The 57671-nt window shown below is 63.4% G+C and carries 54 protein-coding genes (2 of these 54 running past the window's edge); 32 read left to right on the forward strand and 22 right to left on the reverse strand.

The window, feature by feature from the left end; all coding sequences use genetic code 11:
- Window positions 1-660 carry the 3' end of an argininosuccinate lyase gene (gene argH / locus JF515_RS09385; protein ID WP_203103510.1) on the forward strand. 732 nt of this gene lie to the left of the window's left edge, so 660 of the gene's 1392 nt are visible here — the last part of the coding sequence; its start codon lies off the left edge, out of view; it ends in the stop codon at window positions 658-660.
- Between the two features lie 77 nt (window positions 661-737).
- Here the strand turns inward: argH and ilvD are convergent, their stop codons facing one another.
- Window positions 738-2411, reverse strand: coding sequence for a dihydroxy-acid dehydratase (gene ilvD, locus JF515_RS09390; RefSeq protein ID WP_203103512.1), 1674 nt, complete (start codon window positions 2409-2411; stop codon window positions 738-740).
- Between the two features lie 356 nt (window positions 2412-2767).
- On the opposite strand from ilvD, the gene JF515_RS09395 reads away from it, so the two are divergent.
- On the forward strand, window positions 2768-4630 hold the full coding sequence (locus JF515_RS09395; RefSeq protein WP_338015194.1) for a CocE/NonD family hydrolase: 1863 nt from the start codon (window positions 2768-2770) through the stop codon (window positions 4628-4630).
- Here JF515_RS09395 and JF515_RS09400 read toward each other — a convergent pair.
- The 3 genes from JF515_RS09400 to JF515_RS09410 form a co-directional block, all read right to left on the reverse strand.
- Window positions 4627-7002: a TonB-dependent receptor domain-containing protein gene (locus JF515_RS09400; protein WP_203103516.1), complete on the reverse strand. Its 2376-nt coding sequence runs from the start codon at window positions 7000-7002 to the stop codon at window positions 4627-4629. The genes JF515_RS09395 and JF515_RS09400 overlap by 4 nt on opposite strands.
- Before the next feature lie 62 nt (window positions 7003-7064).
- The gene (locus JF515_RS09405; RefSeq protein WP_203103518.1) at window positions 7065-8015 is read right to left on the reverse strand and encodes a FecR family protein; all 951 of its coding nucleotides are present in this window, start codon (window positions 8013-8015) and stop codon (window positions 7065-7067) included.
- A gap of 16 nt (window positions 8016-8031) precedes the next feature.
- Window positions 8032-8535 carry a sigma-70 family RNA polymerase sigma factor gene (locus JF515_RS09410; RefSeq protein ID WP_203103520.1) on the reverse strand — a complete coding sequence of 168 codons (504 nt, stop codon included), beginning with the start codon at window positions 8533-8535 and terminating at the stop codon, window positions 8032-8034.
- 197 nt (window positions 8536-8732) lie between these two features.
- Here JF515_RS09410 and JF515_RS09415 point away from each other — a divergent pair, with 197 nt between their 5' ends.
- Window positions 8733-9932 (forward strand): MFS transporter, encoded by a 1200-nt coding sequence (locus JF515_RS09415; protein WP_203103522.1) that lies wholly within the window; start codon window positions 8733-8735, stop codon window positions 9930-9932.
- Between the two features lie 52 nt (window positions 9933-9984).
- On the opposite strand, the gene JF515_RS09420 is transcribed toward JF515_RS09415, so the two are convergent.
- Both JF515_RS09420 and ompR read right to left on the reverse strand, forming a co-directional pair.
- On the reverse strand, window positions 9985-11301 hold the full coding sequence (locus JF515_RS09420; RefSeq protein WP_203103524.1) for an ATP-binding protein: 1317 nt from the start codon (window positions 11299-11301) through the stop codon (window positions 9985-9987).
- Window positions 11302-11314: 13 nt separating this feature from the next.
- A complete protein-coding gene (gene ompR / locus JF515_RS09425; RefSeq protein WP_203103534.1) occupies window positions 11315-12025 on the reverse strand; it encodes a two-component system response regulator OmpR in 711 nt (236 codons plus the stop codon).
- Between the two features lie 189 nt (window positions 12026-12214).
- On the opposite strand from ompR, the gene JF515_RS09430 reads away from it, so the two are divergent.
- The 8 genes from JF515_RS09430 to JF515_RS09465 all read left to right on the forward strand — a co-directional run bounded on the left by JF515_RS09430 (window position 12215) and on the right by JF515_RS09465 (window position 19402).
- Window positions 12215-12577, forward strand: a complete 363-nt coding sequence (locus tag JF515_RS09430; protein ID WP_203103536.1) for a response regulator — start codon at window positions 12215-12217, stop codon at window positions 12575-12577.
- A gap of 117 nt (window positions 12578-12694) precedes the next feature.
- Window positions 12695-15037 (forward strand): Tex family protein, encoded by a 2343-nt coding sequence (locus tag JF515_RS09435; protein ID WP_203103538.1) that lies wholly within the window; start codon window positions 12695-12697, stop codon window positions 15035-15037.
- A 113-nt stretch (window positions 15038-15150) separates the two neighbouring features.
- Window positions 15151-16719: a glutamate--cysteine ligase gene (gshA, locus tag JF515_RS09440; RefSeq protein ID WP_203103540.1), complete on the forward strand. Its 1569-nt coding sequence runs from the start codon at window positions 15151-15153 to the stop codon at window positions 16717-16719.
- 118 nt (window positions 16720-16837) lie between these two features.
- Window positions 16838-17029, forward strand: a complete 192-nt coding sequence (gene rmf, locus JF515_RS09445) for a ribosome modulation factor (protein ID WP_203103542.1) — start codon at window positions 16838-16840, stop codon at window positions 17027-17029.
- 36 nt (window positions 17030-17065) lie between these two features.
- Window positions 17066-17569: a disulfide bond formation protein B gene (locus JF515_RS09450; RefSeq protein ID WP_203103544.1), complete on the forward strand. Its 504-nt coding sequence runs from the start codon at window positions 17066-17068 to the stop codon at window positions 17567-17569.
- A 125-nt stretch (window positions 17570-17694) separates the two neighbouring features.
- A complete protein-coding gene (locus tag JF515_RS09455) occupies window positions 17695-18045 on the forward strand; it encodes a CidA/LrgA family protein (protein ID WP_203103546.1) in 351 nt (116 codons plus the stop codon).
- Window positions 18038-18751 (forward strand): LrgB family protein, encoded by a 714-nt coding sequence (locus JF515_RS09460; RefSeq protein WP_203103548.1) that lies wholly within the window; start codon window positions 18038-18040, stop codon window positions 18749-18751. The genes JF515_RS09455 and JF515_RS09460 overlap by 8 nt, the downstream gene beginning before the upstream one ends.
- Window positions 18752-18919: 168 nt before the next feature.
- Complete coding sequence (locus JF515_RS09465) at window positions 18920-19402, forward strand: Rsd/AlgQ family anti-sigma factor (RefSeq protein ID WP_238400949.1); 483 nt, start codon at window positions 18920-18922, stop codon at window positions 19400-19402.
- A 120-nt stretch (window positions 19403-19522) separates the two neighbouring features.
- On the opposite strand, the gene JF515_RS09470 is transcribed toward JF515_RS09465, so the two are convergent.
- Window positions 19523-20269: an FKBP-type peptidyl-prolyl cis-trans isomerase gene (locus JF515_RS09470; RefSeq protein ID WP_203103552.1), complete on the reverse strand. Its 747-nt coding sequence runs from the start codon at window positions 20267-20269 to the stop codon at window positions 19523-19525.
- A 21-nt stretch (window positions 20270-20290) separates the two neighbouring features.
- Window positions 20291-20620: a DUF4124 domain-containing protein gene (locus JF515_RS09475; protein ID WP_203103554.1), complete on the reverse strand. Its 330-nt coding sequence runs from the start codon at window positions 20618-20620 to the stop codon at window positions 20291-20293.
- A gap of 131 nt (window positions 20621-20751) precedes the next feature.
- Here JF515_RS09475 and JF515_RS09480 point away from each other — a divergent pair, with 131 nt between their 5' ends.
- Window positions 20752-21501, forward strand: coding sequence for a ParA family protein (locus JF515_RS09480; protein WP_203103556.1), 750 nt, complete (start codon window positions 20752-20754; stop codon window positions 21499-21501).
- Here JF515_RS09480 and JF515_RS09485 read toward each other — a convergent pair.
- On the reverse strand, window positions 21473-21955 hold the full coding sequence (locus tag JF515_RS09485) for a TIGR02444 family protein (protein WP_238400950.1): 483 nt from the start codon (window positions 21953-21955) through the stop codon (window positions 21473-21475). The genes JF515_RS09480 and JF515_RS09485 overlap by 29 nt on opposite strands.
- A 78-nt stretch (window positions 21956-22033) precedes the next feature.
- Between JF515_RS09485 and JF515_RS09490 the strand changes: the two genes are divergently transcribed.
- Window positions 22034-23938 (forward strand): ATP-binding cassette domain-containing protein, encoded by a 1905-nt coding sequence (locus tag JF515_RS09490; protein WP_203103560.1) that lies wholly within the window; start codon window positions 22034-22036, stop codon window positions 23936-23938.
- Window positions 23939-24086: 148 nt separating this feature from the next.
- Here the strand turns inward: JF515_RS09490 and JF515_RS09495 are convergent, their stop codons facing one another.
- A complete protein-coding gene (locus JF515_RS09495; RefSeq protein ID WP_203103562.1) occupies window positions 24087-24728 on the reverse strand; it encodes a DUF502 domain-containing protein in 642 nt (213 codons plus the stop codon).
- Window positions 24725-25228, reverse strand: a complete 504-nt coding sequence (gene greB, locus JF515_RS09500) for a transcription elongation factor GreB (protein WP_203103564.1) — start codon at window positions 25226-25228, stop codon at window positions 24725-24727. The genes JF515_RS09495 and greB overlap by 4 nt, the downstream gene beginning before the upstream one ends.
- Before the next feature lie 263 nt (window positions 25229-25491).
- Here greB and JF515_RS09505 point away from each other — a divergent pair, with 263 nt between their 5' ends.
- From JF515_RS09505 to JF515_RS09560, 12 genes are all read left to right on the forward strand, one after another.
- Complete coding sequence (locus JF515_RS09505) at window positions 25492-26703, forward strand: ABC transporter substrate-binding protein (protein ID WP_238400951.1); 1212 nt, start codon at window positions 25492-25494, stop codon at window positions 26701-26703.
- Between the two features lie 36 nt (window positions 26704-26739).
- On the forward strand, window positions 26740-27606 hold the full coding sequence (locus JF515_RS09510; protein WP_203103566.1) for a branched-chain amino acid ABC transporter permease: 867 nt from the start codon (window positions 26740-26742) through the stop codon (window positions 27604-27606).
- A 9-nt stretch (window positions 27607-27615) separates the two neighbouring features.
- On the forward strand, window positions 27616-29433 hold the full coding sequence (locus JF515_RS09515) for an ABC transporter permease subunit (protein ID WP_203103568.1): 1818 nt from the start codon (window positions 27616-27618) through the stop codon (window positions 29431-29433).
- Window positions 29426-30124: an ABC transporter ATP-binding protein gene (locus JF515_RS09520; protein ID WP_203103570.1), complete on the forward strand. Its 699-nt coding sequence runs from the start codon at window positions 29426-29428 to the stop codon at window positions 30122-30124. Before JF515_RS09515 ends, JF515_RS09520 begins: the two co-directional genes overlap by 8 nt.
- Window position 30125: 1 nt before the next feature.
- On the forward strand, window positions 30126-30281 hold the full coding sequence (locus tag JF515_RS09525) for a hypothetical protein (RefSeq protein WP_203103572.1): 156 nt from the start codon (window positions 30126-30128) through the stop codon (window positions 30279-30281).
- Window positions 30265-31635: an amidase gene (locus tag JF515_RS09530; RefSeq protein ID WP_203103574.1), complete on the forward strand. Its 1371-nt coding sequence runs from the start codon at window positions 30265-30267 to the stop codon at window positions 31633-31635. The genes JF515_RS09525 and JF515_RS09530 overlap by 17 nt, the downstream gene beginning before the upstream one ends.
- The gene (locus JF515_RS09535) at window positions 31632-32768 is read left to right on the forward strand and encodes a transporter substrate-binding protein (RefSeq protein ID WP_203103576.1); all 1137 of its coding nucleotides are present in this window, start codon (window positions 31632-31634) and stop codon (window positions 32766-32768) included. Before JF515_RS09530 ends, JF515_RS09535 begins: the two co-directional genes overlap by 4 nt.
- On the forward strand, window positions 32765-33364 hold the full coding sequence (locus tag JF515_RS09540; protein ID WP_203103578.1) for an ANTAR domain-containing response regulator: 600 nt from the start codon (window positions 32765-32767) through the stop codon (window positions 33362-33364). The genes JF515_RS09535 and JF515_RS09540 overlap by 4 nt, the downstream gene beginning before the upstream one ends.
- 93 nt (window positions 33365-33457) lie before the next feature.
- Entirely contained in the window at window positions 33458-34468 is a 1011-nt protein-coding gene (gene hemB / locus JF515_RS09545) for a porphobilinogen synthase (RefSeq protein WP_203103580.1), read from the forward strand.
- A gap of 188 nt (window positions 34469-34656) precedes the next feature.
- Window positions 34657-36957 carry an Orn/Lys/Arg decarboxylase N-terminal domain-containing protein gene (locus JF515_RS09550; RefSeq protein ID WP_203103582.1) on the forward strand — a complete coding sequence of 767 codons (2301 nt, stop codon included), beginning with the start codon at window positions 34657-34659 and terminating at the stop codon, window positions 36955-36957.
- Window positions 36958-36970: 13 nt separating this feature from the next.
- Complete coding sequence (adiC, locus tag JF515_RS09555) at window positions 36971-38494, forward strand: arginine/agmatine antiporter (RefSeq protein WP_203103584.1); 1524 nt, start codon at window positions 36971-36973, stop codon at window positions 38492-38494.
- Window positions 38487-39743: a DcaP family trimeric outer membrane transporter gene (locus JF515_RS09560; RefSeq protein ID WP_203103586.1), complete on the forward strand. Its 1257-nt coding sequence runs from the start codon at window positions 38487-38489 to the stop codon at window positions 39741-39743. The genes adiC and JF515_RS09560 overlap by 8 nt, the downstream gene beginning before the upstream one ends.
- Before the next feature lie 23 nt (window positions 39744-39766).
- Here the strand turns inward: JF515_RS09560 and JF515_RS09565 are convergent, their stop codons facing one another.
- Complete coding sequence (locus tag JF515_RS09565; RefSeq protein ID WP_203103588.1) at window positions 39767-41872, reverse strand: TonB-dependent siderophore receptor; 2106 nt, start codon at window positions 41870-41872, stop codon at window positions 39767-39769.
- Window positions 41873-42081: 209 nt separating this feature from the next.
- Here JF515_RS09565 and ppk1 point away from each other — a divergent pair, with 209 nt between their 5' ends.
- Entirely contained in the window at window positions 42082-44169 is a 2088-nt protein-coding gene (gene ppk1 / locus JF515_RS09570) for a polyphosphate kinase 1 (RefSeq protein WP_203103590.1), read from the forward strand.
- 27 nt (window positions 44170-44196) lie between these two features.
- On the opposite strand, the gene ppx is transcribed toward ppk1, so the two are convergent.
- Window positions 44197-45669, reverse strand: coding sequence for an exopolyphosphatase (ppx, locus tag JF515_RS09575; protein WP_425305604.1), 1473 nt, complete (start codon window positions 45667-45669; stop codon window positions 44197-44199).
- A gap of 186 nt (window positions 45670-45855) precedes the next feature.
- On the opposite strand from ppx, the gene trxA reads away from it, so the two are divergent.
- Window positions 45856-46182 carry a thioredoxin TrxA gene (gene trxA, locus JF515_RS09580; protein ID WP_161386184.1) on the forward strand — a complete coding sequence of 109 codons (327 nt, stop codon included), beginning with the start codon at window positions 45856-45858 and terminating at the stop codon, window positions 46180-46182.
- A gap of 460 nt (window positions 46183-46642) precedes the next feature.
- Window positions 46643-47902: a transcription termination factor Rho gene (gene rho / locus JF515_RS09585; protein WP_194297859.1), complete on the forward strand. Its 1260-nt coding sequence runs from the start codon at window positions 46643-46645 to the stop codon at window positions 47900-47902.
- A gap of 133 nt (window positions 47903-48035) precedes the next feature.
- On the opposite strand, the gene JF515_RS09590 is transcribed toward rho, so the two are convergent.
- From JF515_RS09590 to JF515_RS09630, 9 genes are all read right to left on the reverse strand, one after another.
- Window positions 48036-48653, reverse strand: a complete 618-nt coding sequence (locus tag JF515_RS09590) for a TrmH family RNA methyltransferase (protein WP_203103594.1) — start codon at window positions 48651-48653, stop codon at window positions 48036-48038.
- A gap of 388 nt (window positions 48654-49041) precedes the next feature.
- Window positions 49042-49710, reverse strand: a complete 669-nt coding sequence (locus JF515_RS09595; RefSeq protein ID WP_203103596.1) for a hypothetical protein — start codon at window positions 49708-49710, stop codon at window positions 49042-49044.
- A gap of 49 nt (window positions 49711-49759) precedes the next feature.
- Window positions 49760-50203, reverse strand: coding sequence for a hypothetical protein (locus JF515_RS09600; protein WP_203103598.1), 444 nt, complete (start codon window positions 50201-50203; stop codon window positions 49760-49762).
- 78 nt (window positions 50204-50281) lie between these two features.
- A complete protein-coding gene (locus JF515_RS09605; RefSeq protein ID WP_203103600.1) occupies window positions 50282-50812 on the reverse strand; it encodes a hypothetical protein in 531 nt (176 codons plus the stop codon).
- Window positions 50796-51023 carry a hypothetical protein gene (locus JF515_RS09610; protein ID WP_203103602.1) on the reverse strand — a complete coding sequence of 76 codons (228 nt, stop codon included), beginning with the start codon at window positions 51021-51023 and terminating at the stop codon, window positions 50796-50798. Before JF515_RS09610 ends, JF515_RS09605 begins: the two co-directional genes overlap by 17 nt.
- Window positions 51024-51301: 278 nt before the next feature.
- A complete protein-coding gene (locus JF515_RS09615) occupies window positions 51302-51979 on the reverse strand; it encodes a hypothetical protein (protein WP_203103604.1) in 678 nt (225 codons plus the stop codon).
- Window positions 51980-52110: 131 nt separating this feature from the next.
- Window positions 52111-52521: a hypothetical protein gene (locus JF515_RS09620; protein ID WP_203103606.1), complete on the reverse strand. Its 411-nt coding sequence runs from the start codon at window positions 52519-52521 to the stop codon at window positions 52111-52113.
- On the reverse strand, window positions 52511-52894 hold the full coding sequence (locus tag JF515_RS09625; protein ID WP_203103608.1) for a hypothetical protein: 384 nt from the start codon (window positions 52892-52894) through the stop codon (window positions 52511-52513). Before JF515_RS09625 ends, JF515_RS09620 begins: the two co-directional genes overlap by 11 nt.
- Window positions 52895-53041: 147 nt before the next feature.
- Window positions 53042-53212: a hypothetical protein gene (locus tag JF515_RS09630; protein WP_203103610.1), complete on the reverse strand. Its 171-nt coding sequence runs from the start codon at window positions 53210-53212 to the stop codon at window positions 53042-53044.
- Window positions 53213-53604: 392 nt separating this feature from the next.
- Here JF515_RS09630 and ubiD point away from each other — a divergent pair, with 392 nt between their 5' ends.
- The 4 genes from ubiD to JF515_RS09650 form a co-directional block, all read left to right on the forward strand.
- Window positions 53605-55074, forward strand: a complete 1470-nt coding sequence (gene ubiD / locus JF515_RS09635; RefSeq protein ID WP_203103612.1) for a 4-hydroxy-3-polyprenylbenzoate decarboxylase — start codon at window positions 53605-53607, stop codon at window positions 55072-55074.
- A 63-nt stretch (window positions 55075-55137) separates the two neighbouring features.
- A complete protein-coding gene (trxC, locus tag JF515_RS09640) occupies window positions 55138-55575 on the forward strand; it encodes a thioredoxin TrxC (RefSeq protein ID WP_203103614.1) in 438 nt (145 codons plus the stop codon).
- Window positions 55576-55665: 90 nt separating this feature from the next.
- The gene (locus JF515_RS09645; protein ID WP_203103616.1) at window positions 55666-57033 is read left to right on the forward strand and encodes a D-arabinono-1,4-lactone oxidase; all 1368 of its coding nucleotides are present in this window, start codon (window positions 55666-55668) and stop codon (window positions 57031-57033) included.
- 5 nt (window positions 57034-57038) lie between these two features.
- A protein-coding gene (locus JF515_RS09650) for an alanine racemase (protein ID WP_203103618.1) crosses the window boundary here: on the forward strand, window positions 57039-57671 show its beginning. Its footprint extends 648 nt past the window's final position; 633 of the gene's 1281 nt are visible here — the first part of the coding sequence; its start codon is at window positions 57039-57041; its stop codon lies beyond the right edge, outside the window.

Below are 57671 nucleotides of genomic sequence, written 5' to 3' on the forward strand. Positions count from 1 at the left end.
GCCCTGACCGCGTTGTGCGTTACTCACCTGTCGCGGATCAGCGAGGAGCTGGTGCTGTGGACCAGCGCCCAGTTCAACTTTATCGACCTGCCCGACCGCTTCTGCACCGGCAGCTCGATCATGCCGCAGAAAAAGAACCCGGACGTGCCCGAGCTGGTGCGTGGCAAGACCGGCCGCGTCAACGGCCACCTGATCGCCCTGCTGACCCTGATGAAAAGCCAGCCGCTGGCTTACAACAAGGACAACCAGGAAGACAAGGAACCGCTTTACGACGCGGTGGACACCCTGGCCGGCTGCCTGCGCGCCTTCGCCGACATGATCCCGGCCCTGGAACCGAACCGCGAAGTGATGCGCGAAGCCGCCCGCCGCGGCTTCGCCACCGCCACCGACCTGGCCGACTATCTTGTGCGCAAGGGCATTGCCTTCCGCGACTCCCACGAGATTGTCGGCAAGGCGGTGGCCTACGGCGTGGACAAGAAAAAGGACCTCAGCGAGATGTCCCTGTCGGAGCTGCGCCAGTTCAGCGACCAGATCGACGACGATGTGTTCGAGGTACTGACCCTGGAAGGCTCGGTGAGCGCCCGCAACCACATCGGCGGCACCGCCCCGGATCAGGTGCGGGCCGCCGTGGCGCGGGGCCGGAAAGTAGTGAACGCCTGAACCGTAGGAGCGGCTTCAGTCGCGATTCAGCATGCGCGGATCGCGACTGAAGCGGAACGCTGCCCGGCACCCCGGGATCAGCCGTCGGTGATGGCGCCCAGGGAGGCGGAGCTGACGGTCCTGGCGTATTTGGACAAAACGCCCCGGGTGTAGCGCGGCGACGGCGCGGTCCAGGCCGCCCGGCGGCGCTCGAACTCGGCGTCGTCCACGTTCAGGGTGATGGTGTCCGCCTCGGCGTCGATGACGATCTCGTCGCCGGTTTCCACCAGGGCGATGGGCCCGCCTTCCTGAGCCTCCGGGGTCACGTGCCCGACCACGAAACCGTGGCTGCCGCCAGAGAAGCGGCCGTCGGTGATCAGCGCCACGTCGTTGCCCAGACCCCGGCCCATGATCGCCGAGGTGGGGGTCAGCATTTCCCGCATGCCCGGACCACCCCGGGGCCCTTCATAACGAATTACCAGCACGTCACCGGCGGTGACGGTGCCGTCCATGATGCGGTCGGTGGCCTCTTCCTCGGAGTGGAACACCCGGGCGGTGCCCTTGAAGAAGGTGCCTTCCTTGCCGGTGATCTTGGCCACCGCGCCGGTGGGCGCCAGGTTGCCGTACAGAATGCGCAGGTGGCTGTCCTTTTTGATCGGGTTGTCCAGGGCGTGAATGATGTCCTGCTGTTCCGGATAGGGCGCCACGGTGGCCAGGTTTTCCGCCAGAGTATTGCCGGTGACGGTGAGGCAACCGCCGTGCAGCAGGCCGGCGTCGAGCAGGGTCTTCATCAACGGCTGGATACCGCCGATGGCCACCAGTTCACTCATCATGTAGTGGCCGCTGGGGCGCAGGTCCGCCAGCACCGGCACGCGTTGGCCGATGCGCGTGAAATCCTCCAGGGACAGGGGCACGTCCACGGTGTGCGCCAGGGCCAGCAGGTGCAGCACGGCGTTGGTGGAGCCGCCCAGGGCGATGACCACGGTAATGGCGTTCTCGAACGCTTCCCGGGTGAGGATGTCGCGGGGCTTGATATCCCGCTCAAGCAATTCCAGCACGGCGGCGCCGGCGGCGCGGCAGTCCTCCAGCTTGTCGTTGTCCTCGGCGTTTTGGGCGGAACTGCCCGGCAGACTCATGCCCAGGGCCTCAATGGCGCTGGCCATGGTGTTGGCGGTGTACATGCCACCGCACGAACCCGGCCCGGGGATCGCCTCTTCTTCCACCTGCTTCACTTCGATCAGTGACTTGTCGCCCTTGGCGTGGGCGCCCACCGCCTCGAACACGGACACCAGATCGGTGTGGTTCTTGCCCGGCTTGATGGTGCCACCGTAGACGAACACCGAGGGCCGGTTGAGCCGCGCCAGGCCCATCAGGCAGCCGGGCATGTTCTTGTCGCAGCCACCGATGGCCACCAGGCCGTCGAAGCCCTCGCAGCCGGCCACGGTCTCAATGGAATCGGCGATCACTTCCCGGGACACCAGCGAATACTTCATGCCCTCGGTGCCATTGGCGATGCCGTCGGACACGGTGATGGTGTTGAAGATCACGCTCTTGCCGCCGGCGCCGTCGGCGCCTCGGCCGGCCTCGTCCGCCAGGCCGTCGATGTGCATGTTACAGGGCGTCACCCGGCTCCAGGTGGAGGCGATACCGACCTGGGGTTTCTGGAAATCCTCGTCGGTGAAACCGGTGGCGCGCAGCATGGCACGGCTGGGCGCCTTGCCCAGGCCATCCACCACGGGGGCGGAATAACGGCGCCGTTTGTCCTCGCTCATGAACTTCTCCTGCTGGATGGACGCGCCCTGGCGCGTATCGAAACTCGGCCACCCAGCATACCAGCCCGGGGCCCGCGTTCAGACCCGCGCGATGCTTTACACGATGACAAGAAAAGGTCTTTTTTCTTCACCGTTGCGCACCACCGCGCAACAGAACCGGCCCGTTCTCCCGCTTACCCTGAGCGATCCTCTGGACCACTCCTCTACGTCCAACAATATCCGGAGATCCAACCATGCTACTGACCCCGCCGGCGCGTCGACGCCTGCCGTTTTTCTGTTTGCTCTCTTCCCTGATAATCGTTCTTACCGCCTGTGGCGGCGGCGGAGGGGGCTCCGCCTCCGGGGGCGGATCAACCGTGGAAACACCCAACGCCGGCGGCAATGACGGCGGCGGCGGCGGCACGGGCGGCCCCCTGGAACCGGAACCGGAGCCAGAACCAGAACCGGAGCCGGTAAACCTGGACTGGGACGCCCCCTACGACCGCCCCGAGGAATACCCCAACACCGTCACCCTGCCGCAACAGCTGATCACCCTGCGCGACGGCATCCGGCTGTCCGCCTCGGTGACCCTGCCCGCCGACGAGGACGGCAACCCGGCGCCGGGCCCCTTCCCGGTGGTGGCCACCTTTACCGGCTACAACCAGGCACTGGGACTGATCGGCGCCGCCGATCCCTATCTGGTCAAGCGCGGTTACGCCTACATCATCGCCGACCTGCGCGGCACCGGCGCCTCGGAAGGCACCTGGCAGGCGTTCGGGGAAACCGACCACGAGGACATCGGCGAACTGCTCGATTACATCGATGCCCAACCCTGGAGCAACGGCACCCTGGGCATGAACGGCGCCTCCTACATGGGCATCACCGGCCTGCTCGCCGGCGCCCAGCGCCCGGCCGGCGTGGACGCCATCTTCGCCATCGTGCCAATGGGCGACGCCTACCGGGACATCGTGTTCCAGGGCGGCCAGATCAACGCCGGTTTCATTCCCTTGTGGGTGGCCCTGGTCACCGGCCTGGGGCTGGTGCCCACGCCGGTGGGCCTGGATAACGACCAGCCGCTTTACTATCTGGAAACGCTGCTCGACCACCTTACCGGCACCCTCACCGAGTTTCCGGTTCCGGTGGTGGGCGGCGCCCTGCTCGGCGACGAGCACAAGTACAACACTGAGTTCTGGCGGGCCCGTTCACCGCTGGAACGGATCGACCGGATCAAGGCGCCGACCTTCGTGGTAGGTGGGCTGCGCGACATCTTTCAACGGGGCGAGCCTCTGATTTACGAGGCGCTGAAGAACAACGGCACCGACAGCAAGCTGCTGATCGGCCCCTGGGAACATCTGGACGGCTCCAGCGGCGCCGGGCTGCCCGCCGACGGCGTGCCGGCGCTGGCCAACATCCGCCTGGCCTGGTTCGACCACTATCTGAAGGGCATGGACACCGGCGCCGAACGCTTCCCGCCGGTGACTCAGTACCACACCGGTGAGGAACATTACCGCACCGCCAAGGACTGGCCGCATCCGCAAGCCCGCGCCGAGGTGTTCTACTTGCACGGCCAGCCTGGCCTGCCCCTGTTCGGCGCTCTGGACCGCGAGGCGCCCGGGGCGGACGGCGCGCAAACCTCGCTGCTGCAAACGCCGCTCAACGGCCTGTGTTCGGCCAGCGCCAGCCAGTGGACCGCCGGCGTGCTGGGCCTGATCACACCGCCCTGCAGCGAGCAGAACAACCTGTCGGAGTTGCTGGAGGCGGTCTACACCAGCGAGCCGCTGGAAGAGGACATGGTCATCAACGGCCCCATTGGCGGTCAGATCTGGGCTTCCACCACCGGCCTGGACACCAATGTGGTGGTGCGCGTCAGCGTGGTGGACCCGAACGGCCTGTCCAGGGAACTCACCAACGGCATCCAGATGGCCTCCATGAGCGAGTTCGACCCGCTGCGCTCGCGCTTCATGAATGGCAAGCTGGTGCAGCCCTGGCATCCCTTCACCGCCCGCAGTGGCCAGGAAATCCGGCCGCTGCGACCGTTCCGCGCCGACGTGGAGGTGTTCCCCACCAGCGCCGTGATCCCCGCTGGCCACAGGCTGCGCGTGAGCGTCGGCGCCAGCGACCTGCCCCATGGTCTGAGCCCGGTTCCGGATCTGCTGCGCGGTCTGCTCGGCGCGCTCACCGTGTACAGCACGCCGGCAATGCCGTCGCGGGTGAACATCCCGCTGGTGCCGGCCGGCTAGAACTCCATTTCCACGCTCAAGGCGGTGACGCGCCGCGGCCCCAGGGTCGCGGCCACGTCGCCGCTGGTGTTGCGGTCGTTGTAGACGTAGTAATCACGCTCGAACACGTTCTCCGAGTACAGCGTCACGGTCCAGCCATCGGCGCGCAGACCGAGCCGCGCGTTGGTGACCGTGTAACCATCCACGTATTCCTGCGGGTCGGCGCCAAAGCGGGCCAGGTAGCGGGACACGTACTTGGCATCGGCGCCGGCGAAGAAACCGCGCGGATGCTGGTAGAAAGCGCCCAGGGCAGCGTTCCATTCCGGCGCTTCCGGGAACGGCAGGCCGCTCAGATCGCCCAGGCTGTTGTCGACGAACTCGTCGAATTCCGTGTCCACATAGCCGATGGACGCGAACCCGGACCAGCGCGGGTTGAACCGGTAGCGGCCTTCCAGCTCGAAGCCTTTGAGGGACGATTCACCGGCGTTGGTGACGCGCCGGGAGGTGGAGTCCCCGGGGGTGGCCAGCACCCCGACCTGCTGGTCGCTCCAGTCGGTGTAGAACAGGTTGGCGGACAACTGCAAGCGCCGGTCCAGCGCCACGCCCTTGTAGGACAGCTCGTAGGTCCAGGTCTGCTCGTCGTCGTAGCGGTACTCGGTGTTGCTGCTGCGCTGAATGCCGGCACCACCGGAGCGATAGCCTTTCTGCACCGTGAAGCCCAGAGTGTGCATGGGCGCCAGGGTACGGATCAGCGCCATCTTGGGCAGGAACACCGTGTTGCTGTGGGAGGTGCGATCATCGGTGACCACGCCGCCATTGCGGGCGAAGAAGGCATTTTCGTCCACCGAGGTATAATCGACGCGCCCCCCCAGCACCGCCTCCCAGCCCGGCTTGAAGCGATACCCCGCCTCCCCGAACAGAGCTAGGTTATCCAGATCCCGCCCGGTGCGGCTGACGTCGGAATTACCGAAATAATCCGGCCGCGCGTAGCGCCCCCGATCCTCTTCACGGGCCGCGTACAGGCCGGACACCCAGCGCCAGCGATCCCGGTCGTAGTTGGCGCGCAGTTCCTGGCTGATGATGCTCTGCTGACTGTCACCGCGCATCACGTTGGTCTCGCCGGCGGTGCCCTCGTTCACCGAGGGACGGTCCATGTCGGTATCCGACCAGGCGGTCAATGAGGTCAGGGTCAGATCGGCGCCCAGGGCATGGGTGATCTCCAGCGACAGATTGTGGGTCTCCGCCTCGCGCGCCTCGACGAACACCGGGGTGTTGAAGTCGCCGCGCCGGTCATCGTAATCGAAGCCCAGTTGCGGGCCACCGATGTCGTCCACATAGGGCGAATCATGGGAGAACGAATAGCTCAGCAGGGCATTGGTATCGGGCAGCGCCTCCGGCAGCCACAGCAGCTTGCCGCGCAGTTGATAGTACTCATCCTCGATGAAGTCATCGTAGCGCTTGAACGACTCGTAGGTGGGGTAATGGATGTCGTTCTCGCTGGTGTGATACTCGGCGGAGAAACGATACGCCAGCTCGTCATCGATCAGCGGGCCGCTGTTCATCACCGCCGCTTCCCGGGTCTTCATGGAACCACCGGCCAGGCGCACTCGTGATTCCGGCTCGAAGGTCGGGTCCTTGGTTTTCACGTAGACGGCGCCGGCCAGAGCGGCGCGACCGGTGAGCGTGGACTGCGGGCCGCGATAGACTTCCACCTGTTCCACGTCCCACAGCCCCCGGGCACCGCGCCGGGCGCCGTTGACGGTCTGCCGGGCGCCGTCCACATAGAGGCTGGCGAGCGGATCGCCGCCCGGTGTCAGGCCCTCGGAATTGATGCCCCGGATCACGAAGCCGGCGTCCGGCCAGTCGCCATCCATGACGTTGCCCAGGGTACGGAAGGCATCCCGGAAGCTGCCGATCTCGCCCTGCTCGATCTCCTCGCTGGTGACCACGCCGACACTGGCGGTGGTGTCCTCAAGCTGGGTGGTGGTCTTGGCGCCGTACACCTTTACCGGGCCAAGCACCGCCGCCCGTGGCGCCGGAGCCGGCTCCAGAACGAAGCTGTTGTCGCCGGTGAAGCGGTAACGCAGGCCGGTGCCGGCGAGCATCCGGTCGAGGGCATCCTGAACGCCATATCGGCCTTGCACGGCGGAGGCCTGGCGCCCGTCCAGCAGCGCCGGCGACGCCGACATGGTCAGGCCGGCCTGGCGGGCCAGACTCGCCAGTGCATCGGCCAGGGGCCCGGCCGGGATCGCGAAGTCATGGGTGGCATGGCGGCTGTCCACGGCGCTCTGCGCCGCCACCGCGACCGGTAGCGCCAGCGGCGCGGCCAGGCAAACAGGAAGCAACAGCCGGCGGCAGGTGGCCCGCCAGCCGGAAGGAGTGGAGATAGGCATGAAGGTCGTCCCCTGATGGTGTCTTTACTTCCATGCCGAACCAGACACCCGGAACCCGTAAATTATTTTTTCTCCACGCGCACCCACCACCGGGTACGGTGCACCACGCGCACCGGCAGGCTCTGGGCGATGGCGTCCAGGGCGGCGTCGGTATCGTTGAGCTGGAACACACCGGTGACCTTAAGGCCGGCGACGGCCTGGTCGTAGCCAAGCCAGCCGGCGCGATAATGCCCCAGCGCCTTAAGCACCTCGGCCAGGGGCGCGTCCCGGGCCTCCACCACGCCGTCTTCCCAACTTCCGGCGCGCAGCCCCGTGGTGCCCGGCGCCAACGTGCCGTCCGCCAGGCGCCAGCCCCGACCGGGGCGCACCTCGCCCAGAGGCTCGCCGCCGGCGGCATGCACCGCGACCCGGCCCTGCAATACCGTGAGCCCCGTGCCCGAGCCGCCCACGGACACCTGGAAACGGGTGCCCAGGGCATCCAGCCGACCGTCATCGGTGACCACGCGGGGCTTGTCCGCCACGGCGGCGGCTTCGGAATCCACCAGAATCTCGCCGGCGTGCAGCCGCAGGGTGGGCCTCCCTTCCCCGGCCAGCACGTCCAGGGCGGTATCCGCGTTGAGCACCACCCGGGTGCCGCCGGGCAGACGCAGGCGCTGTTGCTCCCCGGTGCCGGTGACATAATCCCGGCTCAGGCGCGATACATCGCCACCCACCAGACCCACCGCCACCAGCACCAGGACCAGCAGGCCACCGCCCAGACCGCGCCGGCGCCGCCGGCGGCGTTGCAGATGATCCAGGGTATCGGTGACCGGGAGGCCGGCCCGCCGCGCGCCACGCACCTCGTCGTCGATGGCGCCCAAACGCTCGGCGGCGCGGCGATGGCGTTCGTCGGCGTCCAGCCAGTGCTGGTAGTCACGGCGCTGGGCCGCGTCGGCGGTGCCCGAGGCCATCGTCACCGACCAGTGGATGGCGGCTTCGATGATGGCCGGGGGAAGGTCGTCGTGGCGATTCATGGCGGTGATCGGGCGCTCAACCGCCCATCAGGACCCGGTAACAGTGCCGCAGCGCCAGCGCCATGTCCTTTTCCACGGTGCTCAGGGATACCGACAGCCGCTCGGCGATGGCCGGGTAGGTGAGGCCATCGAGCTTGGCCATCAGAAAAACGGTACGCGCGCGCGGGCGCAGGTGCTCCAACAGCGCATCCAGACGGGCCAGCGCATCCACGATTTCCCAATACTCTTCCGGCGATGGCTGGTTCTCCGCCGGCAGCACCGCCAGCGTTTCCCGCCAGGCCTGCTCCACCGCCCGGCGACGATGGTGATCGACCACCAGACCGTGAGCGATGCTCGCCAGAAACGCCCGGGGCTCCCGGGGCGAGGTGCCGGCCGGCTTCAGCAGCAGGCGCACGAACACATCCTGGGACAGATCCGCGGCGGTGTCCCGACAACCCAGGCGCCGGTACAACAGGGCCCGCAACCACCCGCAGTGATCGGTGTACAGGGATTGCACGTTGCTGTGGGAAGCCACGGTCATGGGTGCGTCAGCCAGGGAAACGATCCCGGAATGCTTGCACAAATGAGATTCATTCGCAAACGCTGAGTTCGCCTCCATGGATGGCGGCGATAGACAAAACCCACTTCGTTTGTTCACCCCTTTCTGGGAAAATCCGCCTTTTCGGGCTGATCGCCCCTTCTCTTTTCTCCCCGTTACCCACGGTCCGGAGCTTGCGCATGTCTTCTTCCACCGACGCGGATACCCCCGCCGTCGCTTCGCACCCCCGTCTCGCCGAACTGGCCCTGGCCCTGGGCGGCTTCGCCATCGGCACCACCGAATTCGTGATCATGGGGTTGATGAACCCGATCGCCGACAACCTGGCGGTGGACCCGCAGAGGGTCGGCTACGCGATCAGCAGCTACGCCCTGGGCGTGGTGGTAGGCGCGCCGCTGATCTCCTGCCTGGCGGCGCGGGTGCCCAAACGCACCCTGCTGATCGGTCTGATGCTGCTGTTCGCGCTGGGCAACGTGGCCAGCGCCCTGGCGCCGGGCTTCTGGTCGTTCGTGGGCCTGCGCTTTATCGCCGGCCTGCCCCACGGCGCCTATTTCGGCGTCGCCGCCCTGGTGGCCGCGGCGGCGGTGCCCGGCAATCAGCGCGCCCGGGCGGTGGCCCGGGTGATGCTGGGGCTGACCGTGGCGATTCTGCTCGGCGCGCCCCTGGGCACCTGGGCCGGCAATCAGTTCGGCTGGCCGGTGGCCTTCGCCTCGGTGGGGGTGATCGCCACCACCACCGCGCTGATGGTATGGCTGTTCGTGCCGTTCGTGCCCGCCGACCGTGACGCCTCGCCGCTGCGCGAACTGGGCGCGCTGGCCAACCAGCAGGTGCTGTTCACCCTGGGCATCGCCAGCGTCGGTTTCGGCGGCATGTTCGCGGTGTTCAGCTATGTGATGCCCACCCTCACCCAGCAGGCCGGCATGGCCGAGGCCCTGGGTCCGCTGGTGCTGGCGATCTTCGGTGTCGGCACCCTGCTGGGCACCCTGGTGGGCGCGCGAGTGGCGGACTGGAACCTGATCCGCGCCATCCCGCTGATTCTGGCCTGGTGTCTGGTGGTGCAGACACTGTTCTTCTTCGTCGCCGACTGGGTGGCGCCGGCGCTGCTGTTCGTGGGTCTGGTGGGCACCAGCATCGCCCTGGGGCCGGCGATCCAGACCCGTCTCATGGACGTGGCCGGCGACGCTCAGACCATGGCGGCATCGCTCAACCACGCCGCCTTCAACCTGGCCAACGCCCTGGGCGCCTGGCTGGCCGGGCTGGTGATCGATCAGGGCGCGGTGTGGTCCAGCACCGGGCTGGTGGGCGCGGCTCTTGCGATCGGCGGCATCCTGATTTTCCTGGCCGGGCGCCGGGCGGAGAAGAGGTCGGCGGATCGCGGCTGAAGCTGCTCCTACGACGGCGCCGTTGCAGGAGCGGCTTCAGCCGCGAAAGGTTTTAACGCACGCCGGCGGAGAGCGGCTCCGGTTGCACCAGCTGGCCGGTGAGCGGGAAACGGATGCGCACCCGCAGGCCACCGTCCGGGTGATTGTCCAGGCGCATGTCGCCGTGGTGCATATCGACGATGCGCTTGACGATGGCCAGCCCGAGGCCACTGCCGGACAGGGTGCGCGCCACTTCTCCCCGGGAAAACGGCTGCAGCAGCAGCGGGATGTCTTCCTCGCGCACGCCCTTGCCGTGGTCGCGCACGGTCAGCCGCAGGGCGTTGTCGTCCACCTCGGTGTCGATTTCCACCGGCGGCGCGCCATACTTCAGCGCATTGGTGATCAGGTTCGAGAGCATGCGCTTGACGGTGAGCCGCTTGAGCATCAGGCGCGGCAGATCCTGCTGGTGGATGCGCAGCTTCTCCGCCGGGTACTTGCCCACCACCTCGTCGATCAGGCTGTTGAGGTTCTCGTAGTCCGGCTGTTCATCGGCGCCATCGCGGATGAAGGCGATGAACTGGTCGAGAATGGCGTCCATGTCCTCGATGTCCTCGATGATGCCCTGGGACATTTCCTCATCGTCGAGGAATTCCGCCGACAGGCGCAGCCGGGTGAGCGGCGTGCGCAGGTCGTGGGACACCCCGGCCAGCAGCAGGGCCCGGTCGCGCTGGGCCTGTTGGAGCTGGCTGGTCATGCGGTTGAAAGCCCGGTTCACCGCCTGGATCTCGGTAGGGCCGGTGCGGTCGTCGAGCACCGGCACCGCTTCGCCGCGCCCCACCTTGAGCGCCACCCGGCCCAGCCGGCGCAACGGCCGGTTCAGGCTGCGGGCGATCAGCAGGCCGCCGATCACCGCCAGCAGCGGTACCGTCACCCCCCAGCCAAGCAGCAAATAGCGGTCGTAATCGCGGAAGAACGCCATCGGCACCCGCAGCCAGCCGCCCTCGAAGGAAGGCGCCGTGACCCACAGGACCGGCTGCCGGTCGTCTTCCAGGCGCACCGTGGCGTGCTCGCCCAGGCGTTCGGAGAGCTCCTGGCGGAAGCGATCCACCACCGGTTTGGAGAGCACCAGGGTCTGGGGCGTGCGCACGTCCGGCGGCGTGCCGGGCAGGATGCCGGTGGTCTCGCCCAGACGCTCGCCCAGGGAGGCATCCACTCCAGGCTGGAACACCAATTCCGCCTGCAGAGCGGTAAGGCGGGCGTATTCACGGATACCGGGCAGGTAGGCGTTACGGGCGAAAAACCAGAGCGTGACGCCCTGGCTGACGCCGATCACCAGACCGACGATCAGCGCCGCCCGGGTGAAGGCGGTTTTTGGCAGCAGGCTGGCCACGGCGGCTCAGCGCTCAGTCCGGCACGAACACATAGCCCACGCCCCACACGGTCTGGATATAGCGCGGCTTGGACGGATCGTCTTCAAGAAGACGGCGCAGGCGTGACACCTGGACATCGATGGAACGCTCCATGGCGGACCATTCACGACCCCGGGCCAGGCTCATCAGCTTGTCGCGGGTAAGCGGCTCGCGCTGGTTCTGCACCAGCGCCTTGAGCACCGCGAATTCGCCGGTGGTGAGCGGTTGTGGATCGCCATCGCGGGCCAGGGTGCGGTTGCCCAGATCCAGGGTCCAGGGGCCGAAGCCGACCACCGATTCCTCCTTGCTGGGCGCGCCGGGCACCTCGCGCACATGACGACGCAGCACGGCGCGGATGCGGGCGCTCAATTCCTTGGGGTTGAACGGCTTCGGCAGGTAATCGTCGGCGCCGGCGTCCAGGCCCTCGATGCGCTCGGCGTCGTCGCCCTTGGCGGTGAGCATGATGATCGGCAGGTTATTGTCGCCGTCACGCAGACGGCGGCAGATGGACAGGCCATCCTCGCCGGGCAACATCAGGTCCAGCACCATCAGGGAATAGATTTCCCGCGACAGGGCCCGGTCCATCTGCTCGGCGTCGGCCACCGCCTTGACCGCGTAACCCTGCTCTTCCAGAAACCGCTGCAGCAGACCACGCAGGCGCGCGTCGTCGTCCACCACCAGTATCTTTTCCACTTGTTCGCTCATGACGTTCCTCGGATTTGCCGCCCGGCTGGTGTACCGCGCCCGGGGGGCGCCGGGCAAGCCTGGATTGTATAGAAAGATTACCGGCACCGCGCTCCAGGCCGTGACGCAAATTGGCAATCTGTGCCGATTTTCATCAAGTTACGGGGCCCCGCGCCCTTGCTATCATTGCCCGGCGTGGAGGAACGAACTATGGCAAAAATACTCGTGGTCGATGATTCCCCGACCCAGCTGACCAACCTGGTGAAGATGGTGGAGAGCCAGGGCCATCAGGCGGTGACCGCCAGCAATGGCATGGAAGGCATCGAGCAAGCGCGGGCGGAACAACCGGATCTGATTCTCATGGACGTGGTGATGCCGGAGCTGAACGGCTTCCAGGCCACCCGCAAGATCGCCAAGGACGAGGATCTGAACCACATTCCCGTGGTCCTGGTAACCACCAAGGACCAGGAGACCGACAAAGTCTGGGGCGAGCGCCAGGGCGCCGTGGGCTACATCGTCAAACCGCCCCAGGAGGCGGAACTGGCGGCGATGATCGGTAAAGTGCTGGGATAACCACACCCCACCCCGTCAAGTCAATCTATGAACGACCGGAGTCATTCCCTATGATTCCGGTCGTTTCGTATCGAAGCGCCCGCATGCAACGTGCCCACGCGCAAGCCAGGAACCACCATGGAAAGCATCGAACAGATCATCGCCCAGGAACTCAATGCCCAGCCCCGCCAGGTGGCGGCCGCCGTGGCCCTGCTCGACGAAGGCGCCACCGTGCCCTTCATCGCCCGTTACCGTAAAGAGGTGACCGGCGGTCTCGACGACACCCAGCTGCGCACCCTGGAGGAGCGGCTGCGCTACCTCCGCGAGCTGGAGGAACGGCGCGACACCATCCTCAAAAGCATCGCCGAGCAGGATAAGCTGACCCCGGAGCTGGAGAAGGCGATCAAGCAGGCGGACACCAAGACCCGCCTGGAAGATCTTTACCTGCCGTACAAGCCGAAACGCCGTACCCGCGCGCAGATCGCCCGGGAGGCGGGCCTGGAACCGCTGGCGCGGGCGCTGATCGGGGACCCCGCCCTGGACCCGGAGACCGAGGCCGCCGGCTACCTCAACGAGGAACACAAGATCGCCACCGCCAAGGACGCCCTGGACGGTGCCAAGCAGATCCTCATGGAGGAGTTCGCCGAAAACGCCGAGCTGCTCACCCGGCTGCGCACCTGGCTGTGGGACCAGGCCCACATTCAAGCCCGGGTGGCGGACGGTAAGGAAGAGGAAGGCGCCAAGTTCCGCGATTACTTCGAACACGGCGAAGCGCTTAAGGCAATTCCCAGCCACCGCGCCCTGGCCCTGTTCCGTGGCCGTAACGAGGGCGTGCTGCATGTGTCCATGGTGCTGCCCGAGGAACTGGAAAACGCCGATCCCCACCCCTGCGTGGCCATGGTCACCCAGGTGGCGGACTGGAAGGACCAGGGCCGCGCCGCCGATGCCTGGCTGGGCGAGGTAATGCGCTGGACCTGGAAGATCAAGCTCAACACCCACCTGGAAACCGAGCTGCTGGGCCGGGTGCGCGAGCTGGCCGAGGAAGAGGCGATCCAGGTGTTCGCGCGTAACCTGAAGAGCCTGCTGATGGCCTCCCCGGCGGGCCCCAAGGCCACCATGGGCCTGGACCCGGGCCTGCGCACCGGGGTCAAGGTGGTGGTGGTGGACGCCACCGGCAAGCTGCTGGAACACACCACCATCTTCCCGCACCAGCCCAGAAAACAGTGGGACCAGTCCCTGGCGACCCTGGCCAAGCTGTGCACCAAGCACGGCGTGGACCTGATCGCCATCGGCAATGGCACCGCCAGCCGCGAAACCGACAAGCTGGCCGGCGAGCTGGTCAAGGCCCTGCGCGACAAGCAGGCGATGCAGAAGATCATGGTCTCCGAAGCGGGCGCCTCGGTGTACTCCGCCTCGGAACTGGCGGCGCGGGAATTCCCGGATCTGGACGTGTCGTTCCGGGGCGCGGTGTCGATCGCCCGCCGCCTGCAGGACCCGCTCGCCGAGCTGGTGAAGATCGATCCCAAATCGATTGGCGTGGGCCAGTACCAGCACGACGTCAGCCAGGTGAAGATGTCGCGTTCCCTGGACGCGGTGGTGGAAGACTGCGTGAACGCCGTGGGCGTGGACGTGAACACCGCCAGCGCGCCGTTGCTGGCGCGCATCGCCGGCCTCAACGCCACCATCGCCGGCAACATCGTCAGCTTCCGCGAGAAGAACGGCGCCTTCAATAACCGCGACGCCCTCAAGCAGGTGCCGCGCCTGGGCGACAAGACCTTCGAGCAGGCCGCCGGCTTCCTGCGCATCATGAACGGCGAGAATCCGCTGGACGCCTCCTCCGTGCACCCGGAAGCCTACCCGGTGGTGGAGAAGATCGCCGAGAAGCACGGCCGTCCGCTCAAGGACCTGATCGGCGACGCACCGTTCCTGAAATCCGTGAAACCGGCGGAGTTCACCGACGACACCTTCGGCCTGCCCACCGTCACCGACATTCTGAGCGAACTGGAAAAGCCGGGCCGCGACCCGCGCCCGGAGTTCAAGGCCGCCGAGTTCAAGGAAGGGGTGGAAACCCTGAACGACCTGAAGCCGGGCATGATGCTGGAAGGCGCGGTGACCAACGTGACCAACTTCGGCGCCTTCGTGGACATCGGCGTGCACCAGGACGGCCTGGTGCATGTCTCCGCCCTGGCCGACAAGTTCGTGGAAGACCCCCACGACGTGGTCAAGCCCGGCGACATCGTCAAGGTGAAGGTGCTGGAGGTGGACATGCCGCGCAAGCGCATCAGCCTGACCATGCGCCTGGATGACCGCCACCAGGACAAGCCAGCCGCCGGCGCGCCGGCGGGCAACGCGCGCAACCGCAAGGGTGGCCAGCGCTCCGGCGGTGGCAAGCAGCGCGGCGGCCAGCAGCAGTCGCAATCCCAGGGGGCCCTGGGAGCGGCGTTCGCCAAGGCCTTCGAACAGCAAAAGAAACGAGGCTGACCGCCGGGCCCGCGCGCGGATCGCGATTCCCGCGCACAGGCCCTACCATACAGGCTGATCACGCCCACAACCCCTGGCGGCGCCCCGGCGCCGCCGGTCAGATGGAAAGGCCCATGACCGACATGCTCAGCCAGCGAATCCAGGCCCTGCTGGACTCGGACGCCGCCGCCACCCTGGCGGACATTCATCGCGGCATCGAGAAGGAAAGTCTGCGTATCACCGAGCAGGGCACCCTGGCGCGCACGCCACACCCCCGGGAACTGGGCTCGGCGCTGACCCACCCGTACATCACCACGGACTATTCCGAGGCACTGCTGGAATTCATCACGCCGCCCACCACCTGCCTGCGCCGACCGATCGAATTCCTCGAACAGCTGCACCGTTACACCTACCGGCACATTGGCGACGAACTGCTGTGGGTGAATTCGATGCCCTGCATGATCGGCCAGGACGAGGACGTGCCGGTGGCCGAGTACGGCAGCTCCAACGTGGGCCGCATGAAACACATCTACCGTATCGGTCTGGGCCACCGCTACGGGCGCAAGATGCAGACCATCGCCGGCATCCACTACAACTTTTCCTTCCCGGAAGAGTTCTGGCGCATCAACCGGGAGCTGGAAGGCGACGACCGCCCCCTGCAGGCGCATATTTCCCAGCGTTACTTCGATCTGACCCGCAACTTCCAGCGTTATTCCTGGCTGCTGGTGTACCTGTTCGGCGCCTCGCCGGCCCTGTGCGCCTCGTTCCTGGCCGGCCGAGAGCATCACCTGCTGGAGCGTTTCGACCACAGCCTGTACACGCCCAACGCCACCAGCCTGCGCATGAGTGACCTGGGTTACCAGAACAACGCCCAGTCGTCCCTGGCGATCAGCTACAACAATCTCCAGGAGTACGTGGACACCCTGACCCACGCCATCAAGACGCCGGAACCGGCCTACGAACAGCTCGGCGTGCTCGACGCCAACGGCGATTACCAGCAGCTCAACGCCAACATCCTGCAGATCGAGAACGAGTACTACTCCTCGATCCGCCCCAAGCGCGCCATTAACAAAGGCGAACGGCCCACCCTGGCACTGCAGCGGCGTGGCGTGGAGTACATCGAGATCCGGGCGCTGGATCTGAACCCGTTCGAGCCGGTGGGCATCAATCAGCAGGACATTCGCTTCCTGGACCTGTTCGCCACCTACTGCCTGCTGCGCGAATCACAGCAACTGGAGCGCTGCGACCTGAACGCCAGCAAGGAAAACCTGCGTCGGGTGGTCTATCAGGGCCGTGACACCAGCGTGCGGCTGGACAACTGGGGCAAGGCGGTGACCCTGCGCCAGTGGGGCCTGGAGAAACTCGACCAGATGACCCCCATCGCCGAGCTGTTCGACCGCTGCCACGGCGGTAGCGACTACGCCCACGCCCTGGAGGTTCAGCGCGAGAAGATCCGCACCCCGGACGCCACCCCTTCCGGACGCATCCTGGACACCCTGGAAAGCCACGACCAGGGCTTCTTCCGCTTCGCCATGAACCAGGCACTGGCGCACCGGGATCACTTCCTGGGCGAGAATCTGGACCCGGCGGTGGACCAGCGGCTGCGCCAGGCGGCGCAAACCAGCCTCGCCGAACAGGCCGAATGCGAAGCGCGCCCGGAGATCCCCTTCGAACAATACCTGGAGGCCTACTTCCAGGGCTGACGGTCGGATAAAGGGTCGAAAAATGTTAACGAGTGGCCATGGCGGCCACGCCCTCCGGTGCTAGTCTCGATCATGGAGTTCCCAGCGCGCCCGGCGCTTTCCGGGCAAGGAGGGGGAAATGTTCGAGCCGACGTCGGATCCGTTCGAGAAGGCCTATAACCGCGGCTGCATGTGGGGCATGGCCGGCGGACGCGTGAATCAGTGCCCCTACCTCGACGAGGCCTTGATGGAATGGTGGGTGCAGGGCTGGGAAGCCGGCGCCGCCGCCTGGCGCGATCGCCGGGAACCCGCCACGTCCCGCGACGTCTGAGTCAGCAAAGGACTCAAAAAAAGGATCGGAACCACCATGAAAACCCTTCTCCCGGCGCCGCGCGCGCTTTACGGACTGACTTTGCTTGCCTGTCTGGCGGCCTTTCTGGGCGCCCTTTATATGCAGCACGTGGAGGGCCTGGAGCCCTGCCCGCTGTGCATCTTCCAGCGCGTGGCGCTGATCGTGGTAATGGTGATCCTGCTGATCGCCACCCTGCATGGCCCCAAGGGCGTGGGCGTGCGCGTCTACGCGATACTGACCGGCCTGGCCGCCCTGGGCGGCGGCGCCATCGCCATTCGCCACCTGTGGCTGCAAAGCCTGCCGCCGGATCAGGTTCCCTCCTGCGGCCCATCCCTGGACTACATGCTCGACGCCTTCCCGCTCCAGGAAGTACTGGCCACGGTGCTGTCGGGCTCCGGGGAATGCGCCGAGGTGAGCTGGCGCTTTCTCGGCCTGACCATCCCGGGCTGGTCCCTGGTGGTGTTCGGCGGCGTGCTGATCGTAGCTCTGATACAATTGTTCCGCCCGCGCCGGGGCTGAACCCAATAGCATAATAATCGCGGCTGAAGCCGCTCCTACACGACCCCTTCGGTAGGAGCCGGCTTCAGCCGCGATTTGGTTTGGCCCCGCGCCACCGTGTGTATCCGGCCCGCGGAGACTGAACCGTGCTTGATGGTCTGCTGATTCTGCTGTTGTTCCAATTCCTTGGTGAGGTGGTGATCCACTTCACCGGCTTGCCATTACCGGCGCCGGTGGTGGGCATGGTGCTGTTGCTGCTGGCACTGATGTTCAATCTGCCCGGCGGTGACCGGGTCTCCGAGGCCGCCGGCGCCCTGATCCGCCATATCAGCCTGCTGATCTTCCCGCTGGGCGTGGGCATCGTGCTGCAATGGAGCCGCTATCAGGACTACGCCCTCGCCCTTACCGTGGCGGTGGTGTTCGGCACCATCGTGACCATGGTGCTGGTGACCCTGTTGCTCAAGGTGCTGATGCCCCGGGAGCACCACCATGACTGATCTGCTGCACACCCCCCTGTTCGGCCTGCTGCTCACCCTGGCCAGCTACCGGGTGGCCACCTGGATTTACGGCAAGGCCCACAGCCTGCCGGTGTTCCACCCGTTTCTGGTGGCCTCCATTCCGGTGGTGGTGGTGCTGCCCCTGGCGGGGCTGTCCTACGAGGAGTATCGCGAGCAGATCCAGGGCTTGTCCTTCCTGCTGGGGCCGGCCACGGTGGCGCTGGCCTGGCCACTCTACCGGCAACTGCGCACCGTGCGCAGCGTCTGGAAGCCGGTGCTGATCACCACTCTGGTGGGCGCCGTCCTGGCCGCCGGCATCGCCGTGCTGCTGGCCTGGTGGCTGGGCGCCCCGGAGCCGGTGGTGGGCTCCCTGGCGCCGAAATCGATCACCACGCCGATCGCCGTGGAGGTGGTGCGCAGCACCGACGGTTTCGTCGCCCTGGCCGCCGGGGCGGTGGCCATCACCGGCATCGTCGGCGCCCTGGTGGCCGGCCCGGTGTTCCGGCTGTTGCGGGTGCGCGATGATCGTATTCGCGGTTTCGCCCTGGGCCTGGTGGCCCATGCCATCGGCACCGCCCGGGCTTTCGAATACGGTGAGAAAGCCGGCGCTTTCGCCAGTCTGGCCCTGGGACTGACCGGCCTGGTCACCGCTCTGGCGCTGCCCTGGCTGTGGCCCTGGGTTGCCGGCCTGCTGTTCGGAATATAACCAGCGGTGTTTATGAAGAATCCGTCTTTACCGGCAACCCTATGAACCACCAGCGTTTTTCCCGCCACCATCGGTATTCGCCCGATTTACCCCGTTGCCGCCATGTCGGCGACGGGGCTAGCCTCGAAAACCCATCTGGAATCTGGACAAGGAGCGACCGCCATGGCCATGTCCGCGTCATCCCCCCTGATGCAATGGCGCCGCATCGAAGCGTTGGTGCGTGCCTGGCTGGAACAGCGCCAGCAACTGATCGTGTTGCTGTGCGGCCTGCAGGGCCTGAACGAATTCGAGGAGCACCAGCCACCGCCCATCCAGGGTCGGGTACGGGATTTCTGCCAGTTGCTGATGGACTACATCAGCGCCGGCTACTTCGAGGTTTACCGGGAGCTGGTGCGCGAGGCGCGCCGCTACCGGGACGCGCCGGCACCGGCGCTGGCGGAACACATTCTGCGGCGCCTGGACCTGTCCACCGAGGAGGCCCTGGCCTTCAACGAGGACTTCGACACCGACGATCACTGCCTGGGGCTGCTGGAGCAGTTGCCGGAACGGCTGGACCGGCTGACCCTGGCGCTGGAGGAACGCTTCGCCCTGGAAGATCAGTTGATTCTCAGCGTTCACCAGGCGCCGCGCCGCCACGCCCTGCGGCACTGAAAGCCGGCCAGCGGCACGGAATCGCGGCTGAAGCCGCTCCTATCGGCACCCGATGATGGCCGGGTACGAAAAAGGCCACCCGGAGGTGGCCTTTTTCAATACGATCGGGGCACGCCGAAATTACTCGGTGGCGGCCTCGGCGCCGGCGTCTTCGTTGCCCTGCTTCTTCACATCCAGCAGTTCCACTTCGAAGATCAGCACCTGGTTGGGACCGATGTCGCCACCGGCGCCCTGCTCGCCATAGCCCAGCTCCGGCGGCAGGAACAGCTTCCATTTGTCACCCACCTTCATCATCGGCAGAGCTTCCTGCCAACCGGGGATGATGTGCTTGAGGCCGAACACCGCCGGCTTGTCACGCTCGATGGAGCTGTCAAACACGGTGCCGTCGACCAGGGAGCCCTTGTAGTGCACTTCCACGGTGTCTTCCAGGGTCGGGGACTCGGCGCCTTCCTCACCGGACTTCAGTACTTCGTACTGCAGACCGCTGTCGGTGGTTTCGACACCATCCTTCTTGGCGTTCTCCTCGAGGAAAGCCTTGGATTCCTCCAGGTTTTTCTGTGCCTGCTCTTCCTGCTTCTTCTGACGCGCTTCCATCATGCGGGTCTGGTAGTCGCGGATCAGCTGGTCCAGGTCCTCGTCACCGAGGCGTGATTCCGGCTCCTCGCTGAAGCCGTCGCGCAGACCGGCGATCATCGCTTCCAGATCCAGGTTCTCCATGGCGCTCATTTGCTCGGCGCTGCGGTAACCCAGGGCATAGGACGCTTTCTGGTCCTCGGTCTTCAGCTCAACGTCACTGCTCTTATCGTCGTTTCCACCACAGGCCGCCAGCAGGATGCTGCCGGCGAGCACGATTGCAATCTTCTTCATTCTGCCTCCATTGGCTTACGTTTATTTTCCCTGCGCCGTTGCTCCCTCGCCGCGCATATCCTGAGCGCTAATGATGGTCGGCGCCTCCACTTCAACGGTCTGCACGTCCACGCCCGGCGGTGGAATCTGGCCATACTGCCAGTTTCCCGTGGCATCGCGCCAGCGATAGACCTCTCGCCCCGCGCCGCCACCATCAAGAAGGCGCGAGGATGTCAGCCACTGATCGGGCTGTGACCAGTGATCCCGCATCCGCTGCCAGTCCAGCAGCGGCTCGCCGTGCCCCAGGGGCACGGTGAAGGACGCGATCACGAAGACACCGCCCAACATGAATAATGTGACTGGATAACGCATGACCGCGTTCCCCCCCGGTTGGTTCCCCTGGCGGCGCCGGACGGCCCGCCAAGCGCGCCTCATTGTGCCTGTCCCACCGCTACTGTCAAAACACGGATTGCGGGTATAGTGTGGCCGGAGGGGAAATCATTATGCCGAACAACAGCACGGACCCGTCCGTGGCCCCGCCGGTGGCTCGTCGGGTCGCCCGCCAGGACGAGCGCCGGCTGGTGGTTCTGGTGGCCAACAGCAAGGGGGGCTGCGGCAAGACCACGCTGGCCACCAATCTGGCGGCCTACTTCGCCCATGCCGGGCAGGCGGTCACGCTGCTTGATCTGGACCCGCAGCAATCCGCCACCCAGTGGGTGCGCCTGCGCCAGGACCCGCGCGTGGAGGCGCTGGGCTGGCCAGCGGACGAGCCGGTCTCGCTGGGGCGCCTTCAGGACCAGTTGCAGCGTGCCCGCGATGTGGTGGTGGTGGATTCGCCGGCGGGCATGGACCGCCATACCCTGGATCATGTGCTGCGCGTGGCCCAGGTGGTGCTGATTCCGGTGCTGCCCAGCCCCATTGATATTCGCGCCACCACCCGCTTCGTGCAGAACGTGATGCTCTCGCCCAGCTACCGGCGCCGCCCGCGACGGCTGGCGGTGATCGCCAACCGGGCACGCACCCGCACGCGCATGTACGAAGCGCTGCGTCAGTTTCTCACCAGCCTGAAGATTCCCTATCTGGTCACGCTACGCGATACCCAGCAGTACGTGCAGACCATGGCGGACGGGCTGAGCATGCTCGATCAGGCCGCCGGCCCGCGCACCGACACCGACCAGCATCATTGGCGGCTGATCGGCGAGTGGCTGGAAGTACAGCGCCATCTCATCCGTTCACTGCCAGGTTTTCGCTGACCGACGCCAGCTCCTCCAGCAACACCTGCAAACCCTGGCACTGGCCCACTTCCGGCACCACCACCAGCAACCAGCCGAGGGCGGACACCGACTCGTCGCCGGGCTGGGTTTGCGCCAACTCGCCGAGCCGGGCCAGCAGCAGCCGCTCACCCTCCAGTTCCGCCTCCTGAATCTGGCGCTTGAGCTCCACCAGGCCAGCGCCCTGGTCGGCGGCGCGCCGCCGCACCGCCCGCAGCGGTCGCAGGTAGTTCTCCTCGAACTGTTCAGCCCGGGCCACCAGCCGGCGGCCCAGAGCGGCATCCGGCCGCCGTCGGGCCTCCGCCAGCCACAGCGCCACCAGCAGCACCGCCACTGGCACGCCGTATTCATCCTGCAGGCGCAGGCACAGCTTCTCGACCCGCTTGTCGCGCCAAAGGCGCAGGGCGAATCGCCATAACGTGGCGTTGTTCTCCATAGGGTCCCCTTCTGTTACGCCGGCGCTTGCCATACACTGCGCCGGTCTCGACCGCCGACCTCCGAGGCCCCTTATACCATGCTGTCCCTGGAACACATTAATCTGCGCCGTGGTTCCGAGTTGCTGCTCGAGGACGCCGGCTTCGTGCTGCACAAGGGCGCCCGTGTCGGCCTGGTGGGCAAGAACGGCAGCGGCAAAAGCTCCCTGTTCAAGCTGATCATGGGCGAGCTGGAGCCGGACGGCGGCGAACTCAATCTCCCGGCGGACTGGCGCCTGGCGATGATGGCCCAGGAAGTACCGGCACTGGAGCAACCGGCGCTGGAGTACGTGCTCGACGGCCATCACGGACTGCGCCGCGCCGAGGCCGCCCTGGCCGACGCCCAGGCGCGCGGCGACAACGCCGGGCTGGCCGCCGCCCACGCCGACCTCGACACCCTGCGCGCCTGGGAGCAACCGGCCCGCGCCGCCGCTCTGCTGGCCGGCCTGGGCTTTTCCGAACCGCGGCAACGGCAGCCGGTGAGCGCCTTCTCCGGTGGCTGGCGCATGCGTCTGAACCTGGCCCAGGTGTTGATCAGCGACGCCGATTTGATGCTGCTCGACGAGCCCACCAACCACCTGGATCTGGATGCCATTCTCTGGCTCCAGCAGTGGCTCATCCAGCACCCCGGCGCGCTGATGCTGATTTCCCATGACCGCGCCTTCCTGGACGCCACCGTCAAAGAGATCCTGCACATCGAAAAGGGCCGGCTGAAACGTTACAGCGGCACCTATTCGGACTTCGAGCGCCAGCGCGCCGAGCAGCTTGCTCTGCAGCAGAAAATGCATGAGAAGCAGCAGGTCCAGATCGCCCACCTGCAGAAGTTCATCGACCGCTTCAAGGCCAAGGCCACCAAGGCCAAGCAGGCGCAGAGCCGGGTCAAGGCGCTGGAGAAACTGGAGCGTATCGGGCCGGCCCACGTGGACTCCGGCTTCAGTTTCGGTTTCCTCAAGCCGGACCGGCTGCCCAACCCCATGGTCACCCTGGACGACGCCACCTGCGGCTACCCGGGCACACCGATTCTGGCCGGCGTGACCCTCAGCCTGCGACCGGAGTCGCGCATCGGCCTGCTCGGCCCCAACGGCGCCGGCAAGTCCACGCTGATCCGCACCCTGGTGGGTGAGCTTACAGCCCTGGCCGGGCATCTGGAGCGGGACCCGGATCTCACCGTGGGCTACTTCCATCAGCAACAGGTGGACCGGCTGGCCGCCGACGACACGCCCTACCAGTTGATCAACCGGGCCCACCCGAAATGGACGGAGCAGCAGGTACGCAACGAACTGGGCGCCTTCGGCTTCCATGGCGATGACGTGTTCGAGCCGGTGGGCCGGTTCTCCGGCGGCGAGAAAGCACGCCTGGCGCTGGCGCTGATCGTGCACCAGAAGCCGGCCTTGCTGCTGCTCGACGAACCGGCCAACCATCTCGATCTGGAGATGCGCGAGGCCCTCACCCTGGCCCTGCAGGAATTCGAAGGGGCGGTGGTGCTGGTGTCCCACGACCGTCATCTGCTGGAAACCACCGTGGATGAATTCCAACTGGTGGCCGAGGGGACCGTGCGGCCCTTCGACGGTGACCTGGACGACTATGCACGCTGGTTACAGCAGTCCCGCCGCGATGCCCAGGCCGCCCGGCGCCCGGCGGAACCCGCCGGCGGTCGCGACGATGCCCGCCAGCGGCGCCAGGACGCCGCCAAACGGCGCGAGCAGTTGCGGCCGCTGAAAAAGGACATGGAGAAACTGGAGAAGGCCCTGGACCGGGAAAGCCAGGCCCTGGCCGAGGTGGAAAGCCGGCTCGGCGACGAAACGCTCTATACCGATGCCGGCCGCAAGGACGAACTGAACCAGTTGCTGGCCCGCCAGGGCGAACTGAAAAACCGCCACGAAGAGCTGGAAATGGCGCTGCTGGAGGCCATGGAGAAGCTGGAAGAGGCGGAAGCGTCGCTCTGACCTGGATCGCGACTGAAGCGGAACGCCGCCCGGCCGCCCCTACCGTGTCGCGGCGCCGGCTTCTGGTATCGCGACTGAAGCGGAACGCCGCCCGGTCGCTCCTACTGTCCAGAAGAACGCCGTAGGAGCGACCGGGCGGCGTTCCGCTTCAGTCGCGATTATCCCGCTCCACGGCCTCGCCGCGCTTGAGCAGGGCGGCGCTGCCAGCGCCACAGGCCACCACGGTCTTCATCATCTGCTCCACGCCAATGTCCGGTCGGCGCTCCACCAGATTTTCATCCACGTGGTAGATGAACCCGGAGGTGGGGTTGGGCCCGGTGGGCACGAACACCGACAGGGTGCCGTCGTCATGCCGGGAAGTAATCAGCCCCAGCACCGTCACCGACACCTGACGCCCGTACAGCCACACCCGCGCCACCTCGCCACGCATCAGGCTGTCCTGACTGCCACCGAACAGCTGCACGATCACTTCCTTCACCGTCCGGTAGCCGGGGACATGAGCCATGCCCCTCTCTTCCAGCCGCTGCCAGATCCAGCCGCCCAGGCGGGTGGCCACCAGGGTGCCGACCAGGAAGCAGAACACCACCAGCACCGTCACCACCACCCAGTCGGCGGCGAACTTGGGCAGGCCGAAGCCGCGCACCACCAGGGCGGTGAACGGCGCGATCAGGCTGGTGACCGCTTCGTAGATCCACTTGAAGAAGAACGCGACGATCGAGATGGGCAGCAGGATCACCAGACCGCCCAACAGGGATTTACGAATGAAGAACCAGACTCGATTGTTACTCATGGGTGGTCATACCAGATGCGATTGATATACAGACAGCGTTCCCCGGTGGGCGTTCGAACCCGGGCCTCATCGTCCACCCGCTTGCCGAGCAAGGCACGGGCCAGGGGCGCGTCGATGCTGATCAGCCCCTCGCCGCCAACCGCCTCGTCCGGCCCCACCAGCCGGTAGGTCTCCGTCTCGCCGTCGTCGTTTTCAAGCTCCACCCAGGCACCGAAAAACACCTTCCCGGGGTCCTCCGGCGGACGATCCACCACCGTCATGCCGTCCAGGCGCTTGCTGAGAAAGCGGATGCGCCGGTCGATCTCGCGGAGCTGCTTCTTGCCATAAATATACTCGGCGTTTTCGGAACGGTCGCCCTGGGCGGCGGCTTCCTGCACCGATTTTGTGATCGGCGGGCGCTCCTCCTTCCAGAGGCGTTGCAGTTCCTCGTTGAGCTTCCGGTACCCTGCCGGCGTGATGTACTTGGAGGCGGGTTTGCCTTTCGGGCGCCAACGACCCATGCGTTATCTCCTGGTTGCGGTGATCGCGACGATCGGCAGATTACCCGCCGCCGGCGCGCCTGGCCAACCCCCGGCCATGACCCTGCCCCACGGCAGCGCCCTTGACAGGCCGGCCCGGGCTCGCTAGCTTCAACCCCGTGCAAAGGTGCACCGGAAAATACAAGCGACGTAGCTGGACATCATGTCTTGGTTGCCCCGCTATGTATTTTTCGCATTCCTGATCTGGTGTCCGGCTCTCAGCAAAAAAAGAGAGGACACCCACAATGAAAACCCTTCCGTTCCTTCGTTACGGCATCGCGGCCATTGCCCTGATGGCGGCCCACGCCACGCAGGCTGAAACCCGAATCGGCGCCATCTTCGATGTCACCGGTCCGTTGAACATTTACGGTATCGAGCAGCAGCGCGCTCTCGAACTGGCCGTGGACAACATCAATGAAAACGGCGGACTGCTCGGCGAGCCCGTGAAAGTGGTGAGCTATGATGCTCAGTCCGAGCTGAGCAAGTATACCCAGTTCACCCACACCGCCATCCTGCGCGACAAGGTGGACGCCCTGTTCGCCGGTTTGACCAGCTCTTCCCGGGAAGCCATACGCCCGATCATCCGCAAAGCCGACATCCCTTATTTTTACGCCTCGCTGTACGAAGGTGGCGCCTGCGACAAACAGACCTTCGTCACCGGCACATCCGCCTCCCAGCAGCTTTCGGTGCTGATCGAGTGGGCCGTGAAGGAGTACGGCAAGCGCATCTATATCATGGCGCCGGACTACAATTTCGGAACCATCTCCGCGCACTGGGTGCATGAGTATGCCCGTTCGCTTGGCGCCCAGGTGGTCGGCCAGGATTTCCTCGCCCTCACCGTCACCGACTTCACCCCGACGATCCAGAAGATACAGGCCTCCAAACCCGATTTCGTGGTCGCCCTGCCGGTCGGCTCCAACCAGACCGGCTTTCTTGAGCAGTTTTCCGCCGCCGGCCTGAAGGACTCCATCGGCATCGTTTCCAGCAACTACGGTTCCGGGAACCAGCAGGTCGTGGTCTCACCACGGGCCGGCGATGGCATCATATCCAATCAGGGTTACTACATGGCCGTGGACAACCCCACCAACCGTGACTTCATTGAACTGTGGAAACAACGGCATCCCATCAAGGCACCGCTGACCTCCGGCGCGGTGGCGGTCTGGAATGCGGTGAACCTATGGGCGAAAGCGGTGGAAAAAGCCGGCAGCGCCGATTCCGACGCGGTTATCGAAGCCCTGGAGAGCGGCCTCACCTTCGAGGCCCCCAACGGCACGGTCAAGCTGGAGCCCGGCTCCCATCACCTGCGTCAGAACATCTACATCGCGCGGGGTAACGACAAGCACGACTTCACCATTCTCGAAACCTTCCCGAGCGTGGCGCCGTTCTATGAAAACGAGAAATGCGATCTGATCGCCGATCCCGATCTGGTCGAGCACTTCTCTCCTGAAGCGGACTGACCGCCAAGACAAGCGTCCATTTTTCAGGAGATTTTCATGGATATCGACTATCTGGCGACGGTTATCCTGTCGTCGCTTTCCAGCGCGTCCATTCTGCTTATCGCCACCATCGGTCTGGCCGTGGTGTTCGGGCTGATGGGCGTGATCAACCTCGCCCACGGGGAGTTCCTCATGATCGGCGCCTACTCGGCGCTGACCGCGACGCAGATGGGCGTGCCTTTCGTGCTCGCGATTCCCATCGCGGTCGCCGTAACCATGGCGATCGGCGCCCTGGTCGAGGTTCTCATCATCAAGCGCCTGTATGGGCGCATCTTCGACACCATGCTGGCCACCTGGGGCATCAGCATCGTCTTTTACCAACTGGCGGTGATGATCTTCGGCACCGTGACCCCCGGTATCGGCATGCCACAATCCAATATCCAGATCGGTGATTACAGCCTGGCGGGCTACCCCTTGCTGATGATCGGCGTGGCCGCCCTGATGGGCCTGTTCGTCTATTTCCTGATGACCCGCACGGTCTATGGGATGAAGGCGCGCGCATCGATTCAGCAGCCGGAAATGGCCCAGGCCATCGGCATCGAATCGACCCGGGTGAACACGCTCACCTTCTCGATTGGCTGTGGTCTTGCCGGTTTCGCCGGCGCTGTACTTCTGCCCATTGTCCCCGCCACGCCCTCCATGGGCTTTTCCTTTGTCATCAAGGCGTTCCTGACCGTGGTGGTCGCCGGCCCGGTGACTCTGACCGGCTCCGTGCTCACCGCCATCGGGCTCGGCGGCGGGGCCTCGATCACCGCCAGCTTCCTTACCTCCGTGGCCGGAGACATTTTCTTCTTCCTGATCACCGCCGCTCTCCTCTGGCTTTATCCGCTTGGGATCTCGGCCAAGTGGCGCCGCAAACTGTGAGGTGAGGTCATGTCATATTCGAACGCTATCCACCATCGGGCGGGAACCATTTTCCCGTTCATCGCCGCCATCCTCGCTCTGGGACTGGCGCGAATCATTGATCCCTACCTCGCCTACGTGGCCACCTCCTGGGTGATCTTCGGCCTGCTCGGGCTGAGCCTCGACGTGGTGTGGGGCCGGGGAGGTTTCCTCAGCCTGGCGCAGACCGCGTTTTATGGTCTTGGCGGCTACTTCGGCAGCGTGGTGGCCATCAACCTGTCGGCGGTCACCGGCCACTCCCTGCTTTGGAGTCTGCCCGCCGGCGCCCTGTTCGGCGCGTTGATCGCCGGCGCTCTGGGTTGGATTATTTTCTATGCGCGCATGGGCGCCCTGCAGAGCACGATCCTGTCCTATACCTTCACGCTGCTGCTCTGGTCGGTGAGCCAGTCGTTCAAGCTTGACGCCGGCAGCGCCGTGATCGGCGGCGACAACGGCATGTCGAATATTCCCGGCTATATCCCGGGCTTCGGCGCCGGTGCCGAGGCACTGGAACCGGCCGGCGCGCTTATGTTCGTGGTGCTGGTGGCGGCGCTTGCGTACTTCGCCACCCAACGGCTGATGACCGGCACGTTCGGCAAGATCATCGACAGCATTCGTCTCGACATCGAAAAGACGGAGCTGCTCGGCTATGACGTGCGCCGTTATCAAGTGCTCAACTTCGCCTGGTCCGGCCTGCTTGCCGGACTGGCCGGGGCCTTGTTCGGCGGCTGGTCCAACTATCTGAACCCGTCGATTTTCTCGGTGCAGGAAGCTCTGCTGGTCCCCATCTACGTACTGGTCGGTGGGCTCGGCACCCTGGCGGGCCCGTTCGTCGGCGCCACGCTCATCGGTGGCCTGTCCTTCTGGTTGGGTGGCGGCGCCGTGGGCGGCCAGACCACGCTGATCCTCGGCGTGGTGTTGATCGGCCTGGTTCTGTTCCTCAAGAAAGGCGTGCTCGGCGGACTGGGCGACCTGTGGCGGTCGCGGCTGCCGGACCCCAACGAGGCCGCCCGTGGCGCCGGCGCGGTATCCATCGATCCGGATGAGCTGGCGGACATTCTGTCCGAGGCCGAAGCGCAGGCCGGCCCCGCCAAATCACTGCGTGCCGAGACGTTGTTCAAGCGCTTCGGCGGCGTCATTCCCGTCAACGAGGTATCACTGGCGTTCATTCCCGGGCAGCCGTTCTCCCTGATCGGCCCGAACGGGGCGGGCAAGAGCTCGTTCCTGAAGACCTGCGTCGGTGTTTACCGGCCGGAAGGCGGACGGGTTCTTATCGGCGACCGGGATGTGACGCGCGCGCCTATCTTTCAACGGGTACGCGCGGGCATGGGCGTCAAGAACCAGAAGCCCCAGGTGTTCGGCGAACTGTCGGTGCGGGAGAACCTCTGGGTAGCCGCCTATTCGCGGGTCCGACACCGCCAGCGCGCCAACGGCATCGCCGCCCGGGTGCTCTCCATGCTGGGCCTGGAGGCGCAAGCGGAGGTACGGGCTTCGGTGCTGTCCCATGGCCAGCAGCAATGGCTCGATATCGGCATGGTGCTGTGCCTGGCGCCCCGGGTCGTTCTGTTGGACGAACCCGCGGCGGGCATGACCAAGGAGGAAACCCGGGAACTGTCCACCCTGGTGCGCATCCTGGCCAGGTTCACCACCGTCATCGTCGTTGAACACGACATGGAGTTCGTGCGCACCCTGGAGGGGCAGGTCACCGTGCTCCATCAAGGCAGGCTGTTCGCGCAAGGCGACATCGACACGCTGCGCGAAGACGAGCGGGTTCTCGATATTTATCTAGGGAGGCGGGAACATGTTTAGGATTTCGAACGCCACCGGCGGCTACGGCAAGACCATCATTATCCGGGATGTATCCCTGTACGTGGGCAGCGGTGACGTGGTCGCCCTGCTGGGCCGCAACGGGGTCGGTAAATCGACTCTGATGCGCTATGCCACCGGGCTTATTCCGGCCATCGCCGGGACGGTGGAAATCGATGGCCTGGCCGCGCCCGCGGCACCCGCCCGGCGGGCCCGGCACGGCCTCGGGTACGTACCCCAGGGGCGCTTTGTGTTTCCTCGCATGACGGCGCTGGAGAACATCGCCGTCGCCGCGGAAAGCAATGGTCACAACGGCAAGGAGGCCGTCGAGGAGGCGCTGACCTACTTCCCGATGCTCAAGCCCAAGGTCCACGATCTGGCCGGCGGCCTTTCCGGGGGCCAGCAGCAGGTGCTGGCTCTGGCCCGGGCACTGGCGATCCGGCCCACGGTACTGCTGCTGGACGAACCCACCGAAGGGGTGCAGCCCTCGATCGTCGATGAGATCGCCGGCGTTCTTAAACGCATCAACATTGAACGCGGCATCGCCATGCTGGTGGCGGAACAGGATCTCGACTTCTGCCTCTCCATCGCCAACCGCGCCTATGTAATGGAAAAGGGGGCGATCCGGATGGAGACCGACCGCGCCACCCTGGAGCGCGACAAAGCACTTCAACAAGAACTGCTGGGGGTATGAGATGAAACGCACCGTCCCCCTTTCCCAGGATCAGCAAAACCGGATCGACGCCACTCTGAAGCGTATTCGCGGCGGCCTCGCCCGGTTCCGCGCCACGCGGCCCCAGGAACCCGCCCACACCTTCAAGCCGGAGGCCTTCGATGACAAACGCGCTTGAAAGCCTTTCCGCGCAGGCCGCCGCTCTGGCCGCCGGCACGGTCACGCCCGCTACCCTGGCGCAAGACGCCTTGCAAAGAGCGGAGCAACAGGCGGCTCTGAATGCTTTCGTGGCTCTCGATCCGACAACGATCATGGCCCAGGCCACGGCGGCCACGGATCGCCGCCAGGCCGGCCGGCCACTGAGCCCCATCGACGGGGTCCCGATCGCGGTCAAGGACAACTACCTGACCCGGGACTTTCCCACCACCGCCTGCTCCCGGGCGCTGCCCGGCGCGCGCCCCCGGGACGCCACGGTGGTCGCCCGGTTACGTGACGCCGGCGCCGTTATTTTCGGCAAGACCAACATGCATGAGTGGGCCTATGGCGCGACCAACAGCCTGTCCGCCATCGGCCAGACCCTGAACCCGCGCGACCGGCGCCGCATCACCGGCGGCAGCAGCGGCGGCTCGGCGGCAGCGGTGGCGGCGGGCATCGTGGGTGCCGCCCTCGGCAGTGATACCGGAGGCTCGATCCGCATTCCGGCGGCGGCCTGCGGGGTATACGGCTTCAAGCCGGGCTATGGCCGGGCGTCGCGCAACGGCGTACTGCCACTGAGCTGGTCCCTGGATGCACCCGGGCCGCTGGGCCGGACATTGCGCGATCTGGAATTGCTGTTGCCCTTCTTCCTGGGCGAGGATCGTCGCGACCCTTCCACTTTCGGGGCCGTCGCGATGCGCGACCCCGGCCCCCCCATTGCCGAAGCGCCGGCGCTGATCGCTCTGGACGGGGCCGGCCTGGAACGGTCCGATGAAGTGCGGGCGGCCCTTGTCGGGGCACTCAACGCCACCGGCCTGCCGGTGCCCACCGTTGAGCTTGAGCAGATGGACAGTTACTTCTCCGCCTGGGAAGCGATCCTGCATTGTGAAGCCACCGCCTACCATACCCGGCGTCTGGCCGATCATCCGGAAGGCTTCGGCGCCGTCACCCGGGCCCATCTTGAGGCGGGGAAACAGCTCTCCGGACGGGAATACCTGAATGCCCAGTCGATCCGCGCCCACTTCACCAGCTTGCTGTTGAACCGGCTCGGCGAATGGGATGCCCTGGTCCTGCCAACGCTGCCGGTGACCGCGCCGATGGTCGGGGAAGAGTGGCAGAGCTTCGGCGGGCGGCGGGTGACCACCCAGGACAGCATGACCTGGTTCTGCTGGCTCGGTAATCTTTCCGGGCTGCCCTGCGTGACGTTGCCGGTGCCGAACCCGGCCTCCGCCCTGCCCGTGGGCATGATGCTCATGGGTCGCCCGGGCAAGGACGAGGAACTGCTGGCGATCGCCGGCCTGCTGAACGAACGGATCAATGGTAAGGAGGTATCGTGAGCGCGGATCGATTGGGAATTGGTGTTCTGTTTTCTCAATCAGGGCCGATGGCCGTGACGGAAAACGCCCATCTCAAGGGCATAATCCTTGCATGCGAGGAGATCAACGATGCCGGCGGCGTGGCGGGCCGGAAGCTGGAGCCGGTGATTCTTGATCCCGCCGGCTCCGACGAGAAATACGCGGCGCTCGCCACCGAATTGCTGGTGCAGCACCGGGTCAACGTGATCTTCGGCGCCTGCCTGTCGGCCAGCCGCAAGGCGGTGCTGCCGGTGATCGAGCGCTTCAACGGCATTTTGTTCTATCCTTCGGTTTACGAAGGGTTCGAGTATTCACCCAATGTCGTGTACGGAGGCGCGGTGCCCAACCAGGTGGTTTTGCCCATGCTTGAGTACCTTTTCCAGAATCAGGGACGGCGCATTGCCCTGATCGGCTCGGACACGCTCTACGCCCGGGAGGTGAACCGTATCGTCAACGAGTTTCTCGGCGAGAGCGGCGGCGAGGTGGTCCAGGAAAGCTACGTGCCCATCGGTGCCAGCGAGGACCATTTTGGCGTGGTGCTCTCGGCGCTGCATGATGGCGGCGCGGACGCCATCATCTCCACCGTGGTCGGCGAAGACAGCATCTCACTCTACGACGCGTTCTCCCGCCAAGGTTTCAGCGGCGAGCGCCTGCCGATCGCCTCGCTGACCACCACGGAATCGGAACTCCGGCGCATGCAGCCACAAGCCCGGCGCGGCCACATCTCGGTAACCGCCTATTTCTCGACCCTGACCAACCCGGCGAACAGCGCCTTTCGCGCCGCCTACCAACAGCGTTACGGCAAGGATGAAGCACCGAGTTCCTACTCCGAGGTGTGCTATTCCCAGGTCCATCTGTTCGCCGCCGCCGTGCGCCAGGCCGGCGGCGACGACACCGACGCGCTGTTGTCGTCCCTTTCCGGCGCGGTCTCGAAGGGACCCGCCGGAGATCTGTTCGTGGACGCCGACACCAACCACGTCTCGATCCGCCCGTTGATCGGCCGCGCCACCGCGGACGGGACCTTCGACATCCTGTGGCGCGGCGACGGCGCCATTCGACCGGACCCGTACCTGGTCGGTTATGATCGATCCGTCATGGAACCGGGTGCCACATGAGCGACGATTTCTCTTTTCGCAGCGAGACACTGCTGCGCCGCTTGCGGCGCATGCAGGTACTCGTGATCCATCCGGACGATAGTGAGCGGGAAAACTTTCTCGCGCACCTGCGTCGAATCGGCTGCCGGGTGGACAGCATGTGGCCGGCGCCCTCCTCGCTTCCCGAAAAGACGGACGTGGTGCTGTTCCTGGTGAACCGGATTCACGATGAGGGCGCGCTGTCCTGGATGGCGACCTCCAAGGACATCGCCCGCATTGGCATCATCGCCTTTGAAACCCCGGAAATTCTCGAGGAACTGGAACGCCTTCACGTCCATGGCGTGCTTTCCAAACCGATCCGGCTGTTCGGCGTGCTCGCCGCCCTGACCACCGCCATCAGCCTGGCCCGCCATGAAGCACGGCTGAACAAGCGGGTCGCTTCGCTGGACGAAACCCTGAAAGCCCGCCGCAAGATCGAGCAAGCGGTGCAGATCATCTCGGAAAGCCGCTCCATCTCGGAGGCCGACGCTTACAAGCGCATCCGCGAGAAATCCATGCGCAGCAAACAGAGCATCGCCAGCATCGCCGAGGCCATCATCGCGGCGAACGGGATTTAGGCGCCGCCCAAGCACCCTTTTCCCATCCCGGCGCCGACTTGGTAAACTTCGTTTCCCAATTCTTTCATCGCTTCCTACCGAGAGGTTCGGCCCATGTCTTACCACCGCGCCCCCTGGCCGGCCACGCGTATGCGCCGCATGCGCAAGGACGACTTCTCCCGCCGCCTGATGCGGGAAAACACCCTCACCGTGGACGACCTGATCTATCCCGTGTTCGTGCTCGACGGCGAGCAACGCACCGAAGCGGTGCCCTCCATGCCCGGCGTGGAGCGCATGAGCATCGACCTGCTGGTGGAGGAAGCACGACAACTGGCCGGTCTCGGCGTGCCCGCCATGGCCCTGTTTCCGGTGACGCCGCCGGAAGTCAAAAGCCTGGACGCCGCCGAAGCCTGGAACCCGGAAGGGCTGGCCCAGCGCGCCACCCGCGCGATCAAGGCGGCGGTGCCGGAAATGGGCGTGATCACCGACGTGGCCCTGGACCCGTTCACCACCCATGGCCAGGACGGCATCCTCGATGACCAGGGCTACGTGCTCAACGAAGCCACCGTCACCGCCCTGGTCAAACAGGCGCTGTCCCACGCCGACGCCGGCGCCGACATGGTCGCTCCCTCGGACATGATGGACGGTCGCATCGGCGCCATCCGTGAGGCGCTCGAGGAGCAGGGCCACATCCTGACCCGCATCATGGCCTACTCCGCCAAATACGCCTCGGCTTACTATGGCCCGTTCCGCGACGCGGTGGGCTCCGCCGGCAACCTGGGCAAGGCGGACAAGACCACCTACCAAATGGACCCGGGCAACTCCGATGAGGCCCTACACGAGATCGGCCTGGATCTGGCCGAGGGCGCCGACGTGGTGATGGTGAAACCGGGCATGCCCTACCTGGACGTGGTGCGCCGGGTAAAGGATGAATTCCGCGTGCCGGTGTACGCCTACCAGGTGAGCGGCGAGTACGCCATGCACATGGCCGCGTTCCAGAATGGCTGGCTGGACCAGGACAAGGTGATGATGGAATCCCTGCTGGCCTTCAAGCGCGCCGGCGCCGACGGCATTCTTACCTACTTCGCGAAAGCCGCCGCGCTCAAGCTCAACCAGCGCGACTGACCCTCCTCCTTTCCTTCTTCCCTCCCTCCTTTCCTTGCTGTTCGCCCCGGGCCTGACCGGCCCGGGCATCGCCAGCGGTTTCGTGATCCGCATCAAGACAACCAAGTTGACTGATTCATATAATTTTTCATAACCCCGTTACATCGGGGCGTTACTGATTACGGACCCCCGCCCGCAAGGAGCCCCCGATGCCGTCCGCTCTTGAACGCCAACCCCTTGGTATTCTGGTCCTGATCGCCAGCCAGGATTGCCACGCCGATAATTCCGCCGGCCACGCCATCTCGGCCCTGATCGAGGACCTGGAACGCCGCGACGTGACCGTGGTCACCGCCCTCAACAGCGAGGACGCCGTGGCCATGCTCACCGCGGAACCCGCCATTCAATGCGTGCTGACCAGTTGGAGCCTGCCCGGCGTCCATACCCATCATGGCGCTCTGGAGGTGCTGTCGGCCCTGCGCGAGCGTAGCGCCGACGTGCCCGCCTTCCTGCTCGCCAGCCGGGAAACCGCGAAGACCATTCCCATGCGTGCCATGGAGATGGCCAGCGACTACATCTGGCTGATGGAAGACACCCCATCCTTTATTGGCGGTCGCATCCTGGCGGCCATCGAACGCTATCGGCAGCATGTGCTGCCGCCCATGTTCGACGCCCTGGTGCGCTTCTCCCGGGTCCATGAATATTCCTGGCATACACCTGGCCACCACGGCGGCGCCGCCTTTCTGAAGGCACCGGTGGGGCGCGCCTTTTTCGAGTTCTACGGCGAAAACATGCTGCGCTCGGATCTCTCCATCTCGGTGGGCGAGATGGGTTCGTTGCTCGATCACAGCGGCCCCATCGGCGCCGGCGAGCGCTACGCGGCCAGGGTGTTCGGCGCCGATCGGACCTACTACGTGACCAACGGCTCCTCGACCTCCAACCGGGTAATCCTGATGGCCTCCGCGACCCGCGACCAGGTCGTTCTGTGCGATCGCAACTGCCACAAATCCGTGGAGCACGCGATTACTCTGTCCGGCGCGGTACCGTCCTATCTGGTTCCGATCCGCAATCACTACGGCCTGATCGGCCCGATCCCGCCGGAACGGCTGGCGCCCGAGGCGATTCGCGACGACATCGCCACCAGCCCGCTGTGCCGGGGGCTCCAGAACAGCGATCCGGTGCACGCGGTGATCACCAACTCCACCTATGACGGCCTCTGCTACAAGGTTTCCCGAGTGGAGGAGTTGCTCGGAAAGAGCGTCGACCGTCTGCATTTCGATGAAGCCTGGTACGGCTATGCCCGCTTCAATCCGATTTATCGCGAGCGTTATGCCATGCACGGCGAGCCTGGCGAGGACCGTGGCGACAAACCCACCCTGTTCGCCACCCAGTCCACGCACAAACTACTGGCGGCCCTGTCCCAGGCCTCGATGATCCATATCCGGGATGGTCGCCGCCCGATCGAACACAGCCGCTTCAACGAAGCCTTCATGATGCACGCGTCCACCTCGCCGCTGTACAGCATCATCGCCTCCAACGACGTCAGCGCCGGCATGATGGACGGCCCCGGCGGTGAACGGCTCACCGGCGACGCGATCCGCGAGGCGGTGGCATTCCGCCAGGTGATGGCGCGCCTGAACACGGAATACGATGAGAAAGGGCAATGGTTTTTCGGCGTCTGGCAGCCGGAAACCGCCACCGACCCGATGAGCAAGGAACGCTACCTCTTCCACGAGGCCCCCCTGGAGCTGCTCGCCGGCACGCCTGAATGCTGGACCCTGAACCCCGGCGAGCGCTGGCACGGCTTCAAGAATCTGGAGGCGGATTACTGCATGCTCGACCCGGTCAAGGTGTCCATCACCACGCCGGGCATGGGCTTCGACGGCAAGCTGAAGGCCTCCGGCATTCCCGCCGCGGTGGTCAGCGCCTATCTGGATGAACGGGGCATCGTGGTCGAGAAAACCACCGACTTCACTATCCTGTTCCTGTTTTCCATCGGCATCACCAAAGGCAAGTGGGGCACCCTGATCAACGCCCTGATGGCCTTTAAAAGGGATTTCGACGCCAACGCGCCTGTGCATCGCTGCATGCCCGGCTTCGCCGACCGCCATGGTCTGAACCCGGACCAGGGGCTGCGCACGCTGGCGGTGTCCATGTTCGATGCCATGGCGGCGCTGCGCACCACCGCGCTGATGAGCGAGAGTTTCTCGGTGCTGCCCAGCCCCGACCTGTCACCGGTGCGGGCCTACGAAAAACTGGTGCAGGGCCAGGTTGAGCAATTGCCGCTTTCCGCCCTGGCCGGCCGCACCCTGGCCACCGGCGTGGTGCCTTACCCGCCGGGCATTCCGCTGCTGATGCCCGGCGAAAACGCCGGCCCGGCGGAGGGCCCGGTGCTCGGCTACCTGAACGCACTGCAGGAATTCGACCGCCGCTTCCCGGGCTTTGAGCACGACAACCATGGCGTCGAGGTCATCGACGGCACCTATCACCTGTACTGCATCAAGAACGACTGAGCGGGGAGCGGCCATGAGCGTAGCCGAAGACAACAAGATCGGTTTGCTGCCGGTCACCCTGATGGTGGCGGGCAATATGATGGGCTCGGGCATCTTCATGCTGCCCGCCAACCTGGCCAGCGTGGGGAGCATCTCCGTGGTGGGCTGGCTGATCACCCTGAGCGGCGCCGTGGCCCTGGCGCTGGTATTCGCGAAGCTGGCGATTCTCGACCCCGCCGCGGGCGGGCCCTATGCCTATGCCCGCAAGGCGTTCGGCAATTACATGGGTTATCAGACCAACCTGATCTACTGGCTGGCCAATGTGGTGGGCAACGTGGCCCTGGCCACCGCCGGCCTGGGGTATCTGTCCGGGTTCTTCCCATCACTACAAAACCCGCTGATCTTCGCCATCGCTCAGATCGCGGTGATCTGGCTGTTCACCTACTTCAATATTCTCGGCCCGAAAATGGTCGGCCGGGTGCAGTCCATGACCACCATGCTGGCGCTGTTTCCGATTCTGGCCACGGCACTGCTGGGCTGGTTCTGGTTTGACGGGCATACCTTCACGTCCGGCTGGAACGTGTCCGGCAAGAGCTCGGGCAGCGCCATCATGTCCACGCTCACCTTCACGCTGTGGGCGTTCATTGGCGTGGAAAGCGCCTCGGTGTCGGCGGCGGTGGTCAAGAATCCGCGCCGCAATATCCCCATCGCCACGGTGGGCGGCGTCATTCTGGCGTCGGTGGCCTATATCCTCAGTTCCTCGGTGATCATGGGCATGATCCCGAACCAGGAACTGGTCAGCTCCTCGGCCCCCTTCGCCGACGCGGCGCGCATCGCCTTCGGCGATACCGCCGCCAATATCGTGGCGGTGTGCGCCGCGCTGGGCTGCCTTGGCTCGCTGGCCGGCTGGACCCTGCTGGTCGGGCAATCCGCCAAGGCCGCCGCCGACGACGGCCTGTTCGGCAACCTGTTCGCGCGCACCAATGCCAAGGGCGTGCCCTCCGCTGGCCTGGTGCTGGTCGCCGTTCTGATGAGCCTGCAAGTATTGGCCACCATGTCCCCCACCGCCAGCGAGCAATTCGGCAAGATCGCCTCGGTGGCGGTGATCATGACCCTGCTGCCCTACATCTACTCCGCCATCGCCCTGAAGGTGCTCGGCTACAAGAAGATGCCGCACCGCCAGTACACGGTGTACACCATCATCATCCTGTTCGCGGCGGCCTACAGCCTGCTGGCGCTGATCGGTTCCGATGGCGAACAGACCCGCTGGTCGCTGATCTTCGTGATCGCCACCATCGTGTTCTACGCGCTGGCGCTCAACCGCCAGCACGATATCGAGGAAGCGCGCAAAACACCCGGCGGCGTTTCACCTCACTGGGTGCGTTATCTCACCCTCACCGTGACGCTGGTGGCGCTGGCTCTGATGTTCTGGCTGTCCGTGGGGCGCCATGACAATTTGCAAATCAGAGGTCGGGAAGCGGTGATGGAGTCCCCGGCGCACTCCACCGACAGCCGCCCTGCCACCGATAGCACCCAGGGAGAAACCGGCCTTGAATAAAACGATTCGTCTGGGCGCGCTGATCGCCCTGGCCGGCCTGGCCACCACGCCGCTGGCGCACGCCGACGACGAGGATCTGAACCTGCGCCTGGAAAACCTGGAACGGCAGGTCCTGGAACTCAAGCAACAAATCGATGATCGGGAACTGGAAAACACCCGTAATCCGGCGGGCCGGGCCGACACCATCTCACGGCTGGGGTCCGGCTCCGCCGCCTGGCCGCCCACCGCCGGTGGCAACAGCGGCGTGGAAGTCAAAGCCCATGGCTATATCAAGCTCGACGGCATCTATGACTTCCATGCTGTCGGCAACCGCGACCAATTCGTCACCGCCAGCATTCCCACCCGAGGTGGCGGCGATGATGATCACTTCGGGTTCCACGCCAAGCAAAGCCGTATTGGCGTGGACGTCATTGATCATGACAGCGGCTCCCGGGGCGCCCTGGAGGTGGACTGGTTCGGTGACAGCGACGGCTATCAACTGCAGCTGCGCCACGCCTACTTTCAGGTAAGCCGACTCTACGCCGGCTATGGCTTCAGCAACTTCATGGACATCGACGCTTTCCCGGACACCCTGGACAACGAGGGCCCCGGTGCCAGCGCTTACCGGCTGCAGGCCGGCGTGCTATACCGTCACCCCCTGGACGAGCACAACGCCCTTCTGTTCTCCCTGGAAGATCCGGACACCGAACTTTATGGCGGCGGCGGCGACAGCAACGCCCCGGACGTGGTGGTGGCCTACAAGAATGAGAACGACCGGGGCCACCTGAAACTGTCCCTGGTGGGGCGCCGCCTGAGCGACGGCTCGGACAGCCGGCTGGCCGCCGCCGCCGGACTGACCGGCACCGTGGCGCTCGGCGGCCAGACGCTCTCCTTCGGTGGCTATACCGGCGAGGGCTTCGCCCATTACCTGAGCGACATCAGCGACAGCGGTTACGACGCGGTGGTGGATGGCGAAGGCGACGTGGAACCGCTGCGCGCCAGTGGCGGCTACCTGGGCGTTACCCATCCCTGGTCGGACCGGCTGCGCACCACCTTGGTGGCGGGCAACCTGCGCCTGGAACGCAACGACCTGCTCGCCGACGATGAATTCCGCTCCAGCCGCTATGGCTCCGCCAACCTGGTGTGGGACTACAACGACCGTCTGACCACCGGTATTGAAGTGCTGCGCGGCCGCAATCGGGATCAGCAAGGTGAAACCGGCTACGCCACGCGGGTGCAGGCCAGCCTCACCTATGTATTCCTGAAGTAAAGTGTCCCCGAAACGGACCTGGCCTAGAAGCGGTAGCGGACGTCGCCAAGAATCATGCGGCGCTCGCCATAACCACAGTCATAGACCTGATCGGCGTATTCACCCCGACACCAGGACACGTACTCTTTATCGGCCAGGTTCTTACCGGTGATGGAGAAGTCCCAGGGGCCGGTGGCATAACCGATCATGGCATCGTAAAGCGTCACGGAAGGCACTTCCGGCCCCGGGCCGGTCCCGTAGTCGTAGCCCACCGTGGAGCCCTGGTAACGCACGCCGGCACCAAAGCGCAGACCACTTTCCATCTCGTACTTGGTCCAGGCCGAGGCCACTTCCTCCGCCACGAACGGCAGGCGTTTGCCGGTGGTATCCTGCTGGGCGTCCAGCTTGGTGTAGTTAGCGAGCAAACTGAGATTACCGAACTGCTTCTTCACGCCAATTTCCCAACCGTCCACGGTGGCGCCGGTCTGGTCCACCTCTTGCGGGGTAGCCCCCGCGATCACCCGGTTGGTCTCCTCGATGTCGAACCAGGCGGCGGTGACCGCCAGCCCCAGCTCCTCGGACAGGTATTTGATCCCCGCTTCGCGCTGCTCACCAGTGGTCGGGTCCAGCGTCTGGCCACCGGACACACCCAGGTTGGGAACGAAGGATTCTGAGTAACTGATGTACGGGGAGAGCCCGGAGTCGAAGCGATACATCAGACCAAGCCGTCCCGTGGTGGCGTGGTCGTCCTTGTCCGTGTCAACGCCGTCGGTACCCAGCTGGGTACTGGTGGTATCGTCATAGCGCAGCGCGCCGGAGACCACCACCCGGCCGACTTCCATATGATCAATCAGATAGACGCCGGTCTGCTTCAGTTCATTGTCATCCGCGTCCTCCGGATCGAGCACGGCGTAATTGACGTTACCGTAATCCGGGTCATACACGTTGAGGGGCGTACCCACGCCGGAAAAGACGTTGTCCTCGGTCCACAACGCATCCTGACGATCAACGCCAATGGCCAGCTTATGGCGGGTCGGACCCACCGCGATGTCACCTTTGAGGCGCACATCGAAGTTGGTCACTTCGGTGCCCTTGTCATCCATGTAGATGACACGATTGATGGTGCCGTCCGCCGCGGGGGCCGCGCCGATCGCCGCCCAATGCTCACGGGTTTCGGTTTCACTCTCGGAGTAACGACCGGTGAACGCGATGCCCCATTGCTCGTCGATGCGGTGATCCACGAACAAGGTCACTTCGTCACGGCTGCGGTCATAGCGATCCCAGTCCGGCTCGCCGACGAAGGTCTCCGAGCCGATATCGCCAAGGGGGCCGGGCAGCAGCGTGCCTTCCGCCGGCAGGAACTGCGCCGAGACCGCGCCATTATCCTGCTGGCTGTTCAGCAACAGGCTGATGGTGGTGTCGTCGGTGGGCAACCAGGTGATTGAGGGCGCGAACAGATAGCCGTCGTCGTCCACATAATCCACCTGGGTACCGCTGTCCCGTTTGAGGGCGACCAACCGGTACAGGACCTTGCCGTCCTCCGACAGCGGCCCGGTGATATCCGCTGCCACCTGTTTACGATCGTAGGAGCCCACCTGGGCCCACAGCTCACCTTGACGGTCGGGCTTGGGTAGCTTGGAAACGGCGTTGATGATGCCGCCCAGCTCCGACTGGCCATACAGCACCGACGACGGCCCCTTGAGCACCTCGATGCTTTCCAGCGCGTAGATGTTGGGGCGCACGGAATTATAGGAACCGTACAGATAGCGCAGGCCGTCCACATAAAAGGACGGGTTCAGGCCTCGCACCTTGGCGGAGTCGCCACGGGTGTCGAAACCGAAATTGCCGCTGTGGACCCCGGGGCTGTACAACAGGGCGTCCTGAATGTTCTTCGCGCCGGTATCCTGCATCAGCTCCTGGCCCACCACTTCGATACCAAACGGCTGTTCCTCCGCCGGCACGTCCAGCTTACCCGCCTGCGGGCGTTCATCGGCGGTAATGTAATCGTCGCCCGGGGCCTCGTCGGCCACTTCCACCGGGGCCAGGGTACCGCTTTGCCGGGCCAGGGAGGCCGGGGCCCAAAGGGCCGCGCAGAGCGCAACGACGGACCCGGCGACCCGGCGCCCGTCAGGAGAGAAGAAGTCCAGCATGGTCAGGGAGCTCCAGAACAATCAGAATCAGGCAAAAGTAATGATAATGGTTCGCATTATACTTACCAGTTACCAATTGTTAAGCCCCGCTCACCTCTCCCCGCTCAGCGATCGAAGGGAGTAAGCTGGGACGGGCGGGCACCCTGTCACACCCCTGTCACACCAATGTCATGGAATGGGAGGCCCCGCGCCCGCTTCAGGAAGAGACCATGAACGACATCGCCATCGACCCCAACGCCATCGACCTGAACAATCCGGATTACTACATCAATCGGGAATTGAGCCTGCTTCAGTTCAATCTGCGGGTGCTGGAGCAGGCGATGGACGAGAACCACCCGCTGATGGAGCGGCTCAACTTCCTGCTGATTTTCTCTTCCAACATGGATGAATTCTTCGAGATCCGCGTGGCGGGCCTGAAGAACCGGCTGGAGACGGGTACCGGACAGCCCGGCCCGGACGGCATGCTGGCCCAGGAGATCCTCGACGAAATCGCCCGCGTCACCCATGAGGCGGTGCAGCGCCAGTACCACATTCTTCAGGACATTCTGCTGCCGGCGCTGGCCGAGGAGGGCGTGCACTTCCTGCGCCGCGAACATTGGACACCCCAGCAGGCGGAGTGGGTGAAGAAGTACTTCCGCGAGCAGGTGTACCCGGTGCTGACACCGATCGCGCTGGACCCGGCTCACCCCTTCCCGAGGCTGGTGAACAAGAGCCTCAACTTCATCGTGCCCCTGGACGGCAAGGACGCCTTCGGCCGCTCCACGGGCCTGGCCATCGTGCCGGCGCCACGTTCATTGCCTCGGCTGATCCGTCTGCCGGAGCACATCTGCGAAAACGGCAACGACAACTTCATCTTTCTGTCGTCGATGATCCACGCCCATGTCAGCGATCTGTTCCCCGGCATGTCGTCCACCGGCTGCTACCAGTTCCGGGTGACCCGCAACGCGGACCTGGAGGTGGACGAGGACGTCGAGGATCTGGCCAGCGCGCTCAAGGGGGAACTGCTGTCGCGCCGCTATGGCGATGAGGTGCGGCTTGAAGTAGCGGACAACTGCCCGCGTCATCTGATCGACTACCTGCTGGAGCAATTCGAGCTGACCGAGCAGGACGCCTATGAAGTGAACGGCCCGGTGAACCTGGCGCGCATGTTCACCAGCGTGAACCGGCCACGCCTGCATTACCCGCCCTTCACGCCTCGCATACCGGCGGCGGTGCGCAAGACCGAGAGCATCTTCGACGCCATTGATCAGGGCGACATTCTGATGCACCACCCGTTCGAGAGTTTTTCACCGGTGGTCAACCTGCTCGCCGAGGCGGCCCGGGACCCCAGGGTATTGGCGATCAAGCAGACCCTGTACCGCACCGGCACCAATTCCGAGATTCTCGACCACCTGGAAACCGCCGCCCGCAACGGCAAGGAAGTGACCGCCGTGGTGGAGCTGCGCGCGCGCTTCGACGAGGAATCCAACATCGAGGGCGCGCGGCGCCTGCAGGAAGCCGGCGCCATGGTGGTGTACGGGGTGGTGGGCTACAAAACTCACGCCAAGATGCTGCTGGTGGTGCGCCGCGACGGCGATGGCATCAAGCGCTATGCCCATGTGGGCACCGGCAACTACCACACCAAGACCACCAAGATTTACACGGACTATGGTTTGATGACCGCCGAAAAGGGACTCTGCCAGGACGTCCACAAGATCTTTCAGGAGCTCACCGGCATGGGCAAGGCGGCGCGGCTCAAGCAGCTCAAGCACTCGCCGTTCACCCTGCATCCAAGCCTGATCCAGTGGATCAATTTCGAGACCGAGCAGGCCCGGGCCGGCAAGCCGGCGCGCATCATCGCCAAGTTCAATTCCCTTACCGAGGAGCACATCATGCAGGCCCTGTACCGGGCCAGCCAGGCGGGGGTGGAAATCGATCTGATCGTGCGCGGCATCTGCTGCCTGCGGCCGGGCATCCCGGGCCTGTCGGAAAACATCCGCGTGCGCTCCATCATCGGCCGTTTCCTGGAGCACACCCGCATCTACCATTTCCACCACGCCGGCGACGACCTGGTCTACTGCTCCAGCGCCGACTGGATGGATCGCAACCTGTTCAACCGGGTGGAAACCTGCTTTCCAGTGAACGACCCGGCACTCAAGGCGCAGGTGCTGGAGCAAGGGCTTGGCTTCTATCTGCGCGACAATGGCCAGGCCTGGCGGCTCAATGCCGACGGCAGCTACAGCCGCGTGCAACCGGCGGAAGGGGAAGCGCCCTTCCTGGCCCAGCAGGCCCTGCTCAGCGCCCTGGCGGGCGCCTGACGGCCAAACCAGCCTGTAGGAGCGGCTCTACAGCACGGTAAGAGTGTAATCCGCCGCCTGGAAATACTCCTGTTCCTGCTCCAGATCCGCCTGGGTAAGCGGGTGGTTCTCCAGCCAGCCGGCCGGGAACTCCAGCGTCAGCGCGCGCGGGTCCGCGCTCAGGGTGATCGGCGGCACCGGGTCGTCGTTGCGGGCATGGTGCAGGCGGCAGGCGAGCCGCAGGATCAGGCAGAGCCGCAACCAGCGGGCCTGCTCATCTTCCGGCGCCTCGGCCAGGGACGACAACGGCAGCTTGCGACGGTGGCCACGCACCAGCAACGCCACCGCCTGCTGCTCTTCCCGGGAGAAACCGGGCAGGTCCGAGTGGGTCACCAGATAGGCCCCGTGCTTGTGAAACTGGCTGTGTGACACCGCCAACCCCAGTTCATGGAGCAGCGCCCCCCAGCGCAGGGTATCGGCGGCGCCTTCATCGTCCAGCTCCCAGGCGGCGGCCACCTGGTCGTAGAGCCGGCGGGCGGTAGCGGAGACCCGTTCCGCCTGGGCGCGCTCCACATGGTAGCGGTTGAGAATCGCCTGGATGCTGCGCTCACGGACGTCCTCATGGCTGAAACGCCCGAGCAGATCGTAAAGCAGCCCCTCGCGCAGGGCACCACCGGACACCTGCATATGGGCGAGACCCAATTGCTCGAAAATGCCAAGCAGGATCGCCAGGCCGGGGGCGAAGATCGGCTTGCGATCCTCGCGCAATCCTTTCAGCGAAAGAGCCTCCGCGCTACCCGCCTTGATCACCTTGCGGCGTGCTTTCTCCAACCCTTCCAGGGAGACCCCTTCCTGGCTCCAGCCATTCTCCTCGCACACCTGGGCAATCGCCTTGACGGTGCCGGAAGCCCCCACCGCCTGGGCCCAGCCGAGCCGGCGATAGTTGGTCTCGATGGATAACACTTCCTGGCGGGCGGCGGTCACCGCCTTGCGGAAAGCCGCCTCGGTGATGCGCCCGTCGGCGAAGAAACGCTGCCCGTAGCTGACGCATCCCATGTGCAGGGATTCGGTTTCGGCGGCCTCGAAACGCTCGCCGATGATCAGCTCCGTGGAACCACCGCCAATGTCCACCACCAGCCGGGTGCCGGCGTCATCGGCCAGGCTGTGGGCCACCCCCAGATAGATCAGGCGCGCCTCTTCGCGGCCCGCCACCACCTCGATATCGTGGCCCAGCTGAGCCTCCGCGCGAGCGATAAAACGGCTTGAATTACGGGCCATGCGAAGTGTGTTAGTGCCCACTACGCGCACATTGCCCTGGGGCACGCCGGCGATCCGCTGAGCGAAGCGGCCCAGGCATTCCAGCGCCCTTTCCTGGGCCGCGGCGTCCAACTGATTATCCGGCGTCAGACCGGCGCCGAGCTGCACTTTTTCGGAGAGGCTTTCCAGAATCCGCACCTCGCCCTGGGCCTGGCGGGCCACCACCATGTGGAAGCTGTTCGACCCCAGATCGATGGCGGCCATGTGTTCGGGTTGTCGCAAAACCGTCCTCCTCGGCGGATTCGGCCGGCGCCTCCATAGGCGGCCGCTGTCGGCACCATTGCCCGGCGCGCTTGAAATCCGCGCCCCAGACCCTGATATTAATGACCCTCTGCATTGCCATGATCGCATGGCGTGCCCCACATCCCGCGAGCCTAGCAGGAGATTTCAATGAGCGGCGAGATTATCAACGTGACCGACGCGGATTTCGAGGAGAAAGTCCTGAAAGCCGACGGCCCGGTTCTGGTGGACTACTGGGCGCCCTGGTGCGGCCCGTGCAAGATGGTGGCGCCGATCCTGGAGGATCTCTCCGGCGAATACGCGGACAAGCTGACCATCGCCAAGCTGAACATCGACGACAACCCGGAAACGCCCAAGAAATACGGCGTACGTGGCATCCCCACCCTGACCGTGTTCAAGAACGGCGACGTGGAAGCCACCAAGGTGGGCGCGCTTTCCAAGTCCCAGCTCACCGCCTTCCTGGACAGCACGCTCTGAACCGGGACCGGTAACCGGCCCAGCCCCGTGGGGACCAGCGCAAATGGTTGGCTTCACGGGCTGGACAGCCCCCGAACCCGATGGTACATTCCCGAATCAGCGTATTCGCACCCTCTGGCAGGGATCACCGTTTTGTCCGTTTTGCGCCTTTCCGGCAAACGTCCTTAACGGGGTAATCACCGCCGCCGGCCCCTGGGAATCAGGCCCCGCCGCACGGTGATTCGCAAGGGTCACATCTTTACTCGTTCCCGTTTGATGCGTCAGGCCATGTCCGGCCCCCCTTTATTGCTTTGGTAAGGGCCGCCGAAACAGGGCCCAGCGAATGCACGCCATTTTTGGATCCGAAAAACGAATCAATTAGAGCATCCCGAGGCCCGTCGGCCCGGATGCGCCGGACCATCGAGACACCACCCCATGGTGCATCCCGTCAATTCATTTCTGGACACCCTGTAAAACTCCAATGAATCTAACCGAACTGAAACAGAAGCCGATCGGCGAACTGCTGGATATTGCCAAGGAACTCGGCCTGGAGAACCTGGCGAGAACCCGCAAACAGGACGTAATCTTCTCCATCCTCAAGAAAGCCGCCAAGAACGGCTCCGACATCTACGGCGACGGGGTTCTGGAGATCCTGCAGGACGGGTTCGGTTTCCTCCGCTCCGCGGAAGGCTCCTACCTGGCCGGCCCGGACGACATCTACGTCTCCCCCAGCCAGATCCGGCGCTTCAACCTGCGCACCGGCGACACCATTTCCGGCAAGATCCGCCCCCCCAAGGATGGCGAACGCTACTTCGCCATGCTCAAGGTCAACGAGATCAACACCGACCGCCCGGAAAACGCCAAGAACAAGATCCTGTTCGAGAACCTGACGCCGCTATTCCCCACGGAACGCTTCGTCATGGAAATCGGCAACGGCTCCACCGAGGACATCACCGCCCGGGTGATCGACCTTGTGGCGCCGATCGGCAAAGGGCAGCGCGGCCTGATCGTCGCCCCGCCCAAAGCCGGTAAGACCATGCTCCTGCAGAACATCGCCCACTCCATCGCCCGCAACAATCCCGAAGCCCACATGATCGTGCTGCTGATCGACGAGCGGCCCGAGGAAGTGACCGAGATGTCACGCACGGTGCGCGGCGAAGTGGTGGCCTCCACCTTCGATGAACCGCCGGCCCGCCACGTGCAGGTCGCCGAGATGGTGATCGAGAAAGCCAAGCGGCTGGTGGAGCACAAACAGGACGTGGTGATCCTGCTCGACTCCATCACCCGTCTGGCGCGCGCCTACAACACCGTGCAGCCCAGCTCCGGCAAGGTGCTCACCGGTGGTGTCGACGCCCACGCCCTGGAAAAACCCAAGCGCTTCTTCGGCGCCGCCCGGAACATCGAGGAAGGTGGCAGCCTGACCATCCTCGCCACCGCCCTGGTGGAAACCGGCTCCAAGATGGACGAAGTGATCTACGAGGAGTTCAAGGGCACCGGCAACATGGAACTGCACCTGGACCGCAAGGTCGCCGAGAAGCGCGTGTTCCCGGCCATGAACATCAAACGCTCCGGCACCCGCCGCGAAGAGCGCCTGGTCAGCGAGGACGAACTGCAGAAGATGTGGATTCTGCGCAAGGTCCTGCACCCCATGGACGAAATCGGCGCCATGGAATTCCTCATCGACCGCATGAAGCAGACCAAGACCAACGCGGAGTTCTTCGACTCCATGAAGCGCAAGTAACACCAACGGTCTCTCCACAAGACCCCGTAACGCAAAACGCCCCGGTCATCGCCGGGGCGTTTTGCGTTTCAGGCCAACGTCAGAACGTACCGCAACTGTAGGAGCGACTTCAGTCGCGATAAAGGACGACTTGTCAGGCATCATCCACCGAAACCCGCCTGTTCCTTTTCCGATACTTCCTTTGGTATCCACGGCGCTGCTTAGTGACCTCATAAAGGACGATCCCGGATGTGGTGGCAAGATTAAAGCTCTCGATCATTCCGAACATGGGGATGCTGACGCACAGGATACTGTGCGCAATAGCGGTATCACTGATACCCCGAGACTCATTGCCAAACCAAACGGCCAGCTTGTACCACTCAGTAAAGTCCACCTCATCGAGAACGCCATTGTTTCGCCCCTTGACGTGCGGAGAGGTCACGATCGACACAAAGCGATTCTTCTCCAGGTGCACTATGCAGTCTTCGGTGCTGTCAAAGCGCTTGACGAAACTCCATTTGATAGCTGAAACGGATGTCTGGTTGAGCGCTTTCGTTTCCCGCATTTCTTGCCAATCGTCCGGAAGGGCTGACCGGGGATCGATCACGTACACCTTCTCCACACCCAAGGCATTCACGTTGCGAATGACCGTGCCTATATTCCTGATATCGCTCGGGTCTTCAATCACGGCAATCAAGTTCTTGCAGCGGTCACCTTTTATTTCATCCGCGCGCTTCCGCACCGAACTTTTTTGTTTCTTCTCTTCCATCATTTCTGCGCTACCGCTCTCACGTGATGACTAACGCCAGGATAGTACCCTGACCGGGATTCCCGTGGTGCCTTTGGCGAACCCGGCTGCGACCTTTTTAAGCACTATCTGGCATCAATCCCATAGGGCCAATCTCGTCAGAGCATGGCCTAAGTTCAAGAACACCTTTATTGGTGATAACCAAATGAAACTCGGCCGACCAGGAACCATCACAAATATACTTTTCCCTCAGAGAGGGCCAATCTTCCAGCTCGTCCGACACAAATTTAATCACTTTAAGTCGCACTTAAACCTCATAATCCATACCACCCCCGCTAAACGGCGAACGTTAGCGAGCGCAATGGAGGCCACGCTTTTTTGACGGGAACGAATTAAAGCGGCCTTTAGGCATTTACACGCTCATAATTCCATCGTAGAAATTATTCCTGTGCTCTTCCCAGTATTTTGGATTTAGCACAACTTCGTAATATTCAATGGCACCCTGATAATGGAGCTCAAATTTTAATGTCAACGGCTTGTGATCTGGCTTTATATTGGAGATAACCACAGCATACCAGGAGCTTTTTGATTCTGATTTATAGGCGAATGACTTTTTGGTTCTACCATTTTCGTTTGCTTTGCAATAGTTAACTGCTTCCAAGCTAGGCCCGATAGAAATCACCTTTATCATTATTTTTTCACCAGGCTCGTCAGGCGTAACAAACCCAATACGCATAGTGTATGGGGAAGCCAATTCTGTAATTTCTGGCTCTTTGCTAATTTCATTCCACGTTCCAGATACAGAAACCCCAATCGTGCCAAACTTGCTTTCTAGATCGACTCCTTCGTACTCATACATTTTGTATAAGTGAGTGCAACCAGACACGAGCAGCAGCAATGAAAATAACAAGGTCTTCTTCATAGATTTCTGACGTCTCAAACACCGGCGCAGCTTTGCTGCGCGCGATCCAATAGAATGGCTCAAAGCCGAGCACATGCGAATAGCCCGAATAGAATACCACTGTTGGAATATCAGTATTAAAAATGCTGCGGCGCGATATAAGAAAAGAGCGGCTTTCATTTTTTCCTAACGTCTGGCACAGCTGCCAAGGATCGGCCCGCTGCTTCTTTTATGTGCCATACGCTTCATCATAGGTTGCCAGGATTTGATGAATATCCCAATTTCTGGTGGCCCAGATTGCGTATGCAGCCCATGTAACCTGCCATATCGAACTACCTTTGCCATGAACGGCATCCGATACTTGGGGCCTGACAGCCAGTGACGCCAATCTAAGCCCAGGATATTTACCCATACAAACCTCGGCATACAACCCCTGTTTTGCCTGACAGTGCACGTTCATAATATAACCATAAGCAGTTATTGGCTGGACTTTAGGCACTCCCACTTCTTTCCCATCCAGCCAGATTTTCAATTCGCGCTCAGGAGTCAATTTTGACTCCGAAGGCTTTGGTGGTTGATCTAAATTCGACAGCCCCCACCAATACACGAACTGCGGCAATAGCACGACCGCAAAAAGAATCACAACGAAGGACCAAGCAATTTTCTTTAGCATGATTCACACATAACGTCGAGAAAAGCGGGTCCACGACAGTGGCGCCAGGCGCCACCGGCCTCGTACTGATGCACTCTATTACGAATAACCTCTCGGCCGGTACTCATCATGATTGGCCACCTTTCCCCTTAGCATTTTTTCCCACAGCTTAGATTGAGTTTCATAGTCCAGCGAAGACCAGTCCACGAGCTCTATACCAGCATCCTGATAGTCGCCTTTTGCTTTCATCGCGGCATAATTCTCAGATCTAGTTACAATATGAACCTGCTCGCAGCGCTTGATGGTTTCGATAAACTCTTGGGCGTCTCGGTAATCGTCCGTAAGATGCCTTTTAACCAGTTGCGTCAGTGTGGTCTGAATTCTCAAAAAGTGCTCCAGCCGCAACTCCTCCTCGAAACAGGAGGCTCGTTTCGAGACGCGACCCGTAAACATGCGAACTCTCTTCTTGAGCCGCTCGACAGTTGCATGGGTATACCAAGATCGAGCCACACTCGGGGTGACATTTGGGCGACCAGCAAGCCACATGATCTCTTCATAAACGGCCGACAGCTCGTTATCTATATCGGAGTCGATCGCATGCCTCCTGAATTTCCTAATGCCCACATTCACCAGCGGCCTCAGGGCCGAGAAGCTGAGAAAAGGCAGTCCGGTGGGGACCCAGCAGGGCGGAAACGTACTGAAATAAGCTATTAAGTTTTTTTATCATTTTGAACCGTTCCGCATCATCTGCAAGCCCCATATTTGATGCTGCCGATTCGAGCTGATGCCAGAACTCATTCGGTGCTCCACATAGCAGACCAAGATCATCAAGAGCATTCATGGCCAACTCTAATTCATTGTGATCAAAGTATTCGGCATATTCCTCGTCACATACCTTTCTTCTTCAAAGAGCATTTCCGGAGGCAGCAAACCACGGCCTGCTCTCAGATGCTTTATCGTTACTTTCCAAGATTCTTCGAGTGATGCAATGGCCCTGTAGACGCTTAACGCCCGCTTCAGCTGCGCCAAAACAGGAGCGTTTTTGTGTTAATGTTTGAGCGCAGCGAGTGACACAAAAATGAGGAAGGTTTGGCGTCAGTCTACAAGCTTTTGTCAGCATTATTCACAAATTAAGCCATATACTTTTATGGACAACAAAATAATAGAAGCGCTTGCCAGCAGACAAGGTATACCTATATCAAACAAAAACCACCTAAGAATTTGGCTGCGTTGATGTTTCCAGAAACCACTTTCAAACCTAATTAATGCGAATTCAATGTATTCAGTTTTTGAACTCATTTCCTCGATTTGATTTTTGATGCTATTGATTGCCGTTTCATACCGATATTCTTCTATATTTTCCTCAATAGAATTAATTATAGTTTGAAAGCGTTCAGATTGTTGTCGCTGCCCCTTCCACCATGAAAACAGTGTAGTCTGTCTTTCCTCGTTAGTGCGAGGCTCAAATGTTGATGAGGTCGCGTAGCTCGCGGCAGTAGCCTTAGGTATTTTTATACCTGTTAGTCTGTGTCTATTTTCTTTCAAATGATCTGAAGACGCCCACAAGAAGTGACATAGAAAGTACACCAACGCTGCAATGAGGAACAGGTAAACATGGAGTATGTTTAAGTCCTCAAACTTAAAGCCTGAGAACCCATTTTGACTGCCAAAAGTTGCAGAGCCAATGGTTAAAATAATTCCGATACTCGAAGCGACTAATAGATTCCTTCTGATTCGCTGAGTATTGTTATCTAACGGTTCAATATTTGGTTTTTTTAGCAGTAAATCAAAATCCAACTCAGATTCCTTATAAATTTATGGCTTGAAGCCAAGGTAGTGCTAACGCCGCATTAAGGTGTGAGCAGCGCTTGGCTATACTTGAGCGAAGCGAAACTACCAAGCTTTTCGAATCATTTTTAAATTCTTTATTAGATGATTTTTCCCACTTCGTCTGCAATACCTTTAACATCATTTCTCAATGAGTTAGATTGACTTTGTGTTAGCATATTCTCAGGCCTAGAAAATGTTCCACTAGAAGCATCATAATTGGGGTATAAAAGCTTATTTCTCAAGTTATGCAAAAGAACAGCAGTTGTCGCAATTTTTGATTGCGTTGCGCTGTCACAATGGTTAACAGCAGCCTGCTGAAACCGCTGAATCTTCTGATTGTGACTAACGCTGGGACCCACGCCTTGTCCGTCGTGGTCAGCTAAAGCACACCCAGCCGACTCAAACGCATGATAGGCTAGAAAAGCTGATTTTTCTTGCACTTTTCGGGTGTCATTACTAGCCTTTAACGCTCTCTTCGCTATTTGTAAATAATCATTCTTAAGCGCCATATATACACATCCCTCTTGTTAATAAGGCTCTGTAAGTATTTGGAGAAATACCTTTAGGGTGCTCTAAAAACTCCTTAGGCATTGGCTTTATTGACGGCAGGATACCAGTCTCTTGATAAAACAATCCAAATACACCTTTAACCTCTTTCAAGGCCGCAAAGTAGGTTCTATTTGTACTAACTGTCACAAACCTCATTTCATATATCTTTCTTGGCCGTTTAAATGGATATATTCCAGAAATTCCAAGTACTCGATGGCTCATCTTTCGATTCTGTATTATATCTCTCAGCACAAGAACACGCTCCGTTATTTCCGGTTGCTCGTTGTACAGATACTCTTCTTCTGTTTTATATTTAACTAGTTCTGAAAACATTTCATCTATAAACCTGTATTCATCTAACGCTTTTGTTTAGCGGCGCCCCGACAGGGGCGTCCGGTGGAGGCCGCAGGCCGAAACAAACTACAACAACTTGTTATGTGCTTTCTCGGGCCTTGTGCACTAGCCAGACAAACCAGAAACCTAAAACAGCCCGCAAACGATGAGACCGGCCCAAGCCACGGCTTTTATAAAGACAGTTTCCTCACCCGCCAAACCAAAATCGAAATAACCTAAAACTGTATTTTCTAAGCGCCCGGCTCCGCCGAAAAAAAGAACCCAGGCAAAGAACACAAGACCAATCAGATATAGCACTCAAATTTCCTTGGTACACATAACAGGTATTAGGACGCCGGCTCGAATATCCAATGAACGCGCCAGCGTCATATCCCAGCTTCTGTGTTTTGATATAAAGCCGAATAAACCAGATATTTCATATAGTTACAAACCTATCATTAGGGGTCCGTCCCCGTTCGCGTGACCGCTTTGTTTGCCGGCATCAAGCATGGCGTCCGTGTGGGCTGCGGCCGGGGCGGCCGGGCGGGGCTCCGCTTCTGTCACGATCTTCGGGGCGCTTATCGCGACTGAAGCGGAGCCCCGCCCAGTCGCTCCTACTGCAGACCCGCGGAGGGTGGACGTCATGGCATCGTGCGCGGCGGGTGGGCTGTTATACTGCCGCCACCTTGTAGCCGGCGAGACCGTTTTTCATGAAATACCGCGATCTTCGTGACTTCATCCAGCAACTGGAACAGCAGGGCGAGCTGAAACGCATTACCGCCGAGGTGGACCCGCGCCTGGAGATGACGGAGATTTGCGACCGCACGCTGAAGGCGGGCGGGCCGGCGTTGTTGTTCGAGAACCCGAAGGGCTCTTCGATTCCGGTGTTGGGCAATCTGTTCGGCACCGAGCGGCGGGTGGCGCTGGGTATGGGCCGGGATTCCGTGCAGGAGCTGCGCGAGCTGGGTGAGCTGCTGGCGTTTCTTAAGGAGCCGGAGCCGCCCAAGGGGTTCCGCGATGCCTGGGAGAAGCTGCCGATTTTCCGCAAGGTGCTGAGCATGAGCCCGAAGGTGAGCGGCAGCGGGCCCTGCCAGCAGCAGGTGATCGAGGGCGAGGACGTGGATCTGGGCCAACTGCCGATCCAGACCTGCTGGCCGGGCGACGCCGGGCCGCTGGTGACCTGGCCGCTGGTGATCACCCGGGGGCCGCATAAGGAGCGCCAGAACCTGGGCATCTACCGCCAGCAGTTGATCGGCCGTAACAAGCTGATCATGCGCTGGCTGGGACACCGGGGCGGGGCGCTGGATTTCCAGGAGTGGCAGGAGGCGCACCCGGGCGAGCCGTTCCCGGTGGCGGTGGCCTTGGGGGCGGACCCGGCCACCATTCTGGGCGCGGTGACGCCGGTGCCGGACAGCCTCAGCGAGTACGCCTTCGCCGGCTTGCTGCGCGGCAGCAAAACCGAGCTGGTGAAGTGTCTGGGCTCGGATCTGCAGGTTCCGGCCAGCGCCGAGTTCGTGCTGGAGGGGCATATTTATCCCGGCGAGATGGCGGACGAAGGGCCGTTCGGCGACCACACCGGTTATTACAACGAGGTGGAGCGTTTCCCGGTGTTCACCGTGGAGCGCATCACCCACCGTCGCGATCCGATCTACCACAGCACCTACACCGGCCGGCCGCCGGATGAGCCGGCGGTGCTGGGCCTGGCCATGAACGAGCTGTTCGTGCCGATCCTGCGCAAGCAGTTCCCGGAGATCGTGGATTTCTATCTGCCGCCGGAGGGCTGCTCCTACCGCATGGCGGTGGTGACCATGAAGAAGCAGTACGCCGGCCACGCCAAGCGGGTGATGATGGGGGTGTGGTCGTTCCTGCGCCAGTTCATGTACACCAAGTTCGTGATCGTCTGCGACGACGATGTGAACGCCCGCGACTGGAAGGACGTGATGTGGGCGATCACCACCCGCATGGACCCGGCCCGGGACACGGTGCTGGTGGAGAACACCCCCATCGACTACCTGGACTTCGCTTCTCCGGTGGCCGGCCTGGGCTCCAAGATGGGCCTGGACGCCACTACCAAATGGCTCGGTGAAACCAGCCGCGAGTGGGGCACGCCGATCACCATGGACGCGGACGTGAAGCAGCGCGTGGACGAACTCTGGGACCAGCTCGGCATTGATCTCTGACAGCGCTTGAAGCGGGTCCCGGCGCCATCATATAAACAGGATGCGTAACCGGAGACCCGCGTCATGTCCGACACCCTGACCCTGGGCTGCGCCCACTGCGGAGCGGTCAACCGCATTCCGGCGGCCCGCCGCGCCGACGGCCCGCGCTGCGGCAAATGCAAACGCCCCCTGTTCGAGGGCGCCCCGATCACCCTTACCAGCGCCAATTTCAGCGCCGTGGTGGAACGCTCGGAGCTGCCCGTGGTGGTGGATTTCTGGGCCAGTTGGTGCGGCCCCTGCAAGGTGATGGCGCCGGTGTTCGCGCAGGCCGCCGGCCGGCTCGAGCCGGACCTGCGCTTCGCCAAGCTCGACACCGAAGCGGAGCCGGCCCTGGCCGGGCGCTTTGGCATTCGCAGCATCCCCACCCTGATCGTGTTCCGCGAGGGCCGTGAGCTGGCCCGCCAGGCCGGCGCCATGCAGCCGGCGCAACTGGAGCAGTGGCTGGCCGCTTACCGGCTGTGACTCCCGACCCCGGGGCGGACGGCCCCTGAGTCAATTGCGCCTCGCTGCGGGATTGGTACGATGGTTCCATAAAAACAAACGGGAACCATCATGGCTTTCAATCTTTCCCTGGACCGCCGCGGCTTTCTCAAGGCGCTGGCGGCCACCGCCGGGGCCGGCGCCCTGCCCACCCTGGCCCGCGCCTCGGAGCAACCGGGCGGCGGCCAGTGGCAAAACTGGTCCGGTAACCAGAGCGCCCGCCCCCGGGATCTGGCCTATCCGGCCACCGAGGACGCCCTGAAGCAATTGCTGGCCGCCACCACCGGCACGGTGCGCGCCTTCGGCGGCAGCCACTCGTTCAGCGGCGTGGTGCCCACCGACGACACCCTGGTCTCCCTGGAAGCGATGGCCGGCCTGCGCGGCCGCGATGGCGACGTGCTGCACTTCGGCGCCGGCACCCGCATCGCCCAGGCCGGCGCCCAGGCCTGGGGCGAGGGGCAAAGCCTGATCAACGAACCGGACATCAACCTGCAATCCCTGGCCGGGGCCATCGCCACCAGCACCCACGGCACCGGCCTGGGGCTGCCCAGCCTGTCCGCCCAGGTGGACGGGCTCACCCTGCTGGACATGACCGGCCGGCGCCACCGGCTGACGGCGAAGGACGGCGAGCTGTTCGACGCCGCGCGCTGCTCGGTGGGCGCCCTGGGCCTGGTCACCGAGGTGTCGCTGCGCACCACGCCCGCCTACCGCCTGGAGGAGCACACCTGGACCCTGCCCCTGGACGAAGCCATGGACTTCGTGGCGCGGGAAAAGGACAACTTCCGCAACATCGAATTCTTCGCCTTCCCCCTGGGCGGTACCGCCATCGTGAAAACCATGACGCCCACCGACCGGGAAGACGACAACCTGGCCCAGGACGACAGCAACGACCTGCTGGAAATGGTCTCCGAGCTGGCCATGCGCGCCGGCTGGCTGACTTCGACGCTGCAGAAACTGGTGACTTTCTTCGTCGAGGAGAACCGCCGCTGGGGGCCGGCCCACAAGATTTACGCCAACCGCCGCACGGTGCGCTTCAACGAGATGGAATACACGGTGCCCGCGGAGCGGGGCGTGGACTGCCTGCGCCAGGTGTGCGAGACGATCCGCGAGCGCGACATCAATGTGTTCTTCCCGATCGAGTTCCGCTATGTGGCCGCCGACGACACCCTGCTCTCCATGTTCAGCCAGCGCCCCGGCGCCAGTATCTCCGTGCACCAGTATTACAAGCAGGACTACCGGCCACTGTTCGAGGCCACCGAACCGGTGCTGAGGCGCTGCCAGGGCCGGCCCCACTGGGGCAAACTCCATGGCCTGGGCGCCACGGAGTTGCGCGCGCTGTACCCGCGCTTCGACGACTTCCTGGCAATCCGCCAGGAACTGGACCCAAACGGCCGTCTGCTCAATGATCACCTCAGGCGTTTGTTCCTCGAAAACGGATAACAACCATGAAACGACGCACCTTCCTGCTCGCCCTCGGCGGCGGCCTGGCGGTGGCCTGGTGGCTCAAACCCGGCGACCGGGGCGCGCCCCATCCGCCCTATTTCCAGGGCCTCAACGAACTGCTGCGCAACCGGGGCCCGGGCCGGCCGGTGCTGCTTATCGACCGCCAGCGGCTGGCCGACAACTGCCGGCGCCTGATGGAACGCCTGCCACCGGGCCGGGATTACCGCATCGTCGCCAAGTCCTTGCCCAGCGTGCCGCTGATCCAGGCGGTGATGGCGGAAACCGGCAGCCGCCGGGCCATGGTGTTCCACCAGCCGTTCATCAATGCCCTGGCCGCCGCCGAGCCGGGCTGCGACCTGCTGCTGGGCAAGCCCATGCCGGTGAACGCGGCGGCGCGCTTCTATGAGGAGCTGCCGGCGGACGCCGGCTTCGACCCGGACCGCCAGCTGCAATGGCTGATCGACAGCGAACCCCGGCTGCGACAATACCTGGGCCTGGCCCGGCGCCTGAACCGGCGCCTGCGCGTCAACCTGGAACTGGACGTGGGCCTGCACCGGGGAGGCCTCGCCGACCCCCATGAGCTGGACGCCCTGATGACCCTGATCGACGCCCACCCCGAACATCTGGCGTTCAGC

The sequence above is a fragment of the Alloalcanivorax marinus genome, from assembly GCF_016785095.1.
GTDB lineage: Bacteria > Pseudomonadota > Gammaproteobacteria > Pseudomonadales > Alcanivoracaceae > Alloalcanivorax > Alloalcanivorax marinus_A.

What these genes read in the sequence shown, in the direction of transcription:
- JF515_RS09550 (WP_203103582.1), top strand. Translation starts at nt 34,657, where the DNA reads ATGCCGTCCGCTCTTGAACGCCAACCCCTTGGTATTCTGGTCCTGATC.
- JF515_RS09595 (WP_203103596.1), bottom strand. Translation starts at nt 49,710, where the DNA reads ATGAAAGCCGCTCTTTTCTTATATCGCGCCGCAGCATTTTTAATACTG.
- rho (WP_194297859.1), top strand. Translation starts at nt 46,643, where the DNA reads ATGAATCTAACCGAACTGAAACAGAAGCCGATCGGCGAACTGCTGGAT.
- JF515_RS09415 (WP_203103522.1), top strand. Translation starts at nt 8,733, where the DNA reads ATGTCTTCTTCCACCGACGCGGATACCCCCGCCGTCGCTTCGCACCCC.
- JF515_RS09465 (WP_238400949.1), top strand. Translation starts at nt 18,920, where the DNA reads ATGTCCGCGTCATCCCCCCTGATGCAATGGCGCCGCATCGAAGCGTTG.
- JF515_RS09645 (WP_203103616.1), top strand. Translation starts at nt 55,666, where the DNA reads ATGGCTTTCAATCTTTCCCTGGACCGCCGCGGCTTTCTCAAGGCGCTG.
- ompR (WP_203103534.1), bottom strand. Translation starts at nt 12,025, where the DNA reads ATGAGCGAACAAGTGGAAAAGATACTGGTGGTGGACGACGACGCGCGC.
- JF515_RS09435 (WP_203103538.1), top strand. Translation starts at nt 12,695, where the DNA reads ATGGAAAGCATCGAACAGATCATCGCCCAGGAACTCAATGCCCAGCCC.
- JF515_RS09510 (WP_203103566.1), top strand. Translation starts at nt 26,740, where the DNA reads ATGGATATCGACTATCTGGCGACGGTTATCCTGTCGTCGCTTTCCAGC.
- JF515_RS09525 (WP_203103572.1), top strand. Translation starts at nt 30,126, where the DNA reads ATGAAACGCACCGTCCCCCTTTCCCAGGATCAGCAAAACCGGATCGAC.
- JF515_RS09485 (WP_238400950.1), bottom strand. Translation starts at nt 21,955, where the DNA reads ATGGAGAACAACGCCACGTTATGGCGATTCGCCCTGCGCCTTTGGCGC.
- hemB (WP_203103580.1), top strand. Translation starts at nt 33,458, where the DNA reads ATGTCTTACCACCGCGCCCCCTGGCCGGCCACGCGTATGCGCCGCATG.
- JF515_RS09520 (WP_203103570.1), top strand. Translation starts at nt 29,426, where the DNA reads ATGTTTAGGATTTCGAACGCCACCGGCGGCTACGGCAAGACCATCATT.
- JF515_RS09565 (WP_203103588.1), bottom strand. Translation starts at nt 41,872, where the DNA reads ATGCTGGACTTCTTCTCTCCTGACGGGCGCCGGGTCGCCGGGTCCGTC.
- JF515_RS09480 (WP_203103556.1), top strand. Translation starts at nt 20,752, where the DNA reads ATGCCGAACAACAGCACGGACCCGTCCGTGGCCCCGCCGGTGGCTCGT.
- JF515_RS09590 (WP_203103594.1), bottom strand. Translation starts at nt 48,653, where the DNA reads ATGATGGAAGAGAAGAAACAAAAAAGTTCGGTGCGGAAGCGCGCGGAT.
- JF515_RS09530 (WP_203103574.1), top strand. Translation starts at nt 30,265, where the DNA reads ATGACAAACGCGCTTGAAAGCCTTTCCGCGCAGGCCGCCGCTCTGGCC.
- trxC (WP_203103614.1), top strand. Translation starts at nt 55,138, where the DNA reads ATGTCCGACACCCTGACCCTGGGCTGCGCCCACTGCGGAGCGGTCAAC.
- JF515_RS09600 (WP_203103598.1), bottom strand. Translation starts at nt 50,203, where the DNA reads ATGCTAAAGAAAATTGCTTGGTCCTTCGTTGTGATTCTTTTTGCGGTC.
- adiC (WP_203103584.1), top strand. Translation starts at nt 36,971, where the DNA reads ATGAGCGTAGCCGAAGACAACAAGATCGGTTTGCTGCCGGTCACCCTG.
- JF515_RS09460 (WP_203103548.1), top strand. Translation starts at nt 18,038, where the DNA reads ATGACTGATCTGCTGCACACCCCCCTGTTCGGCCTGCTGCTCACCCTG.
- ppx (WP_425305604.1), bottom strand. Translation starts at nt 45,669, where the DNA reads ATGGCCGCCATCGATCTGGGGTCGAACAGCTTCCACATGGTGGTGGCC.
- JF515_RS09470 (WP_203103552.1), bottom strand. Translation starts at nt 20,269, where the DNA reads ATGAAGAAGATTGCAATCGTGCTCGCCGGCAGCATCCTGCTGGCGGCC.
- JF515_RS09400 (WP_203103516.1), bottom strand. Translation starts at nt 7,002, where the DNA reads ATGCCTATCTCCACTCCTTCCGGCTGGCGGGCCACCTGCCGCCGGCTG.
- JF515_RS09505 (WP_238400951.1), top strand. Translation starts at nt 25,492, where the DNA reads ATGAAAACCCTTCCGTTCCTTCGTTACGGCATCGCGGCCATTGCCCTG.
- ubiD (WP_203103612.1), top strand. Translation starts at nt 53,605, where the DNA reads ATGAAATACCGCGATCTTCGTGACTTCATCCAGCAACTGGAACAGCAG.
- ppk1 (WP_203103590.1), top strand. Translation starts at nt 42,082, where the DNA reads ATGAACGACATCGCCATCGACCCCAACGCCATCGACCTGAACAATCCG.
- greB (WP_203103564.1), bottom strand. Translation starts at nt 25,228, where the DNA reads ATGGGTCGTTGGCGCCCGAAAGGCAAACCCGCCTCCAAGTACATCACG.
- JF515_RS09430 (WP_203103536.1), top strand. Translation starts at nt 12,215, where the DNA reads ATGGCAAAAATACTCGTGGTCGATGATTCCCCGACCCAGCTGACCAAC.
- trxA (WP_161386184.1), top strand. Translation starts at nt 45,856, where the DNA reads ATGAGCGGCGAGATTATCAACGTGACCGACGCGGATTTCGAGGAGAAA.
- JF515_RS09610 (WP_203103602.1), bottom strand. Translation starts at nt 51,023, where the DNA reads ATGAATGCTCTTGATGATCTTGGTCTGCTATGTGGAGCACCGAATGAG.
- JF515_RS09405 (WP_203103518.1), bottom strand. Translation starts at nt 8,015, where the DNA reads ATGAATCGCCACGACGACCTTCCCCCGGCCATCATCGAAGCCGCCATC.
- rmf (WP_203103542.1), top strand. Translation starts at nt 16,838, where the DNA reads ATGTTCGAGCCGACGTCGGATCCGTTCGAGAAGGCCTATAACCGCGGC.
- JF515_RS09540 (WP_203103578.1), top strand. Translation starts at nt 32,765, where the DNA reads ATGAGCGACGATTTCTCTTTTCGCAGCGAGACACTGCTGCGCCGCTTG.
- JF515_RS09475 (WP_203103554.1), bottom strand. Translation starts at nt 20,620, where the DNA reads ATGCGTTATCCAGTCACATTATTCATGTTGGGCGGTGTCTTCGTGATC.
- JF515_RS09515 (WP_203103568.1), top strand. Translation starts at nt 27,616, where the DNA reads ATGTCATATTCGAACGCTATCCACCATCGGGCGGGAACCATTTTCCCG.
- JF515_RS09495 (WP_203103562.1), bottom strand. Translation starts at nt 24,728, where the DNA reads ATGAGTAACAATCGAGTCTGGTTCTTCATTCGTAAATCCCTGTTGGGC.
- gshA (WP_203103540.1), top strand. Translation starts at nt 15,151, where the DNA reads ATGACCGACATGCTCAGCCAGCGAATCCAGGCCCTGCTGGACTCGGAC.
- JF515_RS09450 (WP_203103544.1), top strand. Translation starts at nt 17,066, where the DNA reads ATGAAAACCCTTCTCCCGGCGCCGCGCGCGCTTTACGGACTGACTTTG.
- JF515_RS09410 (WP_203103520.1), bottom strand. Translation starts at nt 8,535, where the DNA reads ATGACCGTGGCTTCCCACAGCAACGTGCAATCCCTGTACACCGATCAC.
- JF515_RS09625 (WP_203103608.1), bottom strand. Translation starts at nt 52,894, where the DNA reads ATGTTTTCAGAACTAGTTAAATATAAAACAGAAGAAGAGTATCTGTAC.
- ilvD (WP_203103512.1), bottom strand. Translation starts at nt 2,411, where the DNA reads ATGAGCGAGGACAAACGGCGCCGTTATTCCGCCCCCGTGGTGGATGGC.
- JF515_RS09490 (WP_203103560.1), top strand. Translation starts at nt 22,034, where the DNA reads ATGCTGTCCCTGGAACACATTAATCTGCGCCGTGGTTCCGAGTTGCTG.
- JF515_RS09620 (WP_203103606.1), bottom strand. Translation starts at nt 52,521, where the DNA reads ATGGCGCTTAAGAATGATTATTTACAAATAGCGAAGAGAGCGTTAAAG.